The organism is Longimicrobium sp., from assembly GCF_036399935.1.
In the GTDB taxonomy this organism is placed as follows: domain Bacteria; phylum Gemmatimonadota; class Gemmatimonadetes; order Longimicrobiales; family Longimicrobiaceae; genus Longimicrobium.
Window position 1 is genome coordinate 113,995 of the sequence record NZ_DASWMD010000046.1, and the last position, 54,846, is coordinate 168,840.

Sequence of the window (54,846 nt, forward strand, 5' to 3'; positions counted from 1 at the left end):
GTGGACCTGTACGTGCAGGCGCCCGCGTCGCTGGGCGTGGACGCGGGTGCCGGCGTGCTGGCCGGGGGCAGCCATGCCATGCCGTACGTGCAGCTGGGGCGCATGCTGGAGGACGGTTCCGGCTGGTATACCACGCAGGGCTTCGCCTTCCTGGCAGAGAGGGACGTCGGCCTGGGGATCGACGATCCCATGGTGCTGGTGACGCCGCGCTACTGGGCGCCGGCCATCGCCTACCGGACGCGTGGCCAGTACGGCGTGCACCTTTACGCCTCGGGCGCGTTCGGCTCTGCCCGCGTGGTGAAGGGATCGTACGACGACCCGGACCCGCCCGCGGAGCGCCAGCCGGTGAGGGCGGTGCTGGTGGGCGTCGTGTTCGAAATGCAAACGTCGCCGCGCCCCAGCAACGTGCCGCCCGCGCCGCGGCCCGTTCCGGCCGTTCCGCCGCCGCCGGGCCAGCCGCGCTGATCCGGCGGGCGCGCTTCTGGTCGGCGGATCGGTGCGATTTCCCCTCTCCCGGCGATGCCTGCATGTTCATGAAAGCGTGTTCCGCGCTGGTGCTGGCGTGCGCCGCGGCGTGCGCGCCGATCGTCACCCACGGCCCGCGGGTGCAGGACGGCCTTTCGTTCCACGGCACCCTGGGCGGCGGCCGGAGGCTGTGCGGTCCCCCCGAGTGCGACACTGAGCTGACGCCCCAGTACGGGGGCGGCATTCGCTACGGCCGCGCGGCGACCGCCACTGCTGCGGGCATGAGCGCGGGACTGACGGTTTCCACCTTCATCGCGTCGTCCGAGCTGGACCTCTACGTCCAGGCGCCCACCGCGCTGAGCAGCCTGGACGTGGGCGCGGGGGTGCTGCTGGCGGGCACCCACGGCATGCCGTACGTGCAGGCGGGCCGCATGAAGGCCGACGGCTCGGGCTGGTACACCACCCAGGGATTCGCCATCCTTTCGCGGCGGAACATGGACTGGGGGGTCGACGTCGACACCGAAAAGAAGGAGCAGCCCCGGTACTGGTCGCCCACCATCGCGTATCGCGCCCGCGGGCAGTACGGGATGCACGTCTACGCGTCGGGCGCGTTCGGAACGTCGAGCGTCACCAAGCGTCGCGCGGACGGGCAAGGCCTGTACACCGAGCGGCAGCCGCTGAGGGCGGTGATGATGGGCGTCGTGCTGGACGTTCAGCCGGCGCCGCCGCCCAGCCGGCTGCTACCCGCGCGGGGGGCGGTCCCGCCCGTGCCCCCGCCGCCGGCCCAGCCGCGCTGATCCGGCTCGTGCGCACGTCCGGATGCGGACGTCGAGCGGTTTCGGTCCGGTCCGGCCGCCGATATTTTCCCCGTGATGCCGACATGTTCATGAAAGCGTGTTCCGCGCTGCTGCTGGCGGCCGCCGCGGCGTGCGCGCCCATCGTCACCCACGGTCCGCGCGTGGAGCAAGGCATCACGGGCTACGCCACCCTGGGTGCCGGGAAGGCCCTGTGCAGCCCGGAAACGTGCGAAACCATCCTGATTCCGCAGCAGGGGGTCGGGCTGCGCTACGGCTGGGTGGCGACCGACTCCACGCCCGGCTTCAGCGCGGGGTTCACGTATTCCACGCCGGTCGTATCGTCGGAGCTGGACCTGTACGTGCAGGCCCCCGGCTCGCCGCTCGGGCTCGACGCGGGCGCGGGGGTGCTCGCCGGGGGCACTCACGCCATGCCCTACGTGCAGCTGGGGCGCATGCGGCCAAACGGGTCCGGCTGGTACACCACCCAGGGATACGCCTTCCTGGCACGGCGGCAGATCGCCATCGTTCTCGCCGACAACTACGAGCAGGTGGAGCCCCGGTACTGGGCACCCACCGTCGCCTATCGTACGGGCGGCCCGTACGCGGTGCACCTCTACGCGACCGGCGCCTTCGGCATGGCCTGGAAGTACGACCCCAATCGGCCAGGCGTGCGCACCGGGCGGCAGCCGGTCAGGACGGTGATGACGGGGGTGGTGTTCCAGGCGCGGCGGGCGCGTTCGCCGCGCCCCGCCAGGCCCGCGCGCGCGACGATCCCGGCCGTGCCGCCGCCAGCGGGCCAGCCGCGCTGAACCAACCCTCACCACCCAACGTTCGTGGACCTGACGATCGAGCGTCTTTCCAAGACGTACCCCAACGGCGTGCACGCCCTGCGCGACGTTTCGCTGACCGTGCCGCGAGGCATGTTCGGCCTGCTGGGCCCCAACGGCGCCGGCAAGAGCACGCTGATGCGCATCCTCGCCACCCTGCAGGAGGCGGATTCCGGCCAGGCCTGGCTAGGCGAGCTGGACGTGCTGGGCGACAAGGAAGGGGTGCGGCGCACCCTCGGATACCTGCCGCAGGAGTTCGGCCTGTACCCGCGGGCCACCGCCGAGGAGCTGCTGGGCCACTTCGCCCTGCTCAAGGGCGTCACCCGCGCGGGGGAGCGACGCGAGGTGGTGAAGTCTCTCCTGGAGCAGACCAACCTGTGGGAGGCGCGCGGGCGGCGTTTGGGCGGGTTCTCGGGCGGCATGCGCCAGCGCTTCGGCATCGCCGTCGCCCTGATCGGCAACCCGCGGCTGATCATCGTAGACGAGCCCACCGCCGGGCTGGACCCCGCCGAGCGCGTGCGCTTCCTGAACCTGCTGAGCGAACTCGGCGAGCAGGCGGTCGTCATCCTGTCCACGCACATCGTGGAGGACGTGAGCGACCTGTGCCAGCGAATGGCCGTCATCCAGTCCGGCCGCATCCTGCTGGAGGCGGAGCCGATGGAGGCCGTACGCGCCATCCGCGGGCGGGTGTGGAGCCGCGAGGTGCCGCGCGACGAGCTGGCCGCGTTCGAGCAGGTGCATCCCGTCATCTCCACCACGCTGGTGGGCGGGCGCACCGTGGTGCACGTGTTCGCCGACGCGCCGCCCGACGAGTCGTTCCGCCCCGTGGAGCCCGACCTGAAGGACGTGTACTTCACCCTGATGCGCGGGCTGAGCCTGGCCCGGCCGGCGCCCGTCGAGGTAGCGTCGGCGGAGCCGTCCGGGACGGTGTCGGAGGTGGCGGCCGAAGTGCCGGCCGACGTTCCATCGTCCGTCTTCGAGGACGGTGAGGCGGACGGGGCGCCTCGCGACGCGGGGGCGTCGTGACGACCCTGCTTCACCTGACGGCGTACGAGCTGCGCGACCACCTGCGCCGCGTCAGCACCTGGGTGTATTTCGCCGTCTTCTTCGGCCTGGGCTTCGTGCTTATGGCCGCGGCGGCGGGCGTGTGGGCGGGGTTCGACCTTGGCTCGCCCGTCACCATCGCCAACTCGCCCAGCCGCATCGCCAACCTCACGTCCATCTTTTCCGTGCTGGCGGTGCCCGTGACGGCGGCGCTGGCCGGGCACGCCGCGCACCGCGACTTCCAGGCGGGCATCCACCCGCTCTTCTTCACCACGCCCGTCCGCAAGCCGGCGTACCTGGGGGCGCGCTACCTGGGCGCGGTGATCGCCAACCTGCTGGTGCTGCTGGGCATTCCCCTGGGCGCGGCCACGGCCGCCTCGCTGCCCTTCGCCGACCCGGACCGCATCGCCTCGTACGGCGCCGGGGCGTACGCGCTTCCCTTCGTGCTGATCGTCGTTCCCAACGTGCTGGCCACGTCGGCGCTGTTCCTGGTGATGGGCGCGCTCAGCCGAAAGTTCGTGGCGGTGCAGGTGGGCGGGCTGGCGCTGCTGCTGGGGTGGAGCATCTCGCGGCTGTTCGTGAACGGGCTGGACTTCGACTGGTTCACCCAGCTTTCCGACCCGTTCGGCCTGGCGCCGCTGAACTGGGCCATGCGCTACTGGACGGTGGCGGAATCCAACGGCATGCCCCTGCCGCTGACGGACGCGCTGCTGCTGAACCGGCTGCTGTGGATGGCCGTGGGCGGGGGCGTGCTGGCCTACGGCATCGCCCAGTTCCGCTTCACCCAGTTCGCCAGCGAGTCGGGCGGACGCCTGCCGCCCGAGCCGACGCAGGCCCCGTCGCTGGCGGCGCGGCTGACGCTTCCGCAGCCCCATCGCTCCTTCGGGTTCGCGGCGCGGGCCGCGCAGCTGGGCGGGGTGGCGCACGCGTCGTTCCTGCGCATGGTGCGCGGTGTCTGGTTCTGGATCCTGGCCGGGATGTGCGTGGCGCTGGGGCTGGTGATGGGCGGGCAGCGCGGCACCATCTACGGCGTGGAGCCGCACCCGGTCACGTACATGATGCTGGAGATGGTCAGCGGCTCGTTCATGCTGTTCATCATCGTGATCGTCGCCGTGTACGCGGGCGAGCTGGTGTGGGAAGAGCGCGAGGCGCGGACGGCCCAGATCCACGACTCCATGCCCGTGCCCAACTGGGTGCCCTTCGCCGGCAAGGCGCTGGCGCTGACGGGAATGGTGGCCGTGCTCCTCTTCGCCAGCATGCTGACGGGAATGCTGATCCAGGCTGCCTCCGGCTACTTCCGGATGGAGCCGGGGCTGTACCTGCGCGAACTGTTCGGGCTGCGGCTGCCGGAGTTCGTGCTGTGGATCGTGTTCGCGATGACGGTGCAGTCGCTGGCCAACCACAAGTACGTGGGGCACCTGATCGTCATCCTGTACTTCGTGCTGAGCCCGTACCTGTACTCCACCAGCCTTTCGCACAACCTGTATCACTACTCCGCCTCGCCGGAGACGCTCTACTCCGACATGAACGGCTACGGCCACACGCTGCGGCCGTGGGCGTGGTACACCGCCTTCTGGGGCGGCGTGGCCGTGCTGATGGCCATCGCCAGCAACCTGCTCTGGGTGCGGGGGCAGGAAGCGGGCGGGGGATGGCGGATGAGGATGGCCCGCGCCCGCGCGAAGCGGCCCGTGCTGGCCGCCGCCGCGCTGGCGTTCGCGCTGGTGGTGGGAACGGGCGGCTTCATCGTCCACAACACCACCGTGCTGAACGAGTGGGAGACGGAGGACGACGCGGAGCGCATCCAGGCCCTGTACGAAAAGCAGTACAAGAAGTTCGAGGCGCTTCCGCAGCCGCGGATCACCGACGTGCGCCTGGAGGTGGACATCCATCCCGCGTCGCGCGACCTGGCCATCCGTGGCGTGTACCGGCTGGTGAACCGCGCCGGGCGCCCCATCGACCAGGTGCACGTCGACATCGTCAACACCATCACGGTCGACCGGCTGGAGCTGGGCGTGCCGGCGCAGCCCATCATCCGCGACAAGGAAAAGGGGTACCACGCCTTTCGCCTGGCGCGCCCCCTGGCCCCGGGCGACTCCACGGAGCTGCGCTTCCGCCTGCGGTTCGTGACGCGCGGCTTTGCGGACCAGCCCTCGTTCCATCCCGTGGTGCAGAACGGCACCTTCTTCGACAACCAGTGGCTCCCCGGCATCGGCTACAACCCCGAGGGCGAGCTGCAGGACGAGGGCGCGCGCGAGCGCCACGGCCTCGCCGAGCGCCCCCGCGTGCCGGCGATCGGCGACCCGCGCGCGCTGATGAGGAACGACCTGTCTCGCGACGCCGACTGGATCCGCTTCGCGGCCACCGTCTCCACCTCGCCCGACCAGGTGGCGATCGCGCCGGGGCGGCTGGTGCGCGAGTGGCGGCGGGGCGGGCGGCGGTTCTTCCGCTACGAGATGGAAGGGCCGATGCTGAACTTCTACTCGTTCCTCTCCGCGCGCTTCACGGTGCGGCGCGACCGGTGGAAGGGGGTGAACATCGAGGTGTTCCACCATCCCGGGCACGAGTACAACGTGGCGCGGATGATCCGCTCGGTGAAGGCGTCGCTGGACTACTTTACGCGCGAGTTCGGCCCGTACCAGCACCGGCAGGTGAGGATCGTGGAGTTTCCGCGCTACGGGGACTACGCGCAGTCGTTCGCGGGCACCATTCCGTACAGCGAGGGCATCGGCTTCATCGCCGACGTGGACGCGGATGACATCGACTACCCGTACTTCGTCACCGCGCACGAGGTGGCGCACCAGTGGTGGGGGCACCAAGCGGTGGGCGCCCACGTGCAGGGCTCGGCCATGCTCACCGAAACGCTGGCCGAGTACAGCGCGCTGATGGTGATGGAGAAGGAGTACGGGCGCGAGCAGATCGGGCGGTTCCTGCGCTACGAGCTGGACGGCTACCTGAAGGGCCGCGGCATGGAGCGGCGGGGGGAGATGCCCGTGGCGCTGGTGGAGTACCAGCAGTACATCCACTACAACAAGGGCGCGCTGGCCATGTACGCCCTGCGCGACTACGTGGGCGAGCAGGCGGTGAACGGCGCCCTGCGCGCCTTTCTCGCCGAGTCGCGCTATCGGCCCAACGGTCCGTACCCCACCTCGCGCGACCTGCTGCGGCACCTGCACGCCGCGACGCCCGACTCGCTGGACGGGCTGGTGGAAGACCTGTTCGAGACGGTGACGCTGTGGGATTTGTCCACGTCGCGAGCGGAGGGCACCCAGTTGCCGGACGGCCGCTACCAGGTGGACTTCACCGTCTCCGCGCGAAAGATGAGGGCCGGCGGGCTGGGACAGGAGGACGACGTGCGCATCGACGACTGGATCGAGGTCGGTGTCTTCGGCGCGGACGAGGACGAGCCCATCTACCTGAAGAAGTTCCGGTTCACCGGCGCCCCCCGCACCTTCCGTATCGTAACCGACGAGTGGCCGCGGCGGGCCGGGATCGATCCGCTGCACAAGCTGATCGACCGCGAGCTGGAAGACAACGTCATGAGCATCACCCGCGGGCGGGGCTCGCCCGCGCCCACCCGGAGTCCGGCGCGGCGCGATTCCGCGGGGGCGAAGGCGGTGGAAGGCGCGCGCTGATGGAACAGGAGAGCCTGCGGCCGGGCGAGCGGATCACGCGCACCATCCGCCAGCGGCTGCACCTGCGGGGCGAGCTGATGCTGGCCGCCTTGCCGACGGCCACGGTGCTGCTGGTGCTGTTCCTGGTGGAGACGCTCAGCGAGCAGCGCCTGCTCTTCGCGTCGCTGGCGTCGAGCGCGTTCCTGATCTACATGGACCCGGAGCACGGGACCAACCGCGTGCGAACGCTGGTGATCTCGCAGCTGGGTGCGGCCGTGCTGGGGCTGGCGGCGTTCATGGTGCTGGGTCCAGGGTACACCGGCGCCGCCCTGGCGATGGTCGCCACCATCCTGCTGATGATCGTGTCTGACGCGGTGCATCCGCCGGCCGTTTCCACCGCGCTCAGCTTTTCGCTCCGCGCGGGCGACGAGAGCAACATCGCCCTCTTCGCCATCGCCGTGGCCATCACGGCCGGGCTGGTGGTGATGCAGCGCGCCGCCGTGTGGATGCTGGCGCGCTACTCGGCCCGGCACTAAGCTCCGTGCATCATCCTCAACGGGAGGCCTGAGCCATGAGCAACTACAGCCTCGTCCTGGAGCACACGTCCACGGGGTACTCGGCATACTCGCCGGACCTGCCGGGCTGCGCGAGCACCGGGGCAACGCGCGAGAAGGCGGAGGCGAACATGCGCGACGCCATCGAGTTCCACATCGACGGTCTTCGCGAGGAAGGCCTCCCCGTTCCCGAGCCCCGGGCTGGGTGACCCACCCGGCGCCGTCCCGGATACAAAGAACCGCCGTGTCGAGCTTCGACGCGGCGGTTCTTACGTGGGGAGGTGGAGAAGGCGCTTCATTGGCCGGGAACGAGCCCGCGCGGCCCGGTGTGCCAGCGCGCGTCCACCTGCTCGGCCGTGCTCTTCGCGTGGGCCTCGCTCTCGTGAGCGCGAAGCGCCTGCGCCGAAACCATGTGGCCGCCCACGAAGATCGTCAGGCAGGCAGCGAGCGAGAACAGTTCACGGGCACGCATCGTTTTTTACTCCAGGCGGTGGTGTCTGCTGCGGAGGTGGTCCATCCACCCCTCGCGGTCTACGCCTGATAAGATGCGCTCAACCCCGGCCGGGGTCGTGGGTCGAATGACTCATTTGTGTGAAAGACCCGCAAACCGGTTTACTCGTCGCCCAGGAAGGCGGCCAACTCGGCGCCGCGGCGCTCGGCGTCTTCTTCGCCCAGGGCCATCAGGCGCTTGGCGTAGTCGTGCTGGAACATGAGCATGCTCAGCACGTCGGGGCTGGAGGTCTGCCGCGTACCCAAGCCGCGTGTGAGCATGCGAAAGGCGCGCGGAAGGCGGGGCTCGTACTCGGCGGACAGCCGCGCCAGGTCGCGCGAGGGCCTCATCACCATCAGCTTCACGGGGCGCATCCCCTGGCGGTGCTCCGGCGGCACGTGCTCCACCACCGCGTTGATGCGCTCCATCCGCGCCACGTCCTGGTCCACCATCTCGAGGAACACCGAGTCCAGCATCATGCCGATGATCTGGGCCGGCGGGGGATACCCGGCCACGTCCGGCGCTGCGGCCTCGGCGCGGGTGCGGTCGTAGCGGGTGGAGACGGCCAGGATGCGGCTGGCGCCCAGGTGCAGGGCGGGGGAGAGCGGCGCCGTCATCTTGATGCCGCCGTCGCCGTACCAGTGCGGCCCGATCTGCACCGCCGGAAAGAACAGGGGCAGCGCGGCCGACGCCATCACGTGGTCGATGGTGAACCGGCAGTGCCGGCTGGTGCGCCCCGGCCGCTCCCACGTCTCGATGTCGCGCCCCTGCACCCACACGACGGAGGTGCCGGTGGTGTAGTCGGTGGTGCTGATGGCGGCGGCGCGCAGGGTGCCGCGGTGAAGGTTGTAGTCCAGGCCCGTCAGCTCGCCGTTGACCGGGGCGAGCGCCTCTTCCAGGAACGCCCGCAGCGGCGCCGTATCGACCATCCCGCGCACCCGCCCCTCCGGGCCGCCGGCCAGCCGCAGCCCCCAGCGCCCGAAGTTGGCGGCCAGGGAGCGGGCGTCCACGCGAAAGATGCGCTCGGGGAGCAGCTCGCTCCACAGGCAGGCCAGCTCGTTGGCCGCCTGCGCGAAGGTACCGTGGTGCTGTGCCATCAGCGCCATGTTGATGGCCCCGGCCGACACCCCGGTCCAGATGGGCACCTTGATGTCGGGGTGCGCCTTGGCCAGGTAGTTCAGCAGCCCCACCTGGTACGCGCCCCGCGCCCCGCCGCCGGTGAGCACCACCGCCAGCTCCCCGCGGTCCGTCGTGGCGCCCTGCGTCGGCGCGAACTCGCGCCCCGCCTCGCTGTGCGCCGCGCCCCCCGCCCGCCGCTCTTCCACGTTCAGCGGCGGTACACGACGCGGCCGCCCACCACCGTCATCACCGGCGCGGCCTGCAGGATCTCGCCCTCCGGAACCGTCAGCAGGTCGCGGTCCCACACCACCAGGTCCGCCAGCATGCCGGCGTGCAGCATTCCCTTGCGCGTCTCCTGCCACTCGCCGTACGCCGGGGTCGCCGTGTACAGGCGGATGGCCTCCTGGCGGGTCAGCCGCTGCTCGGGCATCCAGCCGCCCGGCGGGGTGCCGGGCTCTTCGCGGCTCTGGCGGGTGACGGCCGAGTAGATGCCCTCCACCGGCGGCATGGGCTCCACCGGGAAGTCGGTGCCGAAGACGACGGTGGCGCCGGCGTTCAGCAGCGAGCGCCACACGTAGGCGCCCTCCGTCGCGCGTGCGCGGCCGATGCGCGTATCCACCCAGCGCATGTCGCTGGTTGCGTGCGTGGGCTGCATGGAGGCGATCACGCCCAGCTGCCGGAAGCGGGGGATGTCGGCCTGGTCCAGCACCTGGGCGTGCTCGATGCGGTGACGGCGCGGGCGTTCGCCGTTCACGCGGGCGGCGCGCTCGAAGGCGTCCAGCGCCTGGCGGTTGGCCGCGTCGCCGATGGCGTGAAGGATCACCTGCAGCCCCGCCGCGTCGGCCGCGGTGACCAGCGAGTCGAGTTGCGCGTTGGTGTACTGCGGCAGCCCGCGGTGCGAGTGGTCGTCGGCGAAGGGCTCCAGCATGAAGGCGGTGCGCGAGCCCAGCGTGCCGTCGGTGTACCCCTTGAGCATCCCCATCCGCAGCCAGTCGTCGCCGTAGCCAGCGGTGATGCCCAGTTCGCGCATGCCGTCGATCACCCGCCGTTCCAGCGGGTGCCAGCCGTACACGCGGACGGTGAGCGAGTCCGAGTCGCGCAGCTGCTTGTAGACCGCCATGTCGGCGCCCCACACGTCGGTCTGCACGCTGGTGACGCCCGTGCGCGCGGCCAGGTCCAGCGCCGCGCGGATGCCGCGGCGCGCCTGCGCCAGCGTGGGCGCGGGAACGTGCCGGCTCACCAGCCCTTCGGCGGTTTCCTTGAGGATGCCCGTGGCCTCGCCGCGCGCGTCGCGCACCACCTCGCCGCCGGACGGGTTGGCCGTGGTGCGGGTGACCCCGGCGATGCGCAGCGCGGCGGTGTTGGCCCACGAGGTGTGGCCGTCCACGCGCGAAAGCAGGACGGGGTTGTTGGGCGCGGCGCGGTCCAGCACCTCCTTGGTGGGCCAGCCGCCCGCGCCCAGCTCCGACGCCGGAAGGCGCGTGTGGTCCCAGCCGCGTCCCAGGATCCACTCGCCCGGCTGCGCCTGCGCGGCGGCAGCCGCCACGCGGCGCTCGATCTCGGCCAGCGAGGTGGTGCCCAGCAGACTCACGTTCAGCAGCCCCTGGCCCCCGGCGCCAAAGTGGATGTGCGCATCGTTGAACCCGGGCGTCACCAGCTTTCCGTCGAGATCGACGATCTGCGTGCCGGGACCGGCATAGTCGCGGATCGCCGCGTCGGAGCCCACGGCCAGCACGCGCCCGTCGCGGATGGCGAGCGCTTCGGCGACGGTGTTGGCCTCGTCGGCCAGGAACACGCGGCCGCCCAGCAGCACCATGTCCGCCGCGTTCGCGCGCTCGGCCGGCGTTCCGGGCCCCGGCTGCGGCCAGCCGACGGAACGGCCGTCCTGCCCGTCCGGCCTGGGAACCGGGAGCGGCGGCTCTGCCTGCCGCGGCGCAGTGACGCAGGCGGAAAGCGCGAGCAGGACGAGCAGGGTGCTGCGTGAGCGCGGGATCATACGCGTTCGTCGCTGAAGGTGTGGAATCACGGGTTCACACATGATAACGCGCGAGGCCGTGGCGTGACAAACATTGGTCACGACCGAAAGGCTTGTCTGCTTGCGATGTCCAGATTAGGTTCTGTCCACGCTGTTTACTTGCGTTTGATCCGGGGAAGAGACTGGGGACGATGGAACTGTCGGCGTTTACGCTTCGAATCGTATTGCTGTTCTTTCCAGGTGTGCTGTGCGCGTTGCTCGTAGACGCGCTGATTGCGCACCGCGAGCGAACACCAGCACAGTTTCTGACGAACGCATTCGTCCTGGCGCGGCCCGTCGCGACGATAGCGATCGAACCGCTTGGTGACGCGAGCCGATCCATCGGCCCTGGAGCAAAACATGGCGAATGAACAGAAGCCCTTGGAGGCAGGCAAGTTTTCGAAGGGCGGGCGAAACACGCAGCCGATGACGCCGCGTCCCAACTTCGTGCCAGCACCGCTCGGGCATCTCACGCCCATCGGCGGTGCGAACAACCAGCGACCGCGCGAGAGCAACCCTCCGAAGCGCTGAGCGAGCCCTTCAGCGGGTGCGGTACCAAACGCCGCCGGTGGGCTTCACCCGGCGGCGTTCGCGTTGAGGAGCGTCCGTGGTCAGGCCGAGGGGCGCTTGTACTGCGGGTCGTTGTACATCTTGAATTGGCGGTAGACCTTGGGCACCACCCTGCCTGAGGCGATGTCCGCCAGCAGGGTCGATAGCTCCTCGGCCAGGTCGTCGCGCTGAAGGCGCATCACCTCCAGGCGCTGGTTGCAGCGGTCGCGGAAGTCGGGGGCGGCGTCGTCGCGCGCGGCCTGCTCCGCCATGTGGTAGATCTTGAGCTCGATGATGCTGAGCTTGTCGACCAGCGAGCCGACAGTTTCAGCCATCGGTTCCCCCGCGGGCGGCGCGCACAGCCTCCATCACCGCCTCGTCGATGCGCTCGATCAGGTCGTTGCGCCGCTGGTTCAGCTTGTCGACGGCGCGCTTGGCGGCAGCCACCTGGTGGTCGTCGTCCACGCGCGCCTTGTCTTCTTCGTGCCACAGCTCGACGTTGGTTTCGGCCAGGCGCGCGATCAGGGTGCCGATGCTCTCGTTCATTGCCCATGTCCCGTTGGCGGGGCGGCGGCCCCGGTGACAGCGGCGCGAATGTACACGGGGGCGCATCCCGGCGCCACGCCCCGCGTTTGCCGCATCCGACCTCCACGCTATCTTCAGCGCGTCCAAGCCCCTCTCCACGGGGTGATCTCGCTTCCCCCATCCGCAGGTTCATCGTTGGCGCTGGTTCCGCTTCCCCGCTCGGCGCGCGTGCTGATCGTAATGATGAGCGCTGTGGGCGACGCCGTGCACGTGCTGCCGGTGGTCACCGCGCTCAAGCGCCACGATCCCACGCTCCACATCACCTGGGTGCTCCAGCCCGGCCCGGCGTCGCTGGTGCGCGGGCATCCCGGCGTGGACGAGATCGTAATCTTCGAGCGGAAGGGCGGCTGGCGCGCCTTCGCCGACGTGCGGCGCAAGCTGGCGGGGCGGCGCTTCGACGTTGTCCTCGATCTCCAGGTGTACTTCAAGGCCAGCATCGTCACGGCGCTGGCGTCGGCGCCGGTGAAGCTGGGGTTCGACCGGGCGCGGGCGCGCGACTGGAACTGGCTGGTCACCGGTCCCCGGATTCCGCCCCACGGCCCGCAGCACGTGCAGGACCAGTACTTCGAGTTCCTGGATGCGCTCGGCGTCGCGTACGAGCCGGTGGAGTGGAACCTGAGCCCATGGGAGCACGAGCAGGCGGCGCGCGACGCGTTCCACGCCGGACTGCCGCGTCCGGCGGCGTGCCTGGTGATCGGCAGCACGCATCCCGAAAAGGAGTGGGTGGCGGAGCGATGGGCCATGCTGGCCGACACGCTGTGGGATCGATACGGACTCCAGCCGGTGCTGGCGGGCGGGCGGTCGGAGCGGGAGGTGGAGACGGAGCGGGAGATCATGGCCCACGCCCGGCAGCCCATCGTCTCCACGCTCGGCGTGCCGTTCCGCGAACTGGTGGGGATCATCGATGGATCGGCGCTCACCATCTCGCTCGACACGGGGCCGATGCACATCTCCGTCGCGCTGAACACGCCGACGATCGCGCTGATGGGCTACACCAATCCCAGGCGCACGGGGCCGTATCGCTTCCGTGAGCTGATCGTGGATGCGTACGGCGATCCCGGGGAGGATTATCCCGTATCGATCGAAAAGCGCCCCGGCCGCACGAGCCGGATCACGCTTGAGCAGGTGCTGGAAAAGGTGGAGCTGTGGGCGCGGACGCACCGGTGAACGCGCCGCTCGACAGCATCGCGGTGGTGATGATGAGCACCGTCGGCAACGCGGTGCACACGCTGCCGGTGATCAACTCGCTCAAGGCGCACCGGCCGGAGGCGCGGATCACGTGGATCCTGCAGCACGGCGCGGCGGCGCTGGTGCAGGGGCACCCGGCGGTGGACGAAACCGTCGTGTTCGACCGGGACCGGGGGATCGGCGGATTGCGCGACCTGCGGCGGGCGCTGGCGGGCCGCCGCTTCGATGTCACGCTGAACCTGCAGGCGTACTTCAAGGCCGGCGTCGCGACGTCGCTCACCCGCGCGCCGGTGCGCGTGGGCTACGACCGGGCGCGGGCGCGGGACCTCACCTGGCTGTTCAGCACGCACAAGCTGCCGCCGCGCCCGCGTGCGCACGTGCAGGACGAGTTCCTGGAATTCCTCGATTTCCTGGGCGTGCCGCGGCGGCTGGAGTGGGAGTTGGAGGCGTCGGAGGAGGAGCGCGCGCGATACGCTCCGCTGCTTTCGGATTCGCCCGGTCCCACGGTGGCGATGGTGATCGGGACGACGAAGCCGGAAAAGGAGTGGCCGGCGGAGCGGTACGCGGCACTGGCCGACCGGCTGGCGCCGGAGTTCGGCGCGCGGACGGTGCTGGTGGGGGGACGGTCGGCGCGAGAGGAGGAGGCGGCGGCAACGATCCGGCGGCTCGCGCGGAATCCGCCGCTGGACCTGCGCGAGTGGGACCTGCGGCGCCTGGCGTACCTGATCGAACGGGCGGACGTGCTCGTGTCGCCTGACACGGGGCCGCTGCACGTGGGCGTTGCGCTCGGCACGCCGACGGTGGCGCTGATGGGCTACACCAATCCTAAGCGCTACGGGCCGTATCGCCGGTTTCTGGACCTGATGGTGGATGCGTTCGGTGAGCCGGGCGAGGACTATCCCGTGACGGCGGGGCATCGGCCAGGGCGGATGGAGCGCATCACGGTGGACGAGGTGGCGGAAAAGGTCGAACGGGCGCTGCGGGACTATCCCAGGACCAGCCCGCGCGGCCAGCTGTCGCCGTAGCCTTCGCGCACCGCCATCCAGCCGTCCGGATCGATGGGCGCGCGCAGCTTGCGGGCGGAGCGGGCGAGCCGCCGCAGCTCCGCCGCGCGCCGCGCACGGGGGACGGGTCCGGGGTGCACGCGCGCCTTGTCGAAGTCCAGCAGCCACACCTCGGGCGCGGTGTCGCGCTCCACCACCACCAGGTTGCGCAGGTTCACGTCCGGATGCGCCACGCCGGCCTCGTGCATCGTCGCGATCTGGTGCCCCGCTTCGCGCAGCATCGCCTCGCGCCGCCCCTCCGCCGCCGATTCCAGCCATCCAGCCGCATCCGTCGCCCCCGGGATGAGCAGGGTGGCGAGCGTGGCGTGGTATCCCAGCGTCCTTGGGCGCTCTATCGCCGCCAGCACCCGCGCGGTCCTGACGCCGCCCGCACGAGCGCGCTCCGTGGCGCGAAGCTCGTCGAACGCGCGGTTCCCGCCGAAGTAGCGCGACGAGTTGATGCGCTGCACCAGCCCGCCGCGGTGGTAGTGGCGCACGACCGCCTTTTCGCCCGTCTGCAGCAGGACGACGGGATGCGCCTGGCGGCCGCCGCCCAGCATCTCCACGGCCGGAAGCGCCTTTTGCTCGACCAGCAGGCGCGCGGCGTCTTCGTAGCCGCTGCGCACGAGCATGCGAGCGCCTTCGTGCTCCAGCGGAACGAAGTCCGCCAGCGCGTGCCGGCCTACGTAGGTCTTCCAATCCATTCCCGGGAACCTGCCGTGCGGGAGGGGGGACGGCAAGGTGCGCCCCACCCGCATGGGCTACCCTGGCGGGCCTTGGGTGCGGTTCGACTGGGTTCGGCGCATGCCTCAGGCGCCCCCCATCCCCAGCCCTTCCCCCGCAAACTGCGCGGGGGAAGGGAGCCAGCCCGGTGCGCACCCAAATTCCTTTGCCGCACCCCGACCTGTCATCCTGAGCCCCAAGCGCGCCGTGCCAGCCCGCAGAACATCCCTCGTGGGGCGAAGGATCTGGCCTGGGACACTTCCACCTTGGGCGCGGCAGCGGTCACCTGTGCAGAGGCCGCGACATCAGGGCGTCTCGAATCGGGTCGGGCGCATGCCTCGGCCGCCCTCTCCCCCGACCCCTCTCCCGCAAGCGGGAGAGGGGAGAATTCGATCGCGCTTCGGCAGGTGAGGCGCGCACGATGTCATCCCGACGGAGCGGCCACATCGAACCGGCCGTAGCGACGTAGACGGCAGCGACCGAGGGATCCGCCACACACTTTGCGAGACGCGTTGCGGCCGGGGACGGGACTGGTCGCTGCTCTAGGGGTGTCGCCGACGGCGTACGAGCGGCGCGGACGACGACCGGGCTTTGAGGCGTCTGCCGCTCCGGAGCGGAGTCGCGCGCTGTGTGGCGGATCCCTCAGTCGCTGCGAGCTGTCGTGCACGGGAAGGCTCGGGGCGGTCGCTCCATCGGGATGACAGATCGCGCGGTGGGCCGGCGATGTGGAGGGTTCGGGCGGTCGCTCCGTCGCGGTGACAGGACGCGCGGTGGCCGATGATGTGGGGCGTCAGGAGGGGCTTGAATGCGGCGCGCGTTCGCCGGGGAGGGCGGAGGCCCAGCGGAGAAAGGTTTCCAGCGCTTCGTTGCCCCAGAGCGGAGTGCGCGGGCGGAAGCGCATCCCCTGCATCACCTGCACGTCTTTTTCGATGAAGCGGGTGAAGAGGAAGCGCGCCACGGCCAGGCGCAGGCGGGCCATTCCCGGCAGGCCGCCGCGGCGCGTGGTGAACACCGGCGTCACCTCTACCTCCCCGCCGACGGGGACGAAGGCAAGGAGAAGCGCGCTGCGGGTACGGCCAAGATCGCTCTCCACCGTCACCGTGCTGCCGGCCCAGCAGTTGATCTGCACGCGGATGTGATCGCCGGAAAGCCGCTTCATGATACGGTCGGCCAGGCCCGTCCCCGTCACGCGCGACAGGTAGCGCATCCGCATCCGGCCCGGCTCCGGCACGTCTACCTCGGGGCGCTCGCGCAGGGCGCGGCCGTGCACGGTGCTCAGGTGCTGCTCGTCGAAGCCGTTCGCGGCCGGTGCGTACCAGGCGCAACGGAGGCGAACGGCCCGGCCATGCGAGGTCAGAAGCTCGTCGTCCGCGAACGTCTCGAACCCCGGCACCGGGCCCGGTGGTCCGTCCCCCATCCATACCCAGATCCCGCCCAGCCGCTCCGCCACGGCGTACCCCGGCTGCCGCGCGGATACCGGGGCGCGCCCGCCGCCCGGGATCTCGCCGGCGCCCTCGCGGTCCCACGACCAGTGGTGCAGCGGGCACTGCAGGTGCTCGCCCGTGACGCAGCCGTTCCCCAGGTGCGCGCCCATGTGCCAGCAGTGCGGCGCCAACGCCCCCACGGTACCCGACTGGGCGCGGAAGAGCACCACCTCGTCCTGGCCGATGCGCCGCGTCAGCACTCTGCCGCGGGGCAGGGAAGCCGAGGGCGCGAGCAGGTACCAGGCAGCGGCGCGCGACGGTGGATCGAAGACGAACGGTGCTTCGGCGTAGGTGGTCATGCAGCGGGGGAGGCGGGGAGATGGCCGGCGGTGCCCAGGTGCAGCAGGATGCGACGGATGAGATTCGGCGCGTCGGGCGTGCGAAAATAGTGATCCGCGCCCCAGACTGGATAGACCACGCCGCCGTCCACGATGGCGTCGGTCAGCAGCGTGCTCCCGTCGTTGGGGCCGAGCGTGGCGAGTTGGCGATGGCGCTTGGCGAGGGCACCCGACGTGTGTTCCGAGAGCGGGCACGCGATCACGTTGATCACGTGTACGCCATCAGGCGCCACGGCGCGCGCGGAGAGCGGCGAACCCGGCGCGTGCCCCAGCTCGCGGATCAGGCTGAAGTCCGCCCGGTGGCGCGCCAGGAACGCGCGAACCATCATCCGCCGCCACCACGGCCCGGCGAAGAACTGGTCCACCAGCGGCGTTCCGTGCACCAGCCCGCAGACGTTGATCCACGCCCGCACCTTCCGTAGCGGCGCCCCGCCGTCCTCGAGCGCCACCCGCACGTCCGCCCCGCCCTTGCTGAGCGACACGAGGATGACGGAGCCGTCCTCCTCCTTCGCCAGCGCGTCGCGGATGATCCGTGCGTTCTCCGTGACGCCGCCGGTGCTGGGCGCGGGGATGCGTTCGGCGCTGAACCCCAGCGCTCGAGCGACGGCCAGCACGGCTGCGCCGTCCGCGCCGAGTTGCGGATATTCGCGCCAGAACGCGGCGGGCGCGATCAGCAGGCGCGCCGAGGTGGATGGGAGCGACGCGGCGGGATCGATGGCATCCACCGCCTCGATGAACGCGCGATGCGGCTCGGCGTGGCGGATTCGGTCGTACAGCAGCGCCGTCGCGAAATCCACCCCATGCTCGCGTGTGACCTCCGCCAGCTTGCGTGGCGTGAGCGCGGCGTAATCACAATCCGCGTAGCTGTCGCGAAATGGACCCCTAAGCCCCGGCCCAACGCTTCCGGTGGATGTCTGCATCGGCATGTTGTGGGTCAAAGCCTCTGATCCCGGATCGCTGGATCGAGCGAAAAACTTGCATTCAGTCTCTGCAGCGCCCATATAGACGCACGCTCGCAACCCGAGCCCTCCCTGCCGTCCTGGATTCCCCGTCGAACGAAAGAGGCAACGATGAAGTGGCTCATGACTGCCGTGCTCACGCTCTGTGCGACGCCCGTACTCGCCCAGGCACCCGCCGCCGCACCGGCCAATCCCGCCGTAAGCTCCGTGCGCTCCATCTACACCGCGGCGCGCGGATACGTGCTCGCCGCCGCCGAGCAGATGCCGGCGGAAGAGTACGGCTTCCGGCCCACGGAGAACGTGCGCACCTTCGGCCAGCTGGTCGGCCACGTCGCCAATGCGGAGGGCGCCATCTGCTCCGCCGTGCTGGGTGAGCAGCGGCAGAACGCGCAGAACGCGGAGCAGCTCACGGACAAGGCGGCGATCATCGAAGCGCTCCGTGCGGCGAACGCCATCTGCGACCGCGCGTACGCCATCTCCGACGAGGCGGCGCTGCGCACGGTGCGGCTCTTCGGCCAGGAGCGGACGGCGCTGGCGGCACTGGTGATGAACGCCGGGCACGACTTCGAGCACTACGGCAACATCGTCACGTACATGCGCATCAAGGGCATGGTTCCGCCGTCCAGCCAAGGCAACTGACGCCGACGGAGGCGCCTCACGCTTTTCGAAGCCCCCGTCTGCCGGCGGGGGCTTCGTAGTATGAGAGTGGTGGTAGGCAGATAGAACCGCCTATCCCTGTCGGACGACGTGGTAGCGGTCGCGCGTCAGCCGGTGCTCCGTAGTCGCGCCGCCGCACCAGCGGATGCGGACCGCCACCGGCTCAGGCGCGGCGACGCCGAGGCCGAAGTGGAGGCGGGTGTCGTGCTGCGATGAGAAACCGTTGGCTGCTTGCACCTCGCGCGATTGGGGGCGCTCGCCCGGGAGGAGCACCGTGGCCGTGGAGCCGTAGGCTTCACGGCCGCATGTCTTTCCGTCGCCCACCAGGCGCAGGCCGATCCAGTGCGATGCCGCAGCTTTGGCGGAGGGGGCGTTGCGCAGCAGGGTGGGGCCGGCGTGCTGGTTGGCGATCACCACGTCCTGGCGACCGTCGCCGTCCAGGTCGGAGATGGCTACGCCGCGCGAGTTGTCGCCCGCGGTAAGGCCCACGAGCGGGGCCACGTCCACGAACTGCGGACGGGCATCGCCGCCGCGGTTCAGGTACACGCGGCGCTTTTCGTTGGGATAGGTGCAGCGGCCCCGGATGTCGCCCCACATGTCGGCATAGGTGTGCACCTCGCGGCCGGCCTGCATCAGCTTGTGGTTCACGTACCAGTAGTCCGGGCACCCGGCGTACCGCTCGTCCAACCGGTCGTCGACCATGCCGTTGGCCTGCACGATGTCCGCCCAGCCGTCGTTGTTCAGGTCGCCCACACCCGCACCCCACCCGAAACGGTCCTCGTTCAGCGCGCCGCGTCCCGTCGCCTCGTCGCGCAGGCGGGGGGTACCGCGGGCGTCCGGGCCGCGGTTCATCCACAGCAGCGACCCCTCGGCTTGCAGTTCCTGGTGCACGTTGCTCACGTACACGTCTGGCCAGCCGTTGCGGTCGAAGTCGGTGATGGACGAGTTCATCCCCTTGTACGTATCCATCCCTACGTGTCCGAAAAGGCGCCCGGCAACGCGCCGGAAGCCGCGTCCACCCTGGTTCAGGTACAGGTCGTCACGCCCGAAGTCGCTCGCCAGGTACAGGTCCGTCCACCCGTCGCCGTTCAGGTCGGCCGTGCCGATGGAAAGCGTCCAGTGCGTCTCCGGCATCCCCATCGCCGCCGCGTCCATCTCCACGAAGCGCCCACCCACGTTGCGCAGCAGCACGTTGCGCCCACCGTTCCGCGCGTCGTGCCAACCGTCGTGCATGAAGCGGAACATGCGCCGGTCACCGTCGAACTCCGGCTGTGGAAGCTGGAAGACGTTGAGACGGGTGGGCCGCTCGTACCCGGGCAGCCACGGATCGAGCACGTTGCCGATCAGCAGGTCCGGACGCCCATCGCGGTCGTAGTCCAGCACGTTGGCGGCGACGGAGATGGTGTACTCCGGCATTCCGGCCGCCACGGACACGTCCTCGAACTCCACGCGCCCGGTTTCCGCCAGCCGCGAGCGCAGCAGCCGCGTCCGCCCGAACGAGACGGGAACCAGCAGGTCCAGCGCGCCGTCCTCGTCGTAATCGAAGAACAGCCCGTACGAGGCGAAGCCGTGCCGCTCCGGCGCCATCCGCAGCGAGTCCAGCGCGGGGACGGCGATGCGCTCGAAGCGGAAGCCCCCACGGTTCAGGTACAGCGCGGCGCGGTCCTCGTCCCTCGCGAGCGGATGGGTGAGGAACAGGTCCGGCAACCCGTCGCCGTTCACGTCACCGGCGGCCACGGAGGCTCCGACGGATAGGAGCCACTTGGAGATGTGGCGCAGCCGCGGGTCCACCAGGTCGTAGCTCCCGCCATCCATCGCCACGCCCAGCCCGCTCTCCGCCGCGGGGACGGTGCGCAGCACGAACCCGGCGTCGTCCAGCGCCACGTGCGGGCGGATGACGGTGGCGTACGCCGTCCCACCGATCGTCGCCATCGCCCCCAGCACGCCGACGGTCCGCAGCGTGCCTCGATCGACCGCCGCGCGCAGGTGCGAGAGCGCCCCCATCCGCCACATCTCGCGCAGGTGGAGGAACGCCCAGCGGCTGATGGCGATGGCGAACGCGGCGTAGAAGAAGGTGAAGACGCTCTCCCTGGTGTGCAGATACAGATCGACCACGGTGATCCCGAATGCCAGCGCCACCTGTCCGCGTGCGTTCGGCGGCGACGTCTTGGGATCCGTCAGCATGAAGAACGTGAAGAGGAAGAACGGGGGCGTGGTCATCGTCCCCAGGAACAGCATCTCGGGCGGCAGGTGGTGGCGCATGACGTACGCGCGCAGGGCGGTCTGCAGGGCGTAGAAGAACAGGAACGACACGATCAGCCACCCGCGGCCCACGCGAAACACGAACAGCGAGAGCGCCGCCATCACCATGAACGCCGACATCGCCCAGTGGCCGCCCCACTGGTACGCGGGCGCCGTGGTGATCAGACTGCCCGCGAACAGCAGCGTGGTGGCGACGCCCGCGAGTGACGGGTTGATGGTGTGCTGCCCACGAAACGTCAGCAGGTACTTGGAGCCGATGGTGATGGCGACGGGGAGCAGGAGCAGGAAGTAGTCGTGCGAGTAGTTCAGGATCAGCGACAGCGAGAGCGCGCTGATGTACGCGCTGAGCGGAAACAGCCACTCGCGGCGGCGCAGGACGCGGTGCAGCACCACGTCCAGCGCGCAGCCGGCGGCGATGGTCAGCAGGATCTGGGCGGGCGAGCGGTTGAAGCCCAGCCACGAAACGCCCATTACCGCGTACAGCGTGAGGATGGCGGCAAAGGGCCAGCGCATGTCGCGGCGCGACGGAATGGCGCCGCGCCAGGCTGGCGCCTTCGGGTCGCCTGGGACCACGCGGAGCGCCGGCACCTGTGCAGGCGGCCCGGCGGGGGTGGTGATGGGGGGCGTCATACCAGGGCCATTTCGAAGCCGGGACGCCCGGGCGCGAAGCACTCCGCGGGCGGCTCCACGCCCGGCGGAGTGACGACGAACAGGCGAGCCGGCAGATCGGTGAACTGGAAGCCGCGGAACGCCGCGTCCAGCGGATCGCCTTCGGGCGCAAAGAACGAGAGCAGCACGTAGCCGCCGCGGCGATGGTCCGCATAGACGCGGTGCAGCAGCGCGCGCAGCACCGTCGGATCGCCCGAGGGCACGGCCTGGTGCGTGGCGTACAGGTAGCGCAGCTCCTGCCCGGGATCGGGAAGGCGCGGGAAGCGCAACAGCCGCGCGGCCAGGTCGTAGCCCATCTTCACGCGACGCATCCCGCCACGGTACGCGGCGACGATGGTGCGCTTGACCGGCGCGGCGTCCCACATCGCCAGGCATCCCACGAGCGCGCCGGAGCCGTCCTCCGCCAGGTAGAACGAATCTACGCGGAGTCCAGGCCACTCGCGCAGCCGCCGCCGCAGTTCCGCCTCGGGCATCGGCTGGCCGAATGGGCGGCTGCGTGCGTCCGCGTCCAGGAATGGGGCGAGCGTGGGGATGTCCGCCTCCGTCGCTCGGCGCACTCGAAATGTGGTGCGCCGTGACATACGAGGCAGCGTCAGGTGCACGTTGCGGATGCGGAAGTCGCGCAGGGGCGTGTAGCGCGGCATCCCGCGCTGCCGCCGGTTCTGCGCCGCGAGCGCGCGAAGGGCGCGTTCGTTCGATGCGATTACCGCCGTCAGCGACGCCGCGCACCCCCGCGACTCCATCGACGCGGTGAGCGTAGGGCCGTAGACGCGGTTCAGCAGGTGGCGCCCCTGTACCGCCGGGGACAGGCGCAGGTCGCCCAGGTAGCCGATCCGATGCTCGACCCCGCCCAGGTAGCCGTCGCGAAAGACGAGCGAGGCCATCGCCTCCACCCGCCCCTCCTCTTCCGCCACCCAGCACTCCCAGTCGTCCGACTGCAGGCGGAGCAGCGCGGAGAAGTCCGGGTCGCGGCGGATGGAGAGCGCCAGCTCCGTCTCCATCGGCACGCGGGCGAACAGCTCGCACATCGCCGCGCCGTCCTCATCGGTGGCGCGGCGGAGGTGGATGGCGGCGGTGGCCGTATCCATCACATCCAGAACTCGATACGGGTGCTGAGCGGCTCCGGTGGCGGGCCCTGCTCGCCGGCGGCGGCATGGTCGCGCAGGGCCTCGATGGCGCGATGGATCTCGTCCGCCGCAGTGCCGCTGAACCGCCGCGCCCCGAAGCGGCGCAGGTTGCCGGTCTGCACCTCCATGATGCGCACGTCCTGCTGGATCACGGTGCGCGTGTACGGCGGAAGCAGCCACCGCGCGAGTGGGTTGAAGACGCCGAAGCGGAAGGTGATGGCGGTGTACACCATCGCCCGGTCCGGCGTGATGGGCGTGATCTGCGAGGTGATGACGAAGCCGCGCTGGTCGCCCCACATGTAGTCCACGCGGGTGATGTTGGGCATGAAGAAGCGGTCCGTGTGCACCATCGGCTTGCCGTCGGGGTTCAGCAGCCACTTGCTGAAGCCGATGGAGTCGTCCGGCTGGAAGTACTCCACGTGCACCGCGTCCGCCGTGCGCTCGATGGTTGCTTCGGCACGCTTGACGTTGGCCGCCTTGCGGAACCAGCCTGAGTGCACGAACGCCGTGTGCGGCACGTCCATGAAGTTCTCCACCAGGTCCGTCACGTCCCCGTCGAACGGCGTCAGCATCACGTACGAGCGCCATCCCGGCTCGTCCGCGTGCGGAAAGCGGAACGGCTCCTTTTCCGTCGCGTGCTCCGGCGTCCCCAGGTACACCCACACGAAGCCGTCCTGCTCGCGGACGGGAAAGCGCTCCAGCCGCCGCCCCTCGCGCGGCCGCACCTCGGGGCTCTCGGAAGGAATGATCACCAGCTCGCCCTCTGCGTTGTACGTCCATCCGTGGTACGGGCAGCCGATGCAGCCGTCGAACAGGTCGCCCTTGCTGAGCGCGGCGTTGCGGTGCAGGCAGCGGTCGATGAGCGCCGTCGCCCGCCCATCCGCCCCCCGGAAAAGAACGATCGGCTCTTCCATGATGGTGGATGCGTACGGCTTCTTCGCCGTCACCTGCCTGGAAAGCGCGGCGATGTACCAGTTCTCGTGCAGCGTCCCGCTACGAAACCGCATGATGGGGCGCGATTCGCACGCATGAGTCGGGCGCTCGCTCGGGCACCCGGCGATGGCGGGAACGGAGATGGAGGTCTGGGCCTGCATGGAACTGCCTTGGAGAGATGGTTTCGCCGCACGGCCGCCGTCCTTGGCACGACGTACCCGCGGGATGAGATTACCTGTTCACGAACCTCGTGGAGACAGACGGATGAGCGATAACAAGGACGATCTGCCGCTACAAGAGACGACGCGGGGCGAGGTGCCGGTTCGTCCACCTCGCGGATTTGGGACTCTGCTCGTCGACGCAGATGAAGTCCTTGTTCGTGTGCGAGCCCGCCAAACTGAGCTGGCGCGCAAAAAGAGAGCGGAGTTTCTCCGCGACTCCGACGATGCGAACCGCTAGCCGAGCCGTACCATGTCGCGCATCACGAGCATCAGCCGGGCGTAAGCGGCCACGTCCACCGCGGCCGTGAGCGCGTTGATGCGGCGGAATCGCGGTTCGTTCGAGGCGAAGTAGATCCCGTCCTCCCCCTTCGTCCTGCCGCCGATCGCCAGGTGGAAGAGCGAGGCGAACGCCATCTCGAACAGCAGCGTCGCGCGGATCGCATCCAGGTGCCGCCGCGCGACCCCATCCGCCGGCCCCCCGCGACCGTCCCGCCGCAGCGCCACCGTGATCAGCGCCAGATCCAGCGCGTCGTGCCCCACGCCATACGCCACCCGCCAGGAGTGTGTGCGGTACAGCAGCCACATCTCCGCCGAACCGCGCGCCACGAAGCTCATCAAATGCGCCTGCAGCGCGGCCCGTGCGCCCGGCGAGAGGTCGTCGCGGCGCAGGAGCGCGGCGGGGAGCACGAACCAGGAGATCAGCGTGTAGTTCAGCCACAGCGTCTTGGGGAGCGAGATGGGCCCGCCCACCCGGCCGCCCCGGTTCTGCTTGCGCGCAAAGGCGAACACCGCCGCCGTCACACCACCCGCCACCCACCCCCAGGCCGGAATCCTCCGCAGCACGCTCATCCCGCGGCCGGCGCTCCCCCAGCCGTGACGGCGGGCGTGGTGAGGCCGATGGGCCGGTCGTCCATCCGCGCCGAGGCGCGCACGAAGCGCGCGACGAAGCCCAGGTACGAGCGCCCGCCGACCGCGCGCGGCATCCGGTGCCACACCAGCTGGTGCACGCGCTTCAGGTTGTAGCTGGGTACCTCGGGAAACAGGTGGTGCTCCAGGTGGTAGTTCTCGTTGCGCAGAAAGAAGGCGACCACGGGGTGCGCCTGGATGGAGCGGCTGGCCAGGAACGGGTCGGCCGCGTCGGTGATGCCGTGCGCCGCCAGCGAGCGGACGTTCACCATCAGCCCCGCCGGGATGATCGGGAGCAGCCACGCGTGCACGAGCACCTGTGCCGGGACGATCCACGCGAGGAGGGCGTAGACCACGCCCAGCACCGCGTATTCCTGCACGATGCGGCGGCGGTCGCGCGGGGTGCCCTTCCGGTAGGCCACCACGGGAATCGCCAGGATGTAGACGAATGCGCCCAGGAACAGCCGCACGTAGTGCATCGTCCAGACGACGCGTGGATTGCCGCTGTAGTTGCGGTAGTCGTCCGGGTCCCGCGGGTCGCCCAGGTAGATGTGGTGCCGCTCGTGCAGCACCTGGTACGCGCTGAACGAGATCAGCAATGCGCTGCCCAGCGCCACGGATGCCCAGCGGTTCAGCTGCCGGCCGCGAAAGAGCGAGTGGTGGATGCCGTCGTGCAGCAGCAGCAGGCAGACGTGGATGGTGAGCGCCGCCAGCAGCGTCCCCGCCGCCCGCAACGCCCAATGCGCCGCGGACGGCGGCAGCGCCAGCCCCCACATCACCAGCGCCCCGCCGGCCACCCACAGCGCGCCAAAGGTAGCCAGCTCTCCCACCCGCTTGCGCGCGTCCGGCTGCCGAAGCGCCGCGATCTGCGCCTCGACCCCCGCCGAGATCCTCGCCCGCGCCGCGGCGGTGGCGCGCGCGGCCTGGTTGGGGCCGTGGTCCACCTCTCCGCGTATCGCGGCGCGCTCCGACGCCAGCTCTTCTCGATCCATGGTGACGTTCACGGAAAGAACCACGCGAGCAGCCCCGCCTGGGCGACCAGCGCGGCGGCGTTCAGCCCGTTGCGCGCCGGCGCCACCCCGAATGCTGCGCGCAGCGTTCCCGCCGATGCCAGCCGCGAGGCTGCGCGCACGCTCTGCAGGAGAATGGCGGCCGCGATCACCGAGCGGTGCCCCGCCGGGTCCATCGCCGCGCGCGCCAGCAGAAAGCCGAACGCGAGGGCGTACAGCCCCAGCATCCGCAGCGCATAGCTGAAGCGCTGCCCGGAGTCCCCCATCTCGATGCCGTACAGCCCGCGTGCCAGCCCCGCCGCGCCGCGCTGAAAGAAGATCGAGACCAGTCCCATCGACAGGTGGTACACCGCCAGAAGCGCCAGCACCGCGCGCAGAATCATCTCGCCCCCGCTCATCCTCGCTCCTTCTCTGCGGCTACCAGTCCGGCCACCGGCGCGAACACCTCGGCCCACTCCGTTCCCGCGTCCAGCGCCGGGGGCTTGATGGAGCCCGCCCGCTGCCCGCGCGCAGTGCACACCCGCTCGTACGCGCGCTCGCCGTCCGTGACCGCGACCCCTTCGATGGCGTCCAGCTGGCCCAGCTGCCGGCAGAGGCCGTAGTGGTGCGCGTCCAGCAAAATCCGCTCGACGGCCCGGGCGAGCGCGCGCACGTGCGGCGCGGGCGCCTCGGCGTACAGGCGATAGCGCGGCGGCTCGCCCCAGGCGGGCGCGAGAAGCGCGAACGATGGATGGACGCCCGTTTCCGCCACCGCGCGCGCCAGGACCTGCTCCACCAGTTCCGGCGTCAGCTTTTCCCCGGCCAGGTCGCTCGCCCGGTCCGCCCGGCCGACGAAGCGTAGGGTGGGCGTGCGCTCCAGCCGGCCCTCCACGCGCACGCGGTCCTTCAGCCGGTAGCGATAGAGGCCGCCACCGGTGGTCAGCACCACCTCGTACGTGGCGCCCGCCTCCAGTTCGTGCACGCCGGCCGCGGCGGATGCGTCCCCGTCCGGCAGGAACTCCAGGTAGTGCGACGTCACCGCGGCCACGGGCGCATCGGCGCGGAACAGGGGGATGGAGACGACCCCCTCCGTCGCGAGCAATCCCTTTCCCTGCACCTCGACGCGCGGAAAGCGCCGCGCCATGCCCTCCAGCGCCCGCCGGGCGTGTCCGTCCGCCCAGCAGGAGACCAGCGCCAGCCGCGGCCACACTTCGCCCAGGTCCTCCGGCGCACGTGGTCCGAAGCGGCGGTGGAGATGGCGGGCGAGGTCGGGCCGCGCGGGGAGCGCCCGCTCCAGCGCGCCGCGCAGTTCCGGGGCGAGCGCGGCGGGAAGGCGGCCGCTCTCCATCGACGCGAGGACGTCTTCCCACGCCTCGTCCAGCGCACCGGCCAGGAGCGTGAGGAACGACGGGCTCCACACGGAGATCATCGCCAGGTCGGGCATGGCGAGCAGCGCGCGCAGCGTCACCCGCCGGCAGGCGGCCAGGTCGGGGATGCGCGAGACGGCGCGCGGCACCCCCAGCGTGCGGTCCAGCAGCGCCCGAGCAAGGGGCGGAAAGTAGTCGCTGTCGTGCTCCATCCCCACGGGAATTCCACCCTCCGTCCGCGCACGCCGCCGCGCCGGAGGCGACACCGCCCAGTACGCGCGTCCGCCGCGCAGGGCGGGGCGGCTGCGCAGCAGGTCGGCGATCCACGGGAGCGTCGCCGCGGAGAATTCCGCCAGCAGCGGCGCGGTGTAGGGAATCTCCTTCGACAGCCCCGACGTGCCCCCGCTGGGCTCCACGAACCGCACCGGCGCGCGGGTCAATTCATCCGCCCGCCCGTCGCAGGCGCGGCGGACCCACGGCTCCAGCCCGGCGAAGTCGCGCACCGGGACGCACGCGCGGAAGCGGGCGGCATCGCGGATCTCTCCGAACCCGTGCTCCCGCCCGAACGCCGTCTCGCGGTTCTCGCGGACTATGCGCGCGAGGATGGCCGCCTGCGCCGCCGCCGGATCGCGCAGCGCCCGCGCGAAGCGCAGGGACGCGGGCGCGGCGGCGGCCCGGTACAGCGCGCCGGCGAGGCGGGGCCCCAGGCTCACCGCGCCCGCCGGCTAAAGACTCGCGCCCCGCAGATGCGGCCCGCCACGCGCGCCAGGTCGCGCAGCCGCACCTCCGCCAGGCAGGCCAGTTCCTCGCCGTCCGCGTGCCCGGGGTTCCGCTCCACGAAGAAGCGGACGTGCGGATTGGCGAGCACCGACGCGTCCACCGGGGCCACACCATCGCGGACGCGCTCGTGCGGCGTCGCGTAGCGGATGACACCCGCCGCCGCATCGTACTCCGCGCCGAACCGCTCCGCCGCCAGCACGTCCAGCGCGGCGCGAAGCTCCGGCGCCTCCGGCCGGTCGAAGCGGGGCACGGCGCGGGGAAAGGCGTTGGCCATCAGCAGGTACGTCCGCCAGCCCTTGGAGATGAGGAACCAGTACAGCGGCCGGCCCGGGTGGCGCAGCTTCAGGCGGAAGAGCAGGCTGGCGAAGGCGCTCTGCAGGATCTTCTGCCCCCAGCAGGAGCGGTCGATCACCGTGTCGCCGCTGAACACGAACATCGCCTCGCGCGCGCCGATGCGGACCGGCTGGTACAGCACGGTCGAAAACCCCCGCAGCGCGCCCGTGGCCCGGTCGCGAAGCAGGATCACCCGCTGCTTGCCGGCCAGGTCGCGCTCGAAGCGCTCCTGGTCGGCGCCCTCGTAGTGCGCGCGGAACAGGGCGAAGGCGGCGCGGCGGGTAACGTCGTCAAGATCGCCGGGGGCAACGACGGTGGCGCGGAGCCTGGCGGGTAGACCGGTGCGCGCGCCCGTGGTGGCGGGGCGCTCCGCGAGCGCGGGGGCGAGCGGCATGGTACAACTCGGGGTGGGGGGACCGCGGGCGGGCAGAAGAAGTGTACGCGTACGGTGTTACGTCTGTTCCGGAATATGGGCGCGAACGTGGATGGGGGGAAGTGCGGAGGCCGATCCCGTCCCTCGCCCGCACGATAGTGCCGTGCGGAGAGGGAAGAACGTCGATCGGGGTTCGAGGCCGGCAGCCCACGCGTGCCGGCGCGGCCGGGTGAGGGTCCTACGCCTCCAGCACTTCCGCCGCGAACGACTCGATCTCGAACGGCACCAGGTCTCCCATCTTTTCGCCCACGCCGATGAACTTCACCGGCAGGTCGAACTCCTCCTTGAGCGCCACCACGATGCCCCCCTTCGCCGTCCCGTCCATCTTGGTCAGCACGATCCCCGTCAGCGGCAGCGTCTGCCCGAAGGTGCGGATCTGCGCCATGGCGTTCTGCCCCGTGGTGGAATCGAGCACCACCAGCGTTTCGTGCGGCGCGCCCTCGAGCTTCTTGCCCAGCACGCGGTGCACCTTTTCCAGCTCCTTCATCAGGTCGGTCTGCGTGTGCAGCCGGCCCGCCGTGTCCACGATCAGCACGTCGGTGCCCTTGGCCACCGCCTGCTCGTAGGCGTCGAACGCCACCGCGGCGGGGTCGCGCCCCGGCTCGCTCCCCACGAAGTCGCACCCCACGCGCTCCGCCCACCGGCGCAGCTGCTCGACGGCGCCCGCGCGAAAGGTGTCGCCCGCGGCGATCATCACCCTGCGCCCCTGCCGCGTCAGGCGGTACGCCAGCTTCGCGATGGTCGTCGTCTTGCCCACGCCGTTGACGCCCACCACCAGGAACACGGTGGGGCCGCCCTCGTAGTTGAAGCGCAGCGCCGTGTCGGAGCGGCCGGGGCTGAGGATGGCGACGATCTCCTCGCGCACCGCGCGCAGGAAGTCGCGCGACGAGCGGGCGATGCCGCGCTCGGCCAGCTTCTCCACGACGTCCACCAGCCGCAGCGTGGCCGGCACGCCGAAGTCGGCCGCGATCAGCGTTTCCTCCAGCCCCTCCAGCGACCCCTCGTCCAGCCCCTTCACCAGCACCGAGACGTCGGTCAGCGCCACGTCGACGATGCGGTCCCACAGCGACTTGCTTCCTTCTTCCTTCTTGCGGAACAGACGAGCCATCAGCCTACCCGAGAAAAGCCGGCGCAGGGGCCGGCGTTCGTATTTCCAGATCCTTCGGGACGCGGGAATCTACCGCGCCGGGTGGCCGGGCGGAATGTCCCCACGCCCGAAAGCGGCGGCGGCGCGAGGGACCGTTCCCCCGCGCCGCCGCGCCCATCGCCGGTCCCGCCGGCGGCATCAGCCGATGTACTTGTCCGTGCGCCCCTTGCTGAGCTTGGCGCGTACCGCGGCCGCCGCCTCGAACTTGGTGACCTTGCCGTCGCGGTTCTGGTCCAGCCCGCTGTTCTGCTTGTACTGCTTGGTCGGCGCCGCGAAAAGCACGTAGTCGTTGGGCTTTCCGATGGCCCGGGGCCACAGGATGGCCATGTAGACGTCTTCGAGGGTGCGGACGTTGGGGTACGACTTGAAGTAGCGCTCCACGAAATCCAGCTGCTGCACGGCCGTCATCCTGGCGAGTGCCTCGGTGGTGGTGCCCAGGCCCTTGGCCGTCGACGGCATGAACTGGATGAGCCCCGTGGCGCCGCTCCCCGCCATGTTCTTCATGGACGGGCTGAACGATTCGCCGCTCTCGAACGCCATGCAGGCCATCAGGTAGTTGGGGTCGCAGCCGATCCCGGCAGAGATGGCGCGCACCTTCCGCTTGAACTCGGAATCCACCTTCTTTCCCCACGCCAGCGGCACGTCGTCCGTCGCCGCCTTGGGTGGGGGCGCTTCCCTGTCGTCCAGCGCCGCCCAGGTCTTGGGGCCCACGATGCCGTCGGGAACCATGTCTTCGCCGCGCTGAAAGGCGCGCACCGCCGCCTCGGTCTTGGGCCCGAACTGCCCGTTGACCGGAACCACCTCGAGCTTGGCCTGGACTTCGGCGACGAGCGGGTGCGTCATGCCGCGCCGCAGCGTGGGCCTGCCCGCCGCTCCCCCGCGCCCCGTCGGGGGCTCCACCGCGGGGATCAGCGCCAGGGGCGCCGCGGCGCCGGTGAGCACGGCCGACACCCGGGTCCGGAACTCGTTCATGTCGAAGGTGGGGTCGTGCTTCTTGTTCACCGTCCGCTCCCGGGCCCACTCCTTGTGCCCGATGCAGAACTCCACGCCCCGCCCCACGTGCTTCAGGATGGCCGCCACCCCCCGGTGGTACGCGTCCATCTGCACGGCCGGCCACTTGTCCCTGCCGTCGCCCTTGTTCTCGGCCTCGATGCCGAGGAAGTTCGTGTTTCCCTGCGTGAGCCCCCGCCAGTTTCCCGGGCCGGCATGGTTGCAGCGGCCGGCCGCGATGATGTAGAAGGTGCCGTCGCGCCCCAGGCCGAGCTGGGCCAGGGGGCCGGGAAGGTCGCTGCGCCCCCTGATCAGCACGTTCAGGCTCGGCATGTTGCTGCTGCCCTGGTCACCCGTGTGGTGGCAGATCACCCCCAGCACCTTGCCCATCTCGCCCCGGCCCCGGTTTTCCCACCCCGGGTGCGGCGCCACCTTCAGCCCCGCCGCCTTCAGCACGTGCGGCAGCCACGTAAGCGAGTACGGCATCAGGCTACCCCTCCTTCCGCGGGCGGAAGGTCTTCGTCTTCGGTAATCGTCTCCGGTTGCACACCGCACCCCTCGAGGTCGTTGTAGTTGTCCATGGGATCGGCCGGCGCGGCCGGTGCCACGGCTGCGGCGGCACCCCCCACTGCCGGGGGCTGTCCCACCGCACCCGCGCCGCTCGCCACGGCACCGCTGGCCGCGGGGGCTGCGGGGGCCGCCGGCGCGGCGGGAGCCACGGGCGTCCGGGCCTTGATCTGGCGGTCTTCCGAGTCTTCTTCGGGGCTCTTCTCGTGCGGCTTCACGGTGGAGCGGATCACCATCACCTTGTTCAGCACGTCGAACCAGAACGGCGCGCCGAGGGTCGCGGCCGCGGCCACCATCAGCCAGCCGAGAATGGGCGAGAGCACGTGCTCCCAAAGGCTCACGCGGGTCATCGCGAAGAGGGGAAGGCCGAGCAGGTCGCTGGCCTTCGTGCCGTCCGGCCGCAGGCGCCGCTCGACCTTCATCTCCATTCCGTCCCAGCCGATCGGCAGGCCCAGCGCGGCGAGCTCGCTCCTGGCCTGGGCGTACTCGGTGCGCTCGAGGAACTTGCTGTCCCGGCCCGCCGTTTCCGCCCGGGCGACCAGCGCCGTCCGCTCGGCATCGTGGGTGTACAGGTACTTGGCCATCCGCAGGGCGTCGATGTTCAGGAGGATGGCCACGACGAGGCCGATCCAGAAGATGATGGTCTGGCTGACGCGCTTGTAGCGCCCCGACACGCGGTCCATGGCGCTGTCGTACCACGACTCCAGGTTGGCCTGCGCCTTGTCGAGGCTGCCGTGGGCAGAGTCCAGCGCGTTCAGCAGCACGCGCTGCACGGGCGCATTCTGGATGTTCAGGATGTTGTTGCGGATGGTGTCTACCGAAACCACCTGCGTGGCCGTGGCGCTGGTCACCATGTCCGTCGCGGGGCCCCGGGCGGCCATGTCCATCAGGGCGACGGCAAAGTTCCGGGACGGGATGTACGACGGCAGGTCCCGGTTGCGCCCCGACAGCAGGCCCGGGGCCGCCGTCGTGGCCGGCGGCTCGTACTCGCCAAGGAACAGGCCGAAGATCAGCGGGTGCTCGAAAACGTTGCGCGCGAGGCCCGTGGCGTCCTTGTCGTGCAGAAGCTCGCGGATGGCGTGCTCCAGGTACGCCGAGCGCGTTTTCAGGTATCCTTCGAGCGCCTCGCGGATGGCCGTACAGATGATGCTGACGAGGATGAAGATGAAGATCACGCCGATGGCGACTTCGAGAATCACGGACCCGAACATGGGGATCTCTTGGCGACGGGAGGGGAACAGCTCGTGACGGGAAGGCGCGGCGCTGGGGACATCCGGAATTCGGGAAAATTCCACCCGGCGGCAGAACAGATATGCTGCACTTCAACCGTCCGCAAGAGTTTTGTTCAGGATCCATCTCGTGGATGGTGCGAGTCGTGCGTGCACCGCGTCCGCGGGCGAAAGCACCGTCGCCACTGAACCAGACGAGGAGAACGGGAATGAAGAAGCTGCGGCTGGAGATCGACGAATTGAGGGTGGAATCGTTTGCCACCGCCCACCCGGCCCACGAGCACGGGACCGTGCAGGCGCACGTGGGAACGCTGGTGGGCGGCTCGTGCCCGGTGGTCATCTGCCGAACCTACGACGACACGCTCTGCGGCATCACCCAGGCCTGCGACTAGCCGGCTGGGCTGCGAAACGACCGAAGCCCGCCGGATCGTCCGGCGGGCTTCGCTCGTTCCCGGGTCCAAGCGGCGGATCAGAGCGCCTTGATCTCCTGGACCAGCCGCTCGAGGGACTTCCTGGCGTCCCCGAACAGCATGCCCGTGCGGGGCAGGTAGAAGAGCTCGTTCTCCACCCCCGAGTAGCCCGCGGCCATGCTGCGCTTGAGCACGATTACGTTCCTGGCGCGGTCCACGTTCAGGATGGGCATCCCGTAGATGGGCGACGACGGGTCCGTGCGGGCCGCGGGGTTCACCACGTCGTTGGCGCCGATCACCAGCACGGCGTCGGTGCGCTCGAATTCGTCGTTGATCTCGTCCATCTCGAACAGCTGGTCGTACGGCACGTTGGCCTCGGCCAGCAGCACGTTCATGTGGCCGGGCATGCGTCCCGCCACCGGGTGGATGGCGTACTTCACCCGCACCCCGCGCGCCTGCACCAGGTCCACCAGCTCACGGATCACGTGCTGGGCCTGCGCCACGGCCAGCCCGTACCCCGGCACCACCACCACCTGTCCGGCGTACGCCAGCAGCACCGCCGCGTCGTCGGGCGTCACCGTGCGCACCGTCAGCCCGGCGGCGGAGCGCGCGCCGCCCTCCGCCGCGCCCCCGCCGAACCCGCCCACCAGCACGTTCAGCAGCGACCGGTTCATGGCGTCGCACATGATCTTGCTGAGGATGATCCCCGACGCGCCCACCAGCGCCCCGCTGACGATCAGCGCCTGGTTCTCCAGCACGAACCCGGTCGCCGCCGCGGCCAGCCCCGAGTACGAGTTGAGCAGCGAGACCACCACCGGCATGTCGGCCCCGCCGATGGGAATCACCAGCAGCACGCCCAGCACCAGCGCCACCACGCCCAGGACGAGCGTGGAGACCGCTAGCGGGCCGGCGTCGAAGCCCGAGTCGCCCAGCATCACCAGCGGAAACGCGACCGCGGCGACGGCCACCAGCGCGAGCAGGCTGGTGACGAGGCGCATCCCCGGGAACGACACCGGGTTGCCGGAGATCTTCCCGTTCAATTTTCCGAACGCCACGAAGCTCCCCGAGAACGTTACCGCGCCGATCAGCACGCTCAGGGTGATGGTGATCACCAGCCGCCCGTCCAGCGCCGCCAGCCCGTGGCGGGCGAAGGCGGAGCCGGCGAACCCCTCCGCCTGCGCCGCGGTGTAGCGGCTGACCTCCGCCCACGCCACCAGCGCCGAGGCCGCGCCGCCCAGCCCGTTCAGCGCCGCCACCATCTCCGGCATCTGCGTCATCTGCACCCGCACGGCGAGCAGAATCCCCAGCACCGTACCGAGTGCCAGTCCCCCGGCGATCATCCACGGCGACAGGATGCGGGCGGACGCCAGCGTCGCCACGATGGCGATCAGCATTCCCACGGCCGAGAGGCGGTTGCCCGCGCGCGCGGTGGCGGGAGAGTTCATCCGCTTGATGCCGATGATGAACAGCGCCGCCGCGGCCAGGTACGCCAGGTTCACCAGCGTGCTCATCGGCCGTCTCCGGCCCGTGTGTCACCCTGCTTGGCCGGCTCGCGCTTCTTGAACATCTGCAGCATGCGGTCGGTCACCAGGTAGCCGCCCACCACGTTGATCGTCGCCAGCACCAGCGCGACGAAGCCCAGCCACTGCGCCACGGGCGAATCCACCATCCCGGTGGCGGCGATGGCGCCCACGACGGTGATGCCGCTGACCGCGTTGCTCCCCGACATCAGCGGCGTGTGCAGCGTCTGCGGGACCTTGCTGATGATCTCGACGCCGACGAACGACGCGAGCACGAATACCACGAGCAGGGTTACGACCATTGGGGCGCGGCGTGAGGGGGAGGGAAAAGCGTCATCAGGCGGGCGCGAGGAGGGCGCGGACGCGCTCGTTCAACACCTGGCCGCCGGCGGTGACGCACATCCCGCTAAAGATCTCGTCGTCCTCCGCCGGGGCGAACGCGCCGTCCCTGGCGAAGTACCCGACCAGGGCCGCCATCGTGCGCGCGTACATCTGGCTGGCGTGCACGGGCATTTCGGCGGGCAGGTTCAGCGGGCCGTAGATGCGGACGCCGCCCGCGTGCGACGCGACGCCGGGGCGGGTGAGCGCGCAGTTGCCCCCGTTGGGCGCGGCCAGGTCCACGATCACCGAGCCGGGCTGCATCCCGGCCACGGCTTCTTCGGACACCAGCAGCGGCGCGCGCCGGCCGGGGACCAGGGCCGTGCAGATCACCACGTCGTGCGCGGCGACGTGGGCACCCAGCAGTTCCACCTGGCGCCGCTGCCGCTCGTCGTCCAGCGCGGCCGCGTACCCGCCGCCGCCCTCGGCGCCTGCCGTGTCCAGGTCCAGCGTAATGAAGGTGGCGCCCAGCGAGCGGGCCTCCTCTGCCGCCGCCGCGCGAACGTCGTACGCCGACACCACCGCGCCCAGCCGCCGCGCCGTGGCGATCGCCTGCAGCCCCGCGACCCCGGCGCCCAGGACGAGCACCTTGGCGGGCCGCATGGTCCCGGCGGCGGTGGTGAGGAGGGGAAAGAAGCGGGGCAGCGCCTCGGCGGCCAGCAGCACCGCGCGGTATCCGGCGACGGTCGCCATCGCGGAGAGCGCGTCCATGCTCTGGGCGCGGGTGGACCGCGGCACCAGGTCCATCGCCAGCGCGGTGGCGCCCGTGGCGGCGATGCGCTCCATCCGCGCGGCATCGTCCAGCGGCCGTATGAGGCCGACGACCACGCTTTCCGGCCGCAGGTGCGCCAGGTCGTCCTCGCCGGGGCCGTTCACCGTCGCCAGCACGTCCGCGCGCAGCACTTCGCCGCGGGTGACCACGTGGGCGCCCGCGGACTGGAACGCGTCGTCCGGAAAGTACGCGGCCTCGCCCGCGCCGCTTTCGACGAGAACCTGCATGTCCTGCGCGGCCAGCTTCGCGCAGATTTCCGGGACGAGCGCGACGCGGCGCTCGCCGAGCGCGGATTCCCTGGGAACTCCGATCTGGAGCGGCATGGGGGCGGGGAACGGGAAGGATGGGTAGCAAGTGGATGCAGCGTAACCGCGCGCGGGGACGAACGCCAGAGGATTCTACCGGACGGTGTGTGGGGCGGATGCGCGGCGCCCCCGTCCGCGCGGTGGCGGACGGGGGCGCTTGCGAGTGCGCTTGCGATCAGATGCCGAGCCGGCGCGTCAGCCGCGGTTCGCCTCGTAGCGGCGGGCCACCTCGTCCCAGTTCACCACGTTCCACCAGGCGGTGATGTAGTCGGGACGGCGGTTCTGGTAGTTCAGGTAGTACGCGTGCTCCCACACGTCCAGCCCCAGGATTGGCGTGCGGCCCTCCATCAGCGGCGTGTCCTGGTTGGGCGTGTCGACAATGGAAAGCCCGCCGGCGTCGGCCACGAGCCACACCCAGCCGCTGCCGAAGCGGCCTTTGCCGGCGTTGGCCCACGCCTCCTTGAAGGCGTCGAAGCCGCCGAACGTGCTCTCGATGGCGTCGCCCAGGGCGCCGGTGGGGGCGCCGCCGCCGTTGGGGCCCATCACCCTCCAGAACAGGCTGTGGTTGGCGTGCCCGCCGCCGTTGTTGCGCACGGCGCCCTTGATGTCCGCAGGCACCTCGTCCAGCCGGCGCATCAGCGCGTCGATGTCGTCGCCGGCATTGAAGTCGGGGTGCTTGGCGAGCGCCGCGTTCAGGTTGTCGACGTACGTCTTGTGGTGCTTGCCATGATGGATCTGCATCGTCTCCGCATCGATGTGCGGCACCAGCGCCTCGTGCGCGTACGGCAGCTCGGGCAGTGTAAACGCCATTCCTCCACCTCCCTCAGGGTTGATCAACGGGTCTGGTCCAATCCGCCGCGGGGCTCCGCACTCCCGCCCCGCCGAAGCAGGACCAATGTAGGCCGCAACGTTTGTTCCGCCACCCGCGACGGGGCATCATGCAGACGGAGAAGCTGCTCGATCAGTTCGGCGGCTGCGCGTGGAGGTGGATGATCTCGCCGGGACCAATCCGGTCGAGCGCCATGGCGATTTGGGGAGTGAGGGGCGAGAGTTCCGCAAGGCGGGCGCGGAAAGCATGAAGCACGATGAGCCCGACGCGGGAACGAGGAATGTTCTGCTGATACTCCATCCGTCGGTCGATGGTAATAAGCACGGCAAAGCCTGCCTCGCGCATCTGGCGAAGCAGGAGCCCGTTCTTGAGGCCTTTCCATCCCATGCGCTCGACGGTGGAGACCTCGTGCGGCGACAGTCCGCTGACCAGCTCCGCGAGTTCGGCGGGTACCTGCTCGTCAAGCAGCGCGCGCAAGTTGCTCCAGAGCGCCCGCGGCTTCAGTCAGCGCGGCGGTTGCCTGCTCGCGGCTCACGGTCGGGAATGAGCGAAGGAAGTCGTCGAGACTGTCGCCCTCGGACAGATAGTCAATCAGATTCTGAAGGGGCACGCGCGTGCCGACGAACACGGGGGTACCCCCCAGGATGTCCGGGTCGCAGTGGATGACGGATGCGAGCTCGATCATGGCGCATCTCCCGCGTGAGATCACGCGCTTCCAGGCGTGACAGCTATTCGAGTTTACTACCCACCTCGAAAGCTAGGCAGCAACGTTTGTTCCGCCACCCGTGTTCAGGTTACCGGTGCCCTTCCGCGGCAGCGGTCAGGTTGCCGGCCTGTTCGCCGGCATACACAAAGCACCCGGTCCGCAGTAGCGGCGAGGTTAGGCGTCGCCCATGTGGCGCAGAGCATGCGCGCCGTCCACCTCTCCGAAATTCACCAGCGCGGAGGCCCGGGCCCACGCGCTCAACGGAACCGCGCGCTGAACCGCACCGGCTCACGGGTCCCGTTCACCGCGCGTGCCTGCGCCTCCTGCGCCCCGGCGGGCCCGAGCGTCCAAGCGGCGCGCGCGAGGCCATCGGCATCGGTCACCATCGTCACGCGGTCGGCGTTCGGGGTGAGGGTGCCGCCGCCGCGCGTGACGGAGAACTCCACGGCGACGCCGCTCAGCGGGCGCTCGTGTTCGTCGGCGACGCGGACGATGAGGGGATCGGGGAGGCGTGCGCCCGGTGCGCCTTGCTGGCCGTCGCCCGCGTGCTTGTGGAGGGGCACGGGGAGGCGGACGGATCGCACGATGACCGTCCAGGTGCCGCACGGATACTCGGGGCCGCAATCCTGCGTTTCGAGCCGCGCTCCCGACGCGACCGCCCACAGGTTGATCATCGGCACCATCGGCGCGAAGGGGATGGCGCCGGGGGCCGGGTCGTCGCCGGCCGCGGTCCAGGCGGAGAACGGAGGGGCGTCGTCTCCGTGCCGGCTGGCGAAGCGGACGGAGCCGGGTGCCCAGTCGAACGTGTGGATGGTCGGGGACGCGAGCGGATCGGGGAGGGTGCGGCCGGGGACGTGGTGCGAGGCGGGCGCCCTGCGGCCGGTGCGGCGGCGGCCGGACGGGGCTGCGGGCCACACGGTGTAGACGGGCGGGGTGCCGATCACGTGGCCGTCGTCCGTCCGCAGCCACGACCGGTTGATCTCGACATCGATCTCGTTGTAGCCCCACACGCCGCGCCGGTCGATTCCCGACGGCCCACCGTACGAGAACATCGCGAACACGCCCCGCGGCGGAAGCGACGCGGAGGGCACGGGATCGATCCGGAACTCGTACCGGCCGAAGCCCAGCCGCGCCTCGGCGTCCGCGGCGCCGAGGGCGAGCTGCGCGCCCAGGAACGGCTCCCCGGCGGCGCGGCTCAGCCGGAGCACGAGCGCGCCGTCGCGGACCTCCACATGGCAGCGGCTCCAGCGAGCATCGCCCTGCATCCGCCCGGTGGACACGCGCCACCGGAATCCGGAGAACTCCACGATCTCCGGGCAGGGATCGGCCGTCATCGGGTTCGCGGGATGGAGTGAAACGCATCCGCCCGCCGCGGCCAGCGCCATACAGGCCGCCAGCAGCGGGGCGGGGATGCGCATGGGACGGATCGGCAGCGGTGGATCAGCCCTCCGCGACGCGAAGGATCACCTTGCCGGTGCCGTGGCCGGAATCCAAGGGAATGATCATCGTGCGCATTTCGCCTCGTATCCAGGAAATCGGGAGGCGCCGCGGGGGCCAGAAGCGTGCCGATCCGCGCTCAGCTGGGGAGTTGCATGGTAACCGTTGCGTTGCGGCACGCGGCCCCGCAGCGGCGGCCGTTGGGGTACTGCGCCTCGTACTTGGGCGTGAACTCCTGGCTGCGCGTACCCGCCGCGGTCGTGACGCGAATGGTCACGCGCTCCGGCATCAGGTCCGGGAAGATCACGGGGTCACAAAAGCCCGAGGGGCAGTCGAAGACGTGCGGCGTGGCGTCGCCGGGCACAATGGCCTCCACACGGAAAGCACCGGTCGGCTGGCTGGCGAACCGGACGTTTAGCCCGTCGAAGCAGCCGATCAGCGTGCAGGGACGAATGGGATTGCAGCCGGCCAGCGTGGCGGCGGCGAATGCGTAGAGGGCGGTGCGAAGGCGCATGAGAGCAGAGGCGATCGAGTGAGCAGGCGCGATGGTCTTCCCACAACGATCAACCCGCGCGGTCAAGGACAGGATGCACAGCACGCCAAGAGCGCCTCAGCCGGGGCCTGGCGCTTGAGGCACGATGAGCACTTCACCCGGTGTTACGGCGCTCAGGGCCTCGGAAACGTCTGAGACAAACGGTTGCAAATCGCGGAGCTTGGTACTCCCGGTAGCGAGGACGACGACGCCTATTTTGAGTTGCGCGATGTTCTGCTGGAAGCGGAGATTTCGATCGGCCGTCAGGAAGACGTCGAAAGCGACCTCTGCACGACGAAGCAGTTCGCCGTTCTTGATGCCCGACCAGCCTGCCTCCACTACCGTGTGGATGTCGAACCCGGTAAGATCTCGCCTAAGGGGACGCGGAACATCCTCATCGAATAGAACTCGTCTCACGCTACTCTCGCGAGAGCCGCTCGGGCGGCCATCTCCAGGAATCCGATGGCCTGCTCGCGTCGCACGCTCGGGAAGTGGTCCAAGAACTCGTCGACGTCGTACCCCCCCTCCAGGTATTCGACAAACGTCTGCACGGGTACACGCGTCCCCACGAACACCGGCGTTCCACTATGGATTTCGGGATCGCGATGGAACACGGTGCCATCCGGGAGCGCGATGGGGCGGGATTCGGGGCCAGGCATTGGAACCTCTGCTCGGGTTGATCGCGGCGCACCAACAAACTGCGGCTCGTCCGATTCTTCGTCAACGCGGCAGAACGCGTACCCGTCCAGCGAGGACGAGGCATTCTGGGGAAATCAGGTCCCCGGCCGCATGCCCAGCGCGGAGGCGGGAACCTGGTAGATGTCGGCCGAGCCGCTGCGGTCGCTGTTGAAGTACAGCGTCCTGCCGTCGCGCGACACGGCGGGCCCGTACTCGTAGCCCGGCGAGTTGATGGGCGCCGGAAGGTGCTCGGGCGCGCTCCAAGCCCCATCGCGGAACCGGCTGATGAACAGGTCGTCGCCGCCCAGCCCCAGCGGATGGTCGGTCACCACCAGGATCATCCACGACCCGTCCGGCGACACCCAGAGGTCGGATTGGCTCTGCGCGTCGTTGACGGGCGGGGGCAGGTGCTCGGCCGCGCCCCAGCCCTGGCCGCGCCGGGGGATGCGGAAGATGTCGGAGCGGCCCAGCGTTCCCGGCCGGCGCGAGGCGAGGTACAGGTCACCTCCTGGGCCGCTGGCGGCGTGGATGTCGGGCTCGTCGGCGTTCACCGGCGCGGGAAGGACGACGGGAGCCGACCATCCACCCGCCGTGCGCTCCGCCATCCAGATGTTCATGTCGGTGCGCGTGTCGCCGGCCGCGCGCGGGCGGTTGGAGGTGAAGTACAGCGTGCGCCCGTCGGCCGAGAACCGCGGCGCGCGCGCACCCCATCGGTCGTCCGCGGAAAAGATCACCGGCGCCGGCGCGCCCCATCCGCTCCCCTGGCGCGGCGCCCGCACCAGCGTCTGCCGGTTGAACTCCTCGCCATCGTACACGGAAAACCAGAGCGAGCCGTCCACCGGATCGATCGAAGGAAAGTTCTCGTGGCGGGCGGTGGAGACCACGCCGGCCCCGACCAGCAGGGGCTCGGAGCCGCCGTTCGGGCTCGGCCCGCCGGCGGGGGCGCATCCGCACGACAGGAGCAGGCACGCCGCAAGCGCCAGGCGATCATTCATGCAAAGCATCTCCGCAAAGGGGTGTCAGTTCACGACGCTGCTTGCTAAACGCGCCTGTGCACGCTACTTTGCTCCCACGGTCAGTCAGCTTCAGCAGATGAGAGCAGCCTCTGCCTCGTGCCCGACTTCACGCCGGGCGCTACCGTGGTACGCGAACGCGGGTTCGAATCCCGCCTGGCCTATGAAGGGTCCTGCCTCCGGGTGGGGCCCTTCGCCTTTCCGGGGGCACGCGGCGTGCGCGTAAGGCGCGGCGTCACCTGCCCGGAGAAGACCGTGATCCGCAAGCCTCCCGTCATTGCCCTGCTGGCGCTATCGCTCCTTGGCGTGCCCGTTCGCGGGCTCCACGCGCAGGAGTTTCACGAAGACGTGAAGCACTGGTGCCAGGACTTCTGGATGCTCCCGCGCGCGGAGATCCTGGACTGCCTGATGCGCGACTACGCCGCCGCCGACGCCGAGCTCAACCGGACGTACCAGCAGGTGATGAGCTCGCTTCCCGATGAGCGGCGCGAGCCGCTGCGCGCGGAGCAGCGGGCCTGGCTGGCGCGGTACGACGCCACCCTGACCGCGTACTACTCGCGCCCGTGGGCCAACCACTCGCGCGTAAAGGTGCTCCCCTCGCAAATCCGCGCCGTGCGCGACCGGACGGCGTACCTCCGGCGCCAAGCCGGCGGCTAGCTCCTCACCCGCGCATCCGCCGCAGCTTTTCGCGTGCGATCCGCTCGCGTCGTGGGTCGGAGTTCAGCTCCAGGAACCGCTCGTAGGCGGCGATGGCACCCGCGCGGTCGCCCTGCTTCCACTTGACCTCGCCCAGGTTGGCGTAGGCGATGTCGCGGCGCGGGTTCATGCGGATCACCTGCTCCAGCTCGCGCCGCGCTTCGTCCAGCTGCCCGGCTTCGAAGAGCGCCCATCCCAGGTTGTTGCGGAACAGCACGTTGCCGGGCTCGCGCTGCACCGCGGCCCGCAGCCGCCGCACCGCGTCGCTCACCTCGCCCCGCTCGAACGCTCCCTCACCCTCGCGGTTCAGGCGGCGCGCCGCGGCATCCTGTGCGGGCGCCTCCGGCCGATCCGCAACCGTCGCCGGGGGCGGCTCCGGGCGATCGCTGACGCTCGCCGCCACCTGCGTGGGATCGGACGCGCTGGCCGGCGGCGGCGCCACGGCCTCGCCAGGGATGCCGCCCAGCATCGTGTCGCGCGCACCGGGATCGTCAGCGGAAGGCAGCTGTCCAGCACCCGGCGTGGCTGCCGGGGTGGCGGGCGCGTCCGGGCGCGACGCGGTGGGCGCCGGTGCCGGCCCGTCGCCCGACCGCCTCCCGAATGCCCACACCGCCCCGCCGATCAGGACGACGAGCAGCAGTGCGGCCAACGGCACGAATCGACGTGCGCCTGACTTCGTCGGTCCTCGCGGAGCGGTGGGCGCGGCGGGCCGCGGCTTCGGCTCCAGCTTGCGCGTGGGCTGCGGGACCGGCGTCTCGACAGGCGCAGGTGGCGGAGGAGCCTCCGTGGCCGGCGCGGCGACGGTCGGCTCCGGGGCGGAAGGCACGTCCCCGACCCACGCGATGGCGGGCACCTCCTCCGGCGGAGGCGAAGCGAGCGTGGACGACGCATCCGGCTCGACGACCGGGGCGGGCGGGACCACGACGCCGCGGGTCTCGGGCTCGCTCAGCGCCTGCGCCAGCGCCTCGGCCATGGCGCCGGCGTCGGGATAGCGGTCCTCCGGCTCCGCGGCCAGCGCGCGGTGAATGACCTCCGCGACGGGGCGGGGAAGGGCGGGGTCGCGCGCCCACAGCGGGATGGGCTCGTCCGGCCCCACCGGCTGCAGCAGGCGGTTGCCCGCGAACGGCCGCTCCCGGGCCAGCAGCTCGTACCCGATGGCGCCCAGGCTGAACACGTCGGAGGCAGGCGTGACATCGCGCTCGCCGCGGATCTGCTCGGGCGAGGCGTAGGCGGGCGACATGGCGATGCCGCCGGAATGCGTCAGCTGCGTGGCCTCGTCGCCCACCAGCCGCGCGATGCCGAAATCCAGCACGCACACCCGCACGAAGTCCGGCTGGTCGCCCGGCACCAGGAAAACGTTGCCGGGCTTCACGTCGCGGTGGATCAGCCCCGCCTGGTGCCCCTCGTTCACCCCGAGGGTGGCGTCGCGAAGGATGCGGAGCGCGAAGTCGAGCGGGACGGGATCGGGGCGGGCCAGGCGGGTGGAAAGGTCCTCGCCCCGCAGCAGCTCCATCACCAGGAAGTCCAGCCCCAGCACCGGGTCGGTGCCGAAGTCGAACACCGTCACCACGTTGGGATGGTGAAGACGCGCGATGGCCTTGGCCTCGCGGTGAAAGCGCTTCCTCACCTCTTCCTGCAGCGCGGGCTTGGACGGGGTGAGCGTCATCACCTTGACGGCGACGGTCCGGCCCAGGCGCTCGTCGGTGGCGCTGTACACGGCCGCGAACCCGCCGCGTCCGATCACCTTCTCGATGTGGTAGCGGCCGGCCAGCTGGTGTCCGGCCAGCAGCCCCTCGAATCCTTGCATCGCCGTTGGGGTCGGGTGTCGCGTCATGCGCACGAAAGCCGAACGCACACCAGCAAAATGCAGTCCGGGCGACAACATACAACAGCAATCACGCAGAGGACGCGGAGAGAAAAGAGAGGACGCAGAGGGCCATGCGAGCGCCTCTGCGTCCTCTCCGTCCTCTCTGCGTCCTCCGCGTGAAACTGCCGTTGCCGTTACGGTCGCGACAATCCGTCCAGCTGCTCCTCGAGCCTGCGCGAGCGGCGGGCGATCAGCACCACGTAGCCGAACAGCAGCCCCCACGCGATGGCGAACGCGATGAACACGTGCCAGTAGGCCCGAAGGCTGCGGGGCGGGGCCTCGCGCGCGGGAAGCCCGGACGCGGCACCGGCCGGGGCGGGCTGGTACGTCGTAGTGGCGGCGCCCGTGTCCGCCTGCGCCCGCGCGGCGGAGGGCGCGGCGAGCAGGGCCAGCAGGGCGATGAGGACGATGCGGATGCGGCGCATGGAGGTTCGGCGGTCTGTGCGGGTCAGGCGGCGGGCCGCAGCTGGGCGGCCACCCGGGCGGCATCGATGCGGCGGCTCAAGCGCTCCACCACGTAGCGCGCCAGGAGCAGCGAAAAGAAGAGCAGCGTCAATGCGAGCATGTTCACCAGCAGCGTCTGCACCATCTCGGGCGCCGCGGTGGGGCCCTCGGGCTTCAGCACCACGGGCTTGGGGTGCTGGGTGCGGAACCACTGCACGCTCATGTGGATCAGCGGGATGTCCACGGCGCCCACGATGCCCAGCACCGCGGCGAAGCGCTTGCCCCGCTCGGGATCTTCCGTGGCCTGGCGCAGGACGAAATATCCCACGTAGATGAACCACAGCAGCAGCGTGAACGAGGTGCGCGCGTCCCACACCCACCAGGCCCCCCACGCGATCTTGCCCCACAGCGGCCCCGTCACCAGCACGATGGTGGCGAAGATCACGCCGAGTTCCGCCGCGCAGACGGAGATGGCGTCCAGCCGCTCGTCGCGCAGCCACAGGTAGCCCAGCGAGCACAGCGCCACGATGCCAAAGGCCAGGTACGCCACCAGCGCCGACGGCACGTGCACGTAGAAGATGCGCTGCACGATCCCCATCTCGCGCTCGGTGGGCGCGTAGAAGAAGATCATCCAGAAACCCCAGACCAGCGCGATCGCGGCCAGGAACCCCAGCCCCACCGACCATCGGCGGGTTCCCGCGAGCGACGCGTTCTCGTCCACCGGCACGTTCATCGTCGTCTATTCCTCCATCACGGCCCCGAACGCGGCCGTGCACACGAACAGAAAGATGAGGTCGAAGGCCAGCAGCATCCGCACGCTGCTCTCGATCTCGGAAAACGGCCGCCCGACCAGCAGGCGCTGCGTGGCGCTGGCGGCAAAGATCACCACGGGAATCAGCAGCGGCAGCAGCAGGATGGGGATCAGCGTCTCCCCCAGCCGCGAGTGCGCCGCCATCGCCGCGAACAGCGTCCCCAGCGCCATGAAGCCGATCGTCGCCAGCACCACCACGATCGCCAGCCCCCCCAGCGCCCCCGCGTACCGCAGCCCGAAGAAGAGCGCGTACACGGGAAAGATCACCAACTCTACGCAGGTGACGATGGCCAGGTTCGCCGCGAGCTTCCCCAGGTAGAACGCGCCCCGCGGGATGGGCGACACCAGCACGCCCGTCAGCGCATCCGCCTCGCGCTCCAGGGCGAAGGCGCGCCCCAGCCCCAGCGTACCCGCGAAGAGCACCGTCACCCACAGCATGGCGCCCGCGATGGTCGACGCCCGCACCCCCGGGTCCAGCGCGAAGCTGAACACCACCGCCACGAGGACGGCGAACGTAGCCATGGCCACGAACCGCTCGCGCGAGCGCGCCTCCAGCAGCAGGTCCTTGCGGGCCACCGCCCAGGCCTGGGCGAGATAGGCGGCCATCGTCAGGCGGCCGCCGCCACCCGCCCGGTGTACACCCGCTCCCAGGTGGCGGGATCGATGTCACCAGCCGGCTCGTCCGACATCCAGCGTCCGCCCACCTGCACCGCCACGCGGTCCGCCTGCTCCAGCCCCTGCGACAGGTTGTGCGTCACCAGCACCACCGTCCGCCGCCCGTCCTTCAACCGGTCCAGCACCTGCCGCAGCATGGCCGACGCGTGCGGGTCCAGCCCCGTATAGGGCTCGTCCAGAAAGACGACCTCGGGATCGTGGAGCAGCGTCCGCGCGAGGGCCAGGCGCTGCTGCATGCCCCGCGAGAACGTTCTCACCCGGTCGTCCCGGCGCTCCCACAGCCCCACGTCGCGCAGCCCGGCCTCGATGCGCGCCGCCCGGTCCGCCAGGCCGTACAGCCGGGCGAAGAAGTCCAGGTTCTCGGCCGCGCTCAGCCCGGGGTACAGGAACGCCTGGTGCGAAAGCAGGCCGATGCGCCGCCGCCACCCCTCGTCTTCGGTGTTGCGGATCTCCTCGCCGCCGATGAAGACGGAGCCGCGCGTTGGACGAACGGCGCCGCAGAGCATGCGCAGGAGCGTGCTCTTGCCAGCGCCGTTGGGGCCGAAGATGGTCAGGAAGGTGCCGGGGGCGATGGACAGGTCCACCCCGCGCACGGCGGGCAGGGCCCCGTACCACTTTTCAAGTCCGCGCGCTTCGACGGCCGCGCCCGCGCCCTCCGCCGGGTGGCTCAAGCCAGCCGGACCCCGCACCCCGCGCAGAAGCGGCTTCCCGCCGGGTTCACGAACCCGCAGGCGTGCCGGTCCACCGCCGTCCTGGTGACGGTCGCATCCTCGCCGCCGCCGTCCAGCCCGGCGTCGCTGCGCGCGGCCTCGGCGGCGCGTAGTGTGGCCAGCGCCTCCAGCGACATGCGCTGCTTCTGCGCCTGGTAGTCGGCCGTGTCGAGCTTGCCGCCCAGGTAGTCGTACTCCAGCTCCTTGAGCGAGGCCAGCGCCACGCGGCGGCGGGCCTCGGCGTCCATCACCGCGCCGGGCGCCAGGTCCACCAGCAGGGCGTCGCGCCGGGCCACCACGGGGCGCACGACGTAGCCCGCGGCCAGCAGGGCCAGGAGAAGCGAGACGATCAGCAGCATCACGGCTCGTCGTCCTCGCGCTCGAAGTCGCGCATCGCGGCGTTGAGCTGCGCCCGCTCGTCGTCGGACATCGGCGGGGCGCCGGCGACGGAAAGCGCCGATCCCTGGCCGCGCATCCGCCGGATACGCCCCTGGACGAACACGGCGCCGATCAGCAGCATCACCGGCGGCAGCAGCCACGCCCACAGGCCGATCCCCTCCGCCCGCGGCACGACGAGGTATTCCTTGCCGTAGCGCGCCAGCACCTGGTCCACCAGCTCGTCCGGCGTAGACCCGCCCGACGCGGCCGCGCGGATCTGGTTCCGCAGCTCTTCCGCCTGCTCGTTGGGGCAGATGTCGAGCATGTGCGGACCGAACGGCGACTTCAGCTGCGAGATGGCCTCGGCCGCGTTGCGCGCCGCCACGTCCGGCGGGTGCTGCGCATCCGCGCGCCCGGCCAGGAGCGCCAGCGCGAGCAGGACGAGGGCGAGGCGAATCGATCGTGTCATCACGCCTCCACCAGCTCGGGCTCGGCCGCTTCGGACGGCTTCGCCACGCGCACGCGCTGCTTGACGATGGCGGGGTTCTTCGGCTCGGCGCCGGGCCACAGGGCGATCAGCGTGCCGATGGACATGATCAACCCGCCCGTCCAGATCCACGGCACCAGCGGGTTGATCAGCACGCGGAAGGTGGCGATGGGGCGCGGGTTGCGGCCCTGCACCACGGCGTTGATGTCGTCCACCCCGGCCAGGATCAGGTACAGGTCCTCGTTCCAGGCGCGGCGGATCCCCACCTCGCTGACCACTTCCTCGCGCTGCTTGTACGAGCGCTTTTCCGGCGCCAGCACGCCCACGCGCTCCCCGTTCCTGGCCACGTTCACCGTCGCCACCACCTTGGTCATGTTGGTGGCGGGATACGACGACATGGCCTGGTACGTCAGCGTGTACGTGTGGCCGAAGGGCGACTTCATCTCCAGGCTTTCGCCCGGGCTCATCGCCACCTGCTTCTCCACGTCCCAGGCGCTTCCCGCGAAGCCCATGAACGTCACCACCAGGCCTGCGTGCACCAGGTAACCGCCGTAGCGGCGCCGGTTGCGGCCCACGAGGTGGATGAACGCCGGTGCCACGCCCTCGCCCTCGATGCGGGCGCGGGCGCGGGTGCCCTTCCAGAACTCGATGACGATGGTCGCCATCACGAACGCGCCCAGCGCAAAGGTCAGCAGCGCGTACGTGTTGCGCGCGCCCACGATCCACAGGACGACTCCCGTCACCACGCCGATGGACACCGGCAGGGCGAAGTTGCGGCGGATGTTGCGCGCGGTCGCCTTGCGCCAGGCGATCACGGGGCCCACGCCAAGGAGCGCGAGAAGGAGCAGCCCCAGCGGCAGGTTCACCCGGTTGAAGAAGGGCGGGCCCAAGGTGATCGTCTGTCCCGTGAAGCCCTCGGACACCAGGGGGAAGATGGTGCCCCACAGCACGCTGAGCATGGCCGCGACGAACACCAGGTTGTTCAGCAGGAACGCGGCTTCGCGCGAGACGGCGCTTTCCAGCCGGCTTTCCGGCGCGAAGGAGGCGCGGCGCCACCACACCAGCACGGCCGAGACGATCACCAGGACCGTCAGAAAGCCCAGGAAGATGTAGGAGATCGTAAGGTTCTGCGCGAACGAGTGGACGGATTCGATCAGCCCCGAGCGCGTCAGGAAGGTGGCGAAGATGCTCAGCAGGAAGGTGCCCAGGATCAGCAGCACGTTCCACATCTTGAGCATGCCGCGCTTTTCCTGGATCATCACCGAGTGCAGGTACGCCGTGCCGGTGAGCCAGGGGAGCAGCGACGCGTTCTCCACCGGGTCCCAGAACCAGTATCCGCCCCAGCCCAGCTCCACGTACGCCCACATCATCCCGAAGATGATGCCGTTGGTCAGGAAGAACCACGCGGTCAGCGTCCAGCGCCGCGTCGTGGTGATCCAGCGCGTGTCCAGCCGGCCGCTGAGCAGGGCCGAGACGGCGAAGGCGAAGGGGATGGTGAAGGCGGTGAAGCCCAGGTACAGCGTGGGCGGGTGGATGGTCATCCAGTAGTTCTGCAGCTGTGGATTGAGCCCGCGGCCGTCGGCCGGAACGAACTCCATCAGCTGGAACGGGTTTGACGCGGTGATGATGACCACCAGGAAAAAGGCGATCACCGTCGACAGCGTGCCCACCACGTACGGCATGAACTCACGGTTGCGCCGCCGGTTCTGCAGCACGGCCACGGCCGAGAACAGCGCCAGCAGCGCGGCCCAGAAGACGAGCGAGCCGGTTTGCCCGGCCCACAGCCCCGTGATCTTGTAGAAGAGCGAAAGGTCGCGGTTGGAGTACCCCGCCACGTAGCGGTACTGGTACTCTCCGCGCAGGAACGACGAGATGATGGCGGCGCAGGATACGACGAGCAGGCCGAAGACGGCGTACAGCGAGCGCTCGGCGCTCAGCACCCAGTCCCCCCGGCCCTTCCGCCCGCCCGCGAAGCCCAGCCCGGCGCCCCACAGGCTCAGCAGCAGCGCGATCCAGAGAGCGACTTCCCCGATCTGCGTCACGCGCGGAAGTCCCCTTCGGCGGCTTCGTAGCGCGAGCCGCACTTGGTGAGCAGGTGCGTGGCCTCGAACGTTCCCTCGGCGGTATAGCGGCCCGTGACGACGACGTCGCGGCCTTCCTCGAAGGTGTCGGGGACGGGGCCGTTGTAGTGCACGGGAAAGCGGGTCTTGCCGCTGGCGATGTCGACGACGGTGAAGCGCAGGTCCAGCGTGCGCGCGTCGCTGTTTACGGTGCCGGGAACCACGCGCCCGCCGATCTTGACCGTCAGGTCGCGCGCGGACGGGTCGGCGGCGAGCTTGGCGGCAAGCTCGTCGGGGGTGTGGTAGTAGATCATGGAGTCCTTCATCCCGGTCACCGCCAGGTACCCCACGGTGGCCACCAGCGCCGCGGCGCCGGCCAGGAACTTCCTCTGCTTTTTCACCGCTGCCCTCCGCGCGCGAACGTGTGGTTCCAAGCGCGGCAATATACCATTGAAATGCGTGCGGTGAAAGGGATTCCGTAGGTTGCAGGACAGGGGTGTGGGGAGTTTCCTGACCTGGGACGGGGCGGCGGGGTGGGGTTGGGTGAGGTTCGGCAGGGTCCGGCGTGCGGGCCGGGCCCCCCATCCCCAGCCCTTCCCCCGCAAACTGCGCGGGGGAAGGGAGCCAGCCCGGTCGGAGCGGTGGGTCCGGTGCTTGGCTGACTACGATGGGCAGGGATCGAGGCGTTCCGACGGAGGCCGGCGCATGCCGCGGCTGCCCTCTCCCCCGGCCCCTCTCCCGCAAGCGGGAGAGGGGAGAATTCGTGTGCGCTTCGGTAGGTGCGGTGTGCGTGCATGTGAAGCCCCGAGCGGGACGCGACAGCGGCCCGAGTCGGGACTTTCCGCTTTCCGAGTGGCGGGTTCACCCGCTCAGGCGCGCCGGGTTCGCGATGAACTCAGATCGGCCGCGCGATCCAGCGACATCCGCGCGTCACTGCGTCTGCGCCTGCACCACCACGGCGGCGCCGATGCCGGCCAGGTCCCACACGATGTCGCGCATGGACGCGGTGTGCCCCTCGGCGTTGCGGTCGCTCCACTCCTTCCACAGCCCTACGCCGGCGCCCGTCCCGGCGCCGACAAGTAGGCTGGCGTCGTTGTCCAGCCCCGCCGCGCGCGCGCCGCTGGAGGCCAGGCTGGTGACAATGAACGAGGTGACGAAGTGCTTCAGCTTGTCTTCGCCAAACCAGCGGTCCTCCGGCTGGGCCGGCGCCGTCGGGCCGCCGCCGAGCGACAGGCAGAGCATCAAGAGGCAGGTTTCCATACGTTTGTCCTCGTCGTTGGTCAGCGCCTGGACGCCACGTGCGCGGCGATCAGCGGGCCGTGCAGCTTGCCGTTCTCGATGAAGATCTTGTTGGCGTCGTGTCCGGAAACCACGACGCCCGCCACGTACATCCCCGGCACGTTGGTCTCCATCGTCGCGGGGTCGTGCCGCGGGATGCCGGTCACCTCGTGCACCTCGATTCCGAACGCGCGCAGCACGCCGGGGTCTGGCTCGAACCCCGTCATCGCCAGGACCCAGTCGTTTTTCATCGTCCGCCGCTCGCCCGTCTGCAGGTTCTCCACCACCACCTCGTGCGGGCGGATCTCGGCCAGGCGGTGGCGCCAGAGCGCGGGGATGGCGCCCTCGGCGATGCGGTTCTCGATGTCGGGCCGCACCCAGGGCTTCACCCCCCGGTCCAGCCCCTCGAACAGGTGCACCAGCGTGGTGCGCGACCCTTCGCGCCACGTCAGCAGCGCCGCGTCGGCGGACGAGTTGCCCCCGCCGATGACGATCACGTCCTGGTTCCAGAACGAGTACGGGTCCTTGAAGTAGTACAGCACCTTGGGCAGGTGGGCGCCGGGGACGTCCAGCCGGCGCGGGCTGTCGTAGTAGCCCGTGGCCACCACCACGTTGCGCGCCCGGTGCGCCCGCGGCTCGCCCCGCGCCAGCGTGTGCAGCACGAACACGCCGTCCCCGCGCTCCACGGTCGCCACTTCCTCGAACTGGCGCACGTCCAGCCGGTAGTATTCCGCCACCTTGCGGTAGTAGCGCAGCGCCTCGCGCCGGGTTGGCTTGTCGCCCGAGGTGGTGAAGGGGAGGCCGGCGATCTCCAGCTTTTCGGGGCCGCTGAAGTAGGTGACGTACGTGGGGTGGTCCATCATGGCCTGCGTGATGGCGCCCCGGTCGAACAGCACGCACGAAAGCCCCGCCTGCGCCGCCGCCACGCCCACCGCGATCCCGCACGGCCCCGCGCCGATGACGGCGATGTCGGCCGTCTCCGGAATATCCGTCATTTCTGGGTCTGCTCTACCGTGAGACCGATGTCTTCAGGCTACTCGGTGCCCGCCAGCAGCTGCGTGGCGTCCTGCCGCTCCGCCGCGGCCAGGTTCAGGCGGATGATCAGCTGCAGCAATTCGCGCGCGGTGTGCGCCGAAAAGGTGGGCGAGTGGGGGAGCAGCAGCGGGGGTAGCTGCACCCCCGCGCCCAGGTGCGCCCGGGCGGCGCGGGTAAGGATCACCGGCTCCGACGGGTCCAGCGCCGCGCGGGCGTCCTCGTCGTCGGCCAGCACCACGCGGATCTGCTCGCCCTCGCTGGCGTCGGCGTACATGGCGCGCAGCCGGTTGCCGAACTCCGGGTCCACGCACACCAGCGTCACCCCGCGCGTGCGGATTTCCCGCTGCACCGTTTCCACCACCTCGGCGTTCACCGTCAGCGTCACCGACGGCACGTTCACGTTCTCGGCCGCCTTGCGCACCAGCCGCGAGTGGTAGCTGGTGGTCACCACCAGGTCGGCCGAGCGGATGGCCTCTTCCACCGCGTGGAACTCCACCGAGCGGTCGGGGCGGGGAAGGGGCACGGGCGAGATGTAGACGGGCACCGCCGTCAGCCCGAACTGCTCCTCGAGCTCGGCGCTGTACACCGTCATCTGGTCGACGTTGGATTCCACCACGGCGCAGCGCAGGGGCACGGTGCTGGTGCAGCGGCGGATCAGCTCGGGGATCTCGGCGAGCGTCATCCGCCGCTTCCACCCCTCCACCAGCACCCCCGCCATCCACCGCGCCGTCTCGGCCAGCACCTCGCCGCCCAGCTGGTCCTGCGGCGCCAGGTACACCCCCGAGCGGCCGCGCACCTCCACCAGCCCCTCGTCCTCCAGAATCCGGTAGGCCTGCGCCACCACCCGGTGGTCCACCCCCATCTCGCGCCACAGGGCGCGGATGCTGGGCAGGCGGTCGCCCGGCTGGAGCAGCCCCAGGTGCAGGGCGCTCAAGATTCGGTCGCGCAGCTTGTCGCTGAGTGCGGTTTCCTGGTCCATCCCAAACCGTTGAAGTCGCGTTTGACGATCCGAAGGCGCCCGGCGCCTCCGCGAACGTTGAATGGATCGCCTTGCGGGGGGTTCGCGCAACACGTACCCTCCACCGGACGTGGGGTGCCGCCCGTCCGTCCGGCGCCGTGGCGTGCTCCCTGCGTTCGCCGACTCCCCAATGAGCGTGTTTCCGAGCCCGAACACAAGTCCGGTCCGTACAGGGACACCCCACCGCCCTCCCGGCGTTGGGCCCGCTCCCGCGTGCGCCCCCCGCTGATGGTCCTTTCCATCCTGATCATCCTGGCGCTGATCGCGCTCACGGCGCTGTACGTGGCCGCCGAGTTCGCGGCCGTCAGCGTGCGCCGCAGCCGCATCCGCCAGCGCGCCGAGCAGGGCGACGCGTCCGCCATCCGCCTGCTCCCGTACCTGGACGATCCCGCGGCGCTGGACCACTACATCGCCGCCTGCCAGATCGGCATCACCCTCACCTCGCTGATCATCGGCGCCTACGGGCAGGCCACCTTGGCGGGCCCTCTCGCCGGCCTCTTCCAGCGGCTGTGGGGGATGGAGCGCCCCGCCGCCCTTTCCACCGCGGCCGTGGTGATCCTCGTCGTGCTGACGGTGCTGGCGATGGTGCTCAGCGAGCTCGTCCCCAAGTCGCTCGCCCTCCAGTTTCCCACGCAGGTCGCGCTCAAGACGTCGCTGCCCATGAAATGGTCACTGGGCGCGTTCTCGTTCTTCATCGGCTTCCTGAACGGCAGTGGCGCGCTGGCGCTGCGGGCCATGGGCGTTTCTCCCGTGGGGCACCGCCACATCCACTCGCCGGAAGAGATCGACCTGCTGATCGCCGAAAGCCGCGACGGCGGGCTGCTGGAGCCCGACGAGCACCGCCGCCTGCGGCGCGCGCTGCAGCTGGGCATTCGCCCCGCCCGCCACCTGATGGTGCCGCGGCAGGAGATCGTGGGCGTGGAGATCGAGACGCCGGTGGACGAGGTGCTGAAGAAGATGGTGGAAACGCCGTACACGCGGCTTCCCGTGTATCGCGGCGACATCGACCACGTCGAGGGGCTGCTCCACACCAAGGACCTGTTCCGCGGCTACCTGGAAGCCGGCCGGGTGCCCAGCCTCCGCCAGCTGATGCGCCCCATCCTGATGGTGCACGAAAGCGTCACCGCCGACCGCCTGCTGACGCTGATGCGCGAGCGCCGCAGCCACGTGGCCATCGTCATGGACGAGTTCGGCGGCGTGGCGGGGCTGGTGACGCTGGACGACGTGCTGACCGAGGTGATGGGCGAGGTGGCCGACGAGTTCCGCACCCACGACGAGCCGGGCCCCGAGCGGCTGGACGACGGCCGGGTGCGCATTCCCGGGTGGATGCGGCTGGACGAGGCCGAGCCCTGGCTCGGCATCCTCTGGGAGGGCGAGGCCGACACGGTGGGCGGGCGGGTGATGGAGGAGCTGGGGCACGTTCCCGAGCCGGGCGAGCGGCTGGAGATCGACGGCGTGGAGGTGGAGGTCGAGACCATCTCCGGGCACGCGGTGCAGGCCATCCTGGCCCTGCCCTCGGGCGGGCGCAGGACGGCGAACGGCGGCGGGGAGGCGGCGGATGGATAAGGTGCTCCCCATCGTCATCATCACCGTGCTGATCCTGCTGAACGCGCTGTTCGTGGCGGCCGAGTTCGCCATCGTGGGCGCGCCGCGGGCCAGCATCGAGCGCCGCGCGGCCGAGGGCGACGCCGCGGCGCGCATGGTCAGCAACATCCTCAAGGACCCGCGGCGGCAGGACCGCTACATCGCCACGGCGCAGCTGGGCATCACCGTAGCCTCGCTGGGGCTGGGCATGTACGGCGAGCACGTACTGGCGGAATGGATCGGCCACTGGCTGGTGGGGCTGGGGCCGCTGCGCACGGCGGGGGCCCACACGCTGGCCAGCGTCCTGGCCGTGGCCCTGCTGACCTACTTCCACATCGTGGTCGGGGAGATGATCCCCAAGTCCATCGCGCTGCAGCAGGCCGACAAGGCGGCGGTGTGGGTGACGCCCCCGGTGCTGGTCGTGCAGAAGATCCTGTATCCGCTGGTGATCGGGCTGAACGCGCTCGGCAACGCGGTGCTGCGGCTGGCGGGGATCAACCGCTACGTGGCCTCGGGCGAGCACTACCGCACCCCCGAGGAACTGCAGTTCATCGTGCGCGAAAGCCAGGCGGGCGGCATGCTGCGCCAGGAATCGGCCGACGTGCTGCAGGAGCTGCTGGAGTTCGGCGACCTGACGGCGGGCGAGGTGATGATCCCCCGGGTGCGCGTCGTCGGAATCCCCGCGGGCGCCACGGCCGACGAGATGCTCGACATCCTCCGCTCCAGCCCCCACACCCGCTACCCGGTGTACGAGGGGAGCCTGGACCACATTACCGGCGTGGTGCACATCAAGGACATCCTGCGGCGGATGCCCAACCGGCGC

Annotated in this window: 58 protein-coding genes and 1 tRNA gene (1 of these 59 only partly in view); 17 read left to right on the forward strand and 42 right to left on the reverse strand. The window is 70.4% G+C overall.

Features of this window, described 5'->3' with window-relative positions; translation table 11 throughout:
- The 7 genes from VGB24_RS14830 to VGB24_RS14860 all read left to right on the forward strand — a co-directional run.
- Positions 1-465 carry the 3' portion of a hypothetical protein gene (locus tag VGB24_RS14830; RefSeq protein ID WP_331073727.1) on the forward strand. Its footprint begins 258 nt before the window's first position, so only the last 465 of its 723 coding nucleotides appear in the window; its start codon lies off the left edge, out of view; the stop codon is at positions 463-465.
- A 68-nt stretch (positions 466-533) separates the two neighbouring features.
- On the forward strand, positions 534-1,262 hold the full coding sequence (locus VGB24_RS14835) for a hypothetical protein (protein WP_331073728.1): 729 nt from the start codon (positions 534-536) through the stop codon (positions 1,260-1,262).
- Positions 1,263-1,351: 89 nt separating this feature from the next.
- On the forward strand, positions 1,352-2,071 hold the full coding sequence (locus VGB24_RS14840) for a hypothetical protein (protein ID WP_331073729.1): 720 nt from the start codon (positions 1,352-1,354) through the stop codon (positions 2,069-2,071).
- 24 nt (positions 2,072-2,095) lie between these two features.
- Entirely contained in the window at positions 2,096-3,115 is a 1,020-nt protein-coding gene (locus VGB24_RS14845; protein WP_331073730.1) for an ABC transporter ATP-binding protein, read from the forward strand.
- Positions 3,112-6,765, forward strand: a complete 3,654-nt coding sequence (locus VGB24_RS14850; RefSeq protein WP_331073731.1) for an ABC transporter permease/M1 family aminopeptidase — start codon at positions 3,112-3,114, stop codon at positions 6,763-6,765. The genes VGB24_RS14845 and VGB24_RS14850 overlap by 4 nt, the downstream gene beginning before the upstream one ends.
- Positions 6,765-7,280: an HPP family protein gene (locus tag VGB24_RS14855; protein WP_331073732.1), complete on the forward strand. Its 516-nt coding sequence runs from the start codon at positions 6,765-6,767 to the stop codon at positions 7,278-7,280. The genes VGB24_RS14850 and VGB24_RS14855 overlap by 1 nt, the downstream gene beginning before the upstream one ends.
- A gap of 35 nt (positions 7,281-7,315) precedes the next feature.
- A complete protein-coding gene (locus VGB24_RS14860; RefSeq protein WP_331073733.1) occupies positions 7,316-7,507 on the forward strand; it encodes a type II toxin-antitoxin system HicB family antitoxin in 192 nt (63 codons plus the stop codon).
- 86 nt (positions 7,508-7,593) lie between these two features.
- Here the strand turns inward: VGB24_RS14860 and VGB24_RS14865 are convergent, their stop codons facing one another.
- From VGB24_RS14865 to VGB24_RS14875, 3 genes are all read right to left on the reverse strand, one after another.
- Complete coding sequence (locus VGB24_RS14865) at positions 7,594-7,770, reverse strand: hypothetical protein (RefSeq protein WP_331073734.1); 177 nt, start codon at positions 7,768-7,770, stop codon at positions 7,594-7,596.
- Positions 7,771-7,910: 140 nt separating this feature from the next.
- The gene (locus VGB24_RS14870) at positions 7,911-9,113 is read right to left on the reverse strand and encodes a patatin-like phospholipase family protein (RefSeq protein WP_331073735.1); all 1,203 of its coding nucleotides are present in this window, start codon (positions 9,111-9,113) and stop codon (positions 7,911-7,913) included.
- Positions 9,114-9,115: 2 nt separating this feature from the next.
- The gene (locus VGB24_RS14875; protein ID WP_331073736.1) at positions 9,116-10,903 is read right to left on the reverse strand and encodes an amidohydrolase; all 1,788 of its coding nucleotides are present in this window, start codon (positions 10,901-10,903) and stop codon (positions 9,116-9,118) included.
- 170 nt (positions 10,904-11,073) lie between these two features.
- Here VGB24_RS14875 and VGB24_RS14880 point away from each other — a divergent pair, with 170 nt between their 5' ends.
- The gene (locus tag VGB24_RS14880) at positions 11,074-11,292 is read left to right on the forward strand and encodes a hypothetical protein (protein ID WP_331073737.1); all 219 of its coding nucleotides are present in this window, start codon (positions 11,074-11,076) and stop codon (positions 11,290-11,292) included.
- Positions 11,293-11,532: 240 nt separating this feature from the next.
- On the opposite strand, the gene VGB24_RS14885 is transcribed toward VGB24_RS14880, so the two are convergent.
- The gene (locus VGB24_RS14885; RefSeq protein WP_331073738.1) at positions 11,533-11,805 is read right to left on the reverse strand and encodes a DUF4254 domain-containing protein; all 273 of its coding nucleotides are present in this window, start codon (positions 11,803-11,805) and stop codon (positions 11,533-11,535) included.
- Positions 11,798-12,016, reverse strand: a complete 219-nt coding sequence (locus VGB24_RS14890) for a DUF4254 domain-containing protein (RefSeq protein WP_331073739.1) — start codon at positions 12,014-12,016, stop codon at positions 11,798-11,800. The genes VGB24_RS14885 and VGB24_RS14890 overlap by 8 nt, the downstream gene beginning before the upstream one ends.
- Positions 12,017-12,190: 174 nt before the next feature.
- Between VGB24_RS14890 and VGB24_RS14895 the strand changes: the two genes are divergently transcribed.
- Positions 12,191-13,222 carry a glycosyltransferase family 9 protein gene (locus tag VGB24_RS14895; protein ID WP_331073740.1) on the forward strand — a complete coding sequence of 344 codons (1,032 nt, stop codon included), beginning with the start codon at positions 12,191-12,193 and terminating at the stop codon, positions 13,220-13,222.
- Positions 13,201-14,268, forward strand: a complete 1,068-nt coding sequence (locus VGB24_RS14900; protein ID WP_331073741.1) for a glycosyltransferase family 9 protein — start codon at positions 13,201-13,203, stop codon at positions 14,266-14,268. The genes VGB24_RS14895 and VGB24_RS14900 overlap by 22 nt, the downstream gene beginning before the upstream one ends.
- On the opposite strand, the gene VGB24_RS14905 is transcribed toward VGB24_RS14900, so the two are convergent.
- The 3 genes from VGB24_RS14905 to VGB24_RS14915 all read right to left on the reverse strand — a co-directional run bounded on the left by VGB24_RS14905 (position 14,229) and on the right by VGB24_RS14915 (position 17,751).
- On the reverse strand, positions 14,229-14,990 hold the full coding sequence (locus VGB24_RS14905; RefSeq protein WP_331073742.1) for a lipopolysaccharide kinase InaA family protein: 762 nt from the start codon (positions 14,988-14,990) through the stop codon (positions 14,229-14,231). The two genes, VGB24_RS14900 and VGB24_RS14905, sit on opposite strands and share 40 nt — an antisense overlap.
- Positions 14,991-15,799: 809 nt before the next feature.
- A complete protein-coding gene (locus tag VGB24_RS14910; protein ID WP_331073743.1) occupies positions 15,800-16,792 on the reverse strand; it encodes a Rieske 2Fe-2S domain-containing protein in 993 nt (330 codons plus the stop codon).
- A complete protein-coding gene (locus VGB24_RS14915; RefSeq protein ID WP_331073744.1) occupies positions 16,789-17,751 on the reverse strand; it encodes a hypothetical protein in 963 nt (320 codons plus the stop codon). The genes VGB24_RS14910 and VGB24_RS14915 overlap by 4 nt, the downstream gene beginning before the upstream one ends.
- Positions 17,752-17,901: 150 nt before the next feature.
- Here VGB24_RS14915 and VGB24_RS14920 point away from each other — a divergent pair, with 150 nt between their 5' ends.
- Entirely contained in the window at positions 17,902-18,429 is a 528-nt protein-coding gene (locus VGB24_RS14920) for a DinB family protein (RefSeq protein ID WP_331073745.1), read from the forward strand.
- A gap of 90 nt (positions 18,430-18,519) precedes the next feature.
- On the opposite strand, the gene VGB24_RS14925 is transcribed toward VGB24_RS14920, so the two are convergent.
- From VGB24_RS14925 to VGB24_RS14935, 3 genes are read right to left on the reverse strand one after another with little or no spacing between them, the layout of a single operon-like run.
- On the reverse strand, positions 18,520-21,339 hold the full coding sequence (locus VGB24_RS14925; RefSeq protein ID WP_331073746.1) for a CRTAC1 family protein: 2,820 nt from the start codon (positions 21,337-21,339) through the stop codon (positions 18,520-18,522).
- Positions 21,336-22,466 (reverse strand): GNAT family N-acetyltransferase, encoded by a 1,131-nt coding sequence (locus VGB24_RS14930; protein ID WP_331073747.1) that lies wholly within the window; start codon positions 22,464-22,466, stop codon positions 21,336-21,338. The genes VGB24_RS14925 and VGB24_RS14930 overlap by 4 nt, the downstream gene beginning before the upstream one ends.
- A complete protein-coding gene (locus VGB24_RS14935; protein ID WP_331073748.1) occupies positions 22,466-23,512 on the reverse strand; it encodes an aromatic ring-hydroxylating dioxygenase subunit alpha in 1,047 nt (348 codons plus the stop codon). The genes VGB24_RS14930 and VGB24_RS14935 overlap by 1 nt, the downstream gene beginning before the upstream one ends.
- A gap of 190 nt (positions 23,513-23,702) precedes the next feature.
- Here VGB24_RS14935 and VGB24_RS14940 point away from each other — a divergent pair, with 190 nt between their 5' ends.
- Positions 23,703-23,897, forward strand: a complete 195-nt coding sequence (locus tag VGB24_RS14940; RefSeq protein ID WP_331073749.1) for a hypothetical protein — start codon at positions 23,703-23,705, stop codon at positions 23,895-23,897.
- Here VGB24_RS14940 and VGB24_RS14945 read toward each other — a convergent pair.
- The 8 genes from VGB24_RS14945 to VGB24_RS14980 all read right to left on the reverse strand — a co-directional run bounded on the left by VGB24_RS14945 (position 23,894) and on the right by VGB24_RS14980 (position 32,382).
- A complete protein-coding gene (locus VGB24_RS14945) occupies positions 23,894-24,508 on the reverse strand; it encodes a hypothetical protein (protein ID WP_331073750.1) in 615 nt (204 codons plus the stop codon). The genes VGB24_RS14940 and VGB24_RS14945 overlap by 4 nt on opposite strands.
- Positions 24,505-25,557, reverse strand: a complete 1,053-nt coding sequence (locus tag VGB24_RS14950) for a fatty acid desaturase (RefSeq protein WP_331073751.1) — start codon at positions 25,555-25,557, stop codon at positions 24,505-24,507. Before VGB24_RS14950 ends, VGB24_RS14945 begins: the two co-directional genes overlap by 4 nt.
- A gap of 8 nt (positions 25,558-25,565) precedes the next feature.
- Positions 25,566-25,973 (reverse strand): hypothetical protein, encoded by a 408-nt coding sequence (locus VGB24_RS14955; RefSeq protein ID WP_331073752.1) that lies wholly within the window; start codon positions 25,971-25,973, stop codon positions 25,566-25,568.
- Positions 25,970-27,634, reverse strand: coding sequence for a GH3 family domain-containing protein (locus tag VGB24_RS14960; RefSeq protein ID WP_331073753.1), 1,665 nt, complete (start codon positions 27,632-27,634; stop codon positions 25,970-25,972). The genes VGB24_RS14955 and VGB24_RS14960 overlap by 4 nt, the downstream gene beginning before the upstream one ends.
- Entirely contained in the window at positions 27,631-28,428 is a 798-nt protein-coding gene (locus tag VGB24_RS14965; protein WP_331073754.1) for a hypothetical protein, read from the reverse strand. Before VGB24_RS14965 ends, VGB24_RS14960 begins: the two co-directional genes overlap by 4 nt.
- Before the next feature lie 217 nt (positions 28,429-28,645).
- Positions 28,646-29,575 (reverse strand): signal recognition particle-docking protein FtsY, encoded by a 930-nt coding sequence (ftsY, locus tag VGB24_RS14970; protein ID WP_331073755.1) that lies wholly within the window; start codon positions 29,573-29,575, stop codon positions 28,646-28,648.
- A gap of 177 nt (positions 29,576-29,752) precedes the next feature.
- The gene (locus VGB24_RS14975) at positions 29,753-31,090 is read right to left on the reverse strand and encodes an N-acetylmuramoyl-L-alanine amidase (RefSeq protein WP_331073756.1); all 1,338 of its coding nucleotides are present in this window, start codon (positions 31,088-31,090) and stop codon (positions 29,753-29,755) included.
- Positions 31,090-32,382, reverse strand: a complete 1,293-nt coding sequence (locus VGB24_RS14980; protein ID WP_331073757.1) for a hypothetical protein — start codon at positions 32,380-32,382, stop codon at positions 31,090-31,092. The genes VGB24_RS14975 and VGB24_RS14980 overlap by 1 nt, the downstream gene beginning before the upstream one ends.
- Positions 32,383-32,609: 227 nt before the next feature.
- Here VGB24_RS14980 and VGB24_RS14985 point away from each other — a divergent pair, with 227 nt between their 5' ends.
- On the forward strand, positions 32,610-32,792 hold the full coding sequence (locus VGB24_RS14985; protein WP_331073758.1) for a hypothetical protein: 183 nt from the start codon (positions 32,610-32,612) through the stop codon (positions 32,790-32,792).
- A 77-nt stretch (positions 32,793-32,869) separates the two neighbouring features.
- Here the strand turns inward: VGB24_RS14985 and VGB24_RS14990 are convergent, their stop codons facing one another.
- The 11 genes from VGB24_RS14990 to VGB24_RS15040 all read right to left on the reverse strand — a co-directional run bounded on the left by VGB24_RS14990 (position 32,870) and on the right by VGB24_RS15040 (position 40,962).
- On the reverse strand, positions 32,870-34,321 hold the full coding sequence (locus VGB24_RS14990) for an NAD(P)(+) transhydrogenase (Re/Si-specific) subunit beta (protein WP_331073759.1): 1,452 nt from the start codon (positions 34,319-34,321) through the stop codon (positions 32,870-32,872).
- Complete coding sequence (locus tag VGB24_RS14995) at positions 34,318-34,632, reverse strand: NAD(P) transhydrogenase subunit alpha (protein ID WP_331073760.1); 315 nt, start codon at positions 34,630-34,632, stop codon at positions 34,318-34,320. Before VGB24_RS14995 ends, VGB24_RS14990 begins: the two co-directional genes overlap by 4 nt.
- A gap of 34 nt (positions 34,633-34,666) precedes the next feature.
- Positions 34,667-35,803 (reverse strand): NAD(P) transhydrogenase subunit alpha, encoded by a 1,137-nt coding sequence (locus VGB24_RS15000; protein WP_331073761.1) that lies wholly within the window; start codon positions 35,801-35,803, stop codon positions 34,667-34,669.
- Positions 35,804-35,980: 177 nt separating this feature from the next.
- Positions 35,981-36,595, reverse strand: coding sequence for a superoxide dismutase (locus VGB24_RS15005; protein ID WP_331073762.1), 615 nt, complete (start codon positions 36,593-36,595; stop codon positions 35,981-35,983).
- Positions 36,596-36,746: 151 nt separating this feature from the next.
- A complete protein-coding gene (locus VGB24_RS15010; protein WP_331073763.1) occupies positions 36,747-37,091 on the reverse strand; it encodes a hypothetical protein in 345 nt (114 codons plus the stop codon).
- On the reverse strand, positions 37,075-37,299 hold the full coding sequence (locus VGB24_RS15015) for a DUF433 domain-containing protein (protein ID WP_331073764.1): 225 nt from the start codon (positions 37,297-37,299) through the stop codon (positions 37,075-37,077). The genes VGB24_RS15010 and VGB24_RS15015 overlap by 17 nt, the downstream gene beginning before the upstream one ends.
- A 278-nt stretch (positions 37,300-37,577) precedes the next feature.
- A complete protein-coding gene (locus VGB24_RS15020) occupies positions 37,578-38,738 on the reverse strand; it encodes a hypothetical protein (protein WP_331073765.1) in 1,161 nt (386 codons plus the stop codon).
- A gap of 158 nt (positions 38,739-38,896) precedes the next feature.
- Positions 38,897-39,271 carry a hypothetical protein gene (locus VGB24_RS15025; RefSeq protein ID WP_331073766.1) on the reverse strand — a complete coding sequence of 125 codons (375 nt, stop codon included), beginning with the start codon at positions 39,269-39,271 and terminating at the stop codon, positions 38,897-38,899.
- A 96-nt stretch (positions 39,272-39,367) separates the two neighbouring features.
- The gene (locus VGB24_RS25365) at positions 39,368-39,706 is read right to left on the reverse strand and encodes a DUF5615 family PIN-like protein (protein WP_349263924.1); all 339 of its coding nucleotides are present in this window, start codon (positions 39,704-39,706) and stop codon (positions 39,368-39,370) included.
- Positions 39,703-39,948: a DUF433 domain-containing protein gene (locus VGB24_RS15035; RefSeq protein ID WP_331073768.1), complete on the reverse strand. Its 246-nt coding sequence runs from the start codon at positions 39,946-39,948 to the stop codon at positions 39,703-39,705. The genes VGB24_RS25365 and VGB24_RS15035 overlap by 4 nt, the downstream gene beginning before the upstream one ends.
- A gap of 114 nt (positions 39,949-40,062) precedes the next feature.
- Complete coding sequence (locus tag VGB24_RS15040) at positions 40,063-40,962, reverse strand: hypothetical protein (RefSeq protein ID WP_331073769.1); 900 nt, start codon at positions 40,960-40,962, stop codon at positions 40,063-40,065.
- Between the two features lie 77 nt (positions 40,963-41,039).
- Between VGB24_RS15040 and VGB24_RS15045 the strand changes: the two genes are divergently transcribed.
- Together VGB24_RS15045 and VGB24_RS15050 are read left to right on the forward strand one after the other, a co-directional pair.
- A tRNA-OTHER gene (locus VGB24_RS15045) sits at positions 41,040-41,144 on the forward strand.
- Between the two features lie 91 nt (positions 41,145-41,235).
- Complete coding sequence (locus VGB24_RS15050) at positions 41,236-41,637, forward strand: lysozyme inhibitor LprI family protein (RefSeq protein WP_331073770.1); 402 nt, start codon at positions 41,236-41,238, stop codon at positions 41,635-41,637.
- Between the two features lie 4 nt (positions 41,638-41,641).
- Here the strand turns inward: VGB24_RS15050 and VGB24_RS15055 are convergent, their stop codons facing one another.
- The 12 genes from VGB24_RS15055 to VGB24_RS15110 all read right to left on the reverse strand — a co-directional run bounded on the left by VGB24_RS15055 (position 41,642) and on the right by VGB24_RS15110 (position 52,400).
- Positions 41,642-43,483 carry a protein kinase domain-containing protein gene (locus VGB24_RS15055; protein WP_331073771.1) on the reverse strand — a complete coding sequence of 614 codons (1,842 nt, stop codon included), beginning with the start codon at positions 43,481-43,483 and terminating at the stop codon, positions 41,642-41,644.
- Between the two features lie 194 nt (positions 43,484-43,677).
- On the reverse strand, positions 43,678-43,968 hold the full coding sequence (locus VGB24_RS15060) for a CcmD family protein (RefSeq protein ID WP_331073772.1): 291 nt from the start codon (positions 43,966-43,968) through the stop codon (positions 43,678-43,680).
- A 23-nt stretch (positions 43,969-43,991) separates the two neighbouring features.
- Positions 43,992-44,720, reverse strand: a complete 729-nt coding sequence (gene ccsA, locus VGB24_RS15065) for a cytochrome c biogenesis protein CcsA (RefSeq protein WP_331073773.1) — start codon at positions 44,718-44,720, stop codon at positions 43,992-43,994.
- Positions 44,721-44,726: 6 nt separating this feature from the next.
- Entirely contained in the window at positions 44,727-45,404 is a 678-nt protein-coding gene (locus VGB24_RS15070; RefSeq protein ID WP_331073774.1) for a heme exporter protein CcmB, read from the reverse strand.
- A gap of 2 nt (positions 45,405-45,406) precedes the next feature.
- A complete protein-coding gene (ccmA, locus tag VGB24_RS15075) occupies positions 45,407-46,144 on the reverse strand; it encodes a heme ABC exporter ATP-binding protein CcmA (RefSeq protein WP_331073775.1) in 738 nt (245 codons plus the stop codon).
- Positions 46,141-46,545: a zinc ribbon domain-containing protein gene (locus tag VGB24_RS15080; protein ID WP_331073776.1), complete on the reverse strand. Its 405-nt coding sequence runs from the start codon at positions 46,543-46,545 to the stop codon at positions 46,141-46,143. Before VGB24_RS15080 ends, ccmA begins: the two co-directional genes overlap by 4 nt.
- Positions 46,542-47,030, reverse strand: coding sequence for a cytochrome c-type biogenesis protein (locus VGB24_RS15085; protein WP_331073777.1), 489 nt, complete (start codon positions 47,028-47,030; stop codon positions 46,542-46,544). The genes VGB24_RS15080 and VGB24_RS15085 overlap by 4 nt, the downstream gene beginning before the upstream one ends.
- Positions 47,030-49,090 carry a heme lyase CcmF/NrfE family subunit gene (locus VGB24_RS15090; RefSeq protein WP_331073778.1) on the reverse strand — a complete coding sequence of 687 codons (2,061 nt, stop codon included), beginning with the start codon at positions 49,088-49,090 and terminating at the stop codon, positions 47,030-47,032. The genes VGB24_RS15085 and VGB24_RS15090 overlap by 1 nt, the downstream gene beginning before the upstream one ends.
- Positions 49,087-49,509 (reverse strand): cytochrome c maturation protein CcmE, encoded by a 423-nt coding sequence (locus VGB24_RS15095; RefSeq protein ID WP_331073779.1) that lies wholly within the window; start codon positions 49,507-49,509, stop codon positions 49,087-49,089. Before VGB24_RS15095 ends, VGB24_RS15090 begins: the two co-directional genes overlap by 4 nt.
- A 529-nt stretch (positions 49,510-50,038) precedes the next feature.
- Complete coding sequence (locus VGB24_RS15100) at positions 50,039-50,368, reverse strand: DUF2279 domain-containing protein (RefSeq protein ID WP_331073780.1); 330 nt, start codon at positions 50,366-50,368, stop codon at positions 50,039-50,041.
- 20 nt (positions 50,369-50,388) lie between these two features.
- The gene (locus VGB24_RS15105) at positions 50,389-51,381 is read right to left on the reverse strand and encodes a YpdA family putative bacillithiol disulfide reductase (protein WP_331073781.1); all 993 of its coding nucleotides are present in this window, start codon (positions 51,379-51,381) and stop codon (positions 50,389-50,391) included.
- 38 nt (positions 51,382-51,419) lie between these two features.
- A complete protein-coding gene (locus tag VGB24_RS15110) occupies positions 51,420-52,400 on the reverse strand; it encodes a GntR family transcriptional regulator (RefSeq protein ID WP_331073782.1) in 981 nt (326 codons plus the stop codon).
- Between the two features lie 252 nt (positions 52,401-52,652).
- Here VGB24_RS15110 and VGB24_RS15115 point away from each other — a divergent pair, with 252 nt between their 5' ends.
- Positions 52,653-54,005 (forward strand): hemolysin family protein, encoded by a 1,353-nt coding sequence (locus VGB24_RS15115; RefSeq protein WP_331073783.1) that lies wholly within the window; start codon positions 52,653-52,655, stop codon positions 54,003-54,005.
- On the forward strand, positions 53,998-54,846 hold an 849-nt coding region (locus tag VGB24_RS15120), incomplete at its 3' end, for a hemolysin family protein (RefSeq protein WP_331073784.1). The genes VGB24_RS15115 and VGB24_RS15120, both read left to right, overlap by 8 nt.

Coding starts and splice junctions, on each gene's coding strand:
- VGB24_RS14835 (WP_331073728.1), top strand. CDS start 534: ATGAAAGCGTGTTCCGCGCTGGTGCTGGCGTGCGCCGCGGCGTGCGCG.
- VGB24_RS14840 (WP_331073729.1), top strand. CDS start 1,352: ATGAAAGCGTGTTCCGCGCTGCTGCTGGCGGCCGCCGCGGCGTGCGCG.
- VGB24_RS14855 (WP_331073732.1), top strand. CDS start 6,765: ATGGAACAGGAGAGCCTGCGGCCGGGCGAGCGGATCACGCGCACCATC.
- VGB24_RS14860 (WP_331073733.1), top strand. CDS start 7,316: ATGAGCAACTACAGCCTCGTCCTGGAGCACACGTCCACGGGGTACTCG.
- VGB24_RS14865 (WP_331073734.1), bottom strand. CDS start 7,770: ATGCGTGCCCGTGAACTGTTCTCGCTCGCTGCCTGCCTGACGATCTTC.
- VGB24_RS14875 (WP_331073736.1), bottom strand. CDS start 10,903: ATGATCCCGCGCTCACGCAGCACCCTGCTCGTCCTGCTCGCGCTTTCC.
- VGB24_RS14880 (WP_331073737.1), top strand. CDS start 11,074: ATGGAACTGTCGGCGTTTACGCTTCGAATCGTATTGCTGTTCTTTCCA.
- VGB24_RS14885 (WP_331073738.1), bottom strand. CDS start 11,805: ATGGCTGAAACTGTCGGCTCGCTGGTCGACAAGCTCAGCATCATCGAG.
- VGB24_RS14890 (WP_331073739.1), bottom strand. CDS start 12,016: ATGAACGAGAGCATCGGCACCCTGATCGCGCGCCTGGCCGAAACCAAC.
- VGB24_RS14905 (WP_331073742.1), bottom strand. CDS start 14,990: ATGGATTGGAAGACCTACGTAGGCCGGCACGCGCTGGCGGACTTCGTT.
- VGB24_RS14910 (WP_331073743.1), bottom strand. CDS start 16,792: ATGACCACCTACGCCGAAGCACCGTTCGTCTTCGATCCACCGTCGCGC.
- VGB24_RS14915 (WP_331073744.1), bottom strand. CDS start 17,751: ATGCAGACATCCACCGGAAGCGTTGGGCCGGGGCTTAGGGGTCCATTT.
- VGB24_RS14920 (WP_331073745.1), top strand. CDS start 17,902: ATGAAGTGGCTCATGACTGCCGTGCTCACGCTCTGTGCGACGCCCGTA.
- VGB24_RS14925 (WP_331073746.1), bottom strand. CDS start 21,339: ATGACGCCCCCCATCACCACCCCCGCCGGGCCGCCTGCACAGGTGCCG.
- VGB24_RS14930 (WP_331073747.1), bottom strand. CDS start 22,466: ATGGATACGGCCACCGCCGCCATCCACCTCCGCCGCGCCACCGATGAG.
- VGB24_RS14935 (WP_331073748.1), bottom strand. CDS start 23,512: ATGCGGTTTCGTAGCGGGACGCTGCACGAGAACTGGTACATCGCCGCG.
- VGB24_RS14940 (WP_331073749.1), top strand. CDS start 23,703: ATGAGCGATAACAAGGACGATCTGCCGCTACAAGAGACGACGCGGGGC.
- VGB24_RS14945 (WP_331073750.1), bottom strand. CDS start 24,508: ATGAGCGTGCTGCGGAGGATTCCGGCCTGGGGGTGGGTGGCGGGTGGT.
- VGB24_RS14950 (WP_331073751.1), bottom strand. CDS start 25,557: ATGGATCGAGAAGAGCTGGCGTCGGAGCGCGCCGCGATACGCGGAGAG.
- VGB24_RS14955 (WP_331073752.1), bottom strand. CDS start 25,973: ATGAGCGGGGGCGAGATGATTCTGCGCGCGGTGCTGGCGCTTCTGGCG.
- VGB24_RS14965 (WP_331073754.1), bottom strand. CDS start 28,428: ATGCCGCTCGCCCCCGCGCTCGCGGAGCGCCCCGCCACCACGGGCGCG.
- ftsY (WP_331073755.1), bottom strand. CDS start 29,575: ATGGCTCGTCTGTTCCGCAAGAAGGAAGAAGGAAGCAAGTCGCTGTGG.
- VGB24_RS14975 (WP_331073756.1), bottom strand. CDS start 31,090: ATGCCGTACTCGCTTACGTGGCTGCCGCACGTGCTGAAGGCGGCGGGG.
- VGB24_RS14980 (WP_331073757.1), bottom strand. CDS start 32,382: ATGTTCGGGTCCGTGATTCTCGAAGTCGCCATCGGCGTGATCTTCATC.
- VGB24_RS14985 (WP_331073758.1), top strand. CDS start 32,610: ATGAAGAAGCTGCGGCTGGAGATCGACGAATTGAGGGTGGAATCGTTT.
- VGB24_RS14990 (WP_331073759.1), bottom strand. CDS start 34,321: ATGAGCACGCTGGTGAACCTGGCGTACCTGGCCGCGGCGGCGCTGTTC.
- VGB24_RS14995 (WP_331073760.1), bottom strand. CDS start 34,632: ATGGTCGTAACCCTGCTCGTGGTATTCGTGCTCGCGTCGTTCGTCGGC.
- VGB24_RS15000 (WP_331073761.1), bottom strand. CDS start 35,803: ATGCCGCTCCAGATCGGAGTTCCCAGGGAATCCGCGCTCGGCGAGCGC.
- VGB24_RS15005 (WP_331073762.1), bottom strand. CDS start 36,595: ATGGCGTTTACACTGCCCGAGCTGCCGTACGCGCACGAGGCGCTGGTG.
- VGB24_RS15015 (WP_331073764.1), bottom strand. CDS start 37,299: ATGATCGAGCTCGCATCCGTCATCCACTGCGACCCGGACATCCTGGGG.
- VGB24_RS15020 (WP_331073765.1), bottom strand. CDS start 38,738: ATGCGCATCCCCGCCCCGCTGCTGGCGGCCTGTATGGCGCTGGCCGCG.
- VGB24_RS15025 (WP_331073766.1), bottom strand. CDS start 39,271: ATGCGCCTTCGCACCGCCCTCTACGCATTCGCCGCCGCCACGCTGGCC.
- VGB24_RS15035 (WP_331073768.1), bottom strand. CDS start 39,948: ATGCCTGGCCCCGAATCCCGCCCCATCGCGCTCCCGGATGGCACCGTG.
- VGB24_RS15040 (WP_331073769.1), bottom strand. CDS start 40,962: ATGAATGATCGCCTGGCGCTTGCGGCGTGCCTGCTCCTGTCGTGCGGA.
- VGB24_RS15055 (WP_331073771.1), bottom strand. CDS start 43,483: ATGCAAGGATTCGAGGGGCTGCTGGCCGGACACCAGCTGGCCGGCCGC.
- VGB24_RS15060 (WP_331073772.1), bottom strand. CDS start 43,968: ATGCGCCGCATCCGCATCGTCCTCATCGCCCTGCTGGCCCTGCTCGCC.
- ccsA (WP_331073773.1), bottom strand. CDS start 44,720: ATGAACGTGCCGGTGGACGAGAACGCGTCGCTCGCGGGAACCCGCCGA.
- VGB24_RS15070 (WP_331073774.1), bottom strand. CDS start 45,404: ATGGCCGCCTATCTCGCCCAGGCCTGGGCGGTGGCCCGCAAGGACCTG.
- VGB24_RS15085 (WP_331073777.1), bottom strand. CDS start 47,030: ATGACACGATCGATTCGCCTCGCCCTCGTCCTGCTCGCGCTGGCGCTC.
- VGB24_RS15100 (WP_331073780.1), bottom strand. CDS start 50,368: ATGGAAACCTGCCTCTTGATGCTCTGCCTGTCGCTCGGCGGCGGCCCG.
- VGB24_RS15105 (WP_331073781.1), bottom strand. CDS start 51,381: ATGACGGATATTCCGGAGACGGCCGACATCGCCGTCATCGGCGCGGGG.
- VGB24_RS15110 (WP_331073782.1), bottom strand. CDS start 52,400: ATGGACCAGGAAACCGCACTCAGCGACAAGCTGCGCGACCGAATCTTG.